The sequence below is a fragment of the Pseudidiomarina fusca genome, assembly GCF_032227045.1.
Taxonomy (GTDB): Bacteria; Pseudomonadota; Gammaproteobacteria; order Enterobacterales; family Alteromonadaceae; genus Pseudidiomarina; species Pseudidiomarina fusca.
Genome location: NZ_JANFPJ010000012.1, coordinates 57,672 through 115,342, shown reverse-complemented (window position 1 = coordinate 115,342; position 57,671 = coordinate 57,672). Strand labels below are relative to the sequence as shown.

The 57,671-nt window shown below is 50.9% G+C and carries 55 protein-coding genes, 1 other RNA gene, 1 pseudogene and 1 riboswitch (2 of these 58 cut by a window edge); of the genes and pseudogenes, 16 read left to right on the top strand and 41 right to left on the bottom strand.

Features of this window, described 5'->3' with window-relative positions; all coding sequences use genetic code 11:
* The 5 genes from aceF to ampD all read right to left on the bottom strand — a co-directional run.
* Positions 1–923, bottom strand: partial view of a dihydrolipoyllysine-residue acetyltransferase gene (aceF, locus tag NOG12_RS07750; protein ID WP_110075932.1) — the 5' portion only. Its footprint begins 835 nt before the window's first position; the window shows 923 of its 1,758 coding nt (coding positions 1–923); its start codon is at positions 921–923; its stop codon lies off the left edge, out of view.
* Between the two features lie 21 nt (positions 924–944).
* Positions 945–3,614: a pyruvate dehydrogenase (acetyl-transferring), homodimeric type gene (aceE, locus tag NOG12_RS07745; protein ID WP_313932894.1), complete on the bottom strand. Its 2,670-nt coding sequence runs from the start codon at positions 3,612–3,614 to the stop codon at positions 945–947.
* 9 nt (positions 3,615–3,623) lie between these two features.
* The gene (pdhR, locus tag NOG12_RS07740) at positions 3,624–4,379 is read right to left on the bottom strand and encodes a pyruvate dehydrogenase complex transcriptional repressor PdhR (RefSeq protein WP_110075934.1); all 756 of its coding nucleotides are present in this window, start codon (positions 4,377–4,379) and stop codon (positions 3,624–3,626) included.
* 85 nt (positions 4,380–4,464) lie between these two features.
* Entirely contained in the window at positions 4,465–5,247 is a 783-nt protein-coding gene (gene ampE / locus NOG12_RS07735) for a regulatory signaling modulator protein AmpE (protein ID WP_313932893.1), read from the bottom strand.
* Between the two features lie 74 nt (positions 5,248–5,321).
* The gene (ampD, locus tag NOG12_RS07730) at positions 5,322–5,873 is read right to left on the bottom strand and encodes a 1,6-anhydro-N-acetylmuramyl-L-alanine amidase AmpD (protein ID WP_219968244.1); all 552 of its coding nucleotides are present in this window, start codon (positions 5,871–5,873) and stop codon (positions 5,322–5,324) included.
* Between the two features lie 176 nt (positions 5,874–6,049).
* On the opposite strand from ampD, the gene nadC reads away from it, so the two are divergent.
* From nadC to zapD, 7 genes are all read left to right on the top strand, one after another.
* A complete protein-coding gene (gene nadC, locus NOG12_RS07725; protein ID WP_313932892.1) occupies positions 6,050–6,916 on the top strand; it encodes a carboxylating nicotinate-nucleotide diphosphorylase in 867 nt (288 codons plus the stop codon).
* Positions 6,917–7,003: 87 nt separating this feature from the next.
* Positions 7,004–7,115: riboswitch (cyclic di-GMP riboswitch) on the top strand.
* 192 nt (positions 7,116–7,307) lie between these two features.
* A complete protein-coding gene (locus NOG12_RS07720) occupies positions 7,308–7,808 on the top strand; it encodes a pilin (RefSeq protein ID WP_313932891.1) in 501 nt (166 codons plus the stop codon).
* A gap of 87 nt (positions 7,809–7,895) precedes the next feature.
* Complete coding sequence (gene pilB / locus NOG12_RS07715) at positions 7,896–9,593, top strand: type IV-A pilus assembly ATPase PilB (protein ID WP_153826419.1); 1,698 nt, start codon at positions 7,896–7,898, stop codon at positions 9,591–9,593.
* Between the two features lie 50 nt (positions 9,594–9,643).
* Positions 9,644–10,870, top strand: coding sequence for a type II secretion system F family protein (locus NOG12_RS07710; RefSeq protein WP_313932890.1), 1,227 nt, complete (start codon positions 9,644–9,646; stop codon positions 10,868–10,870).
* A complete protein-coding gene (locus NOG12_RS07705) occupies positions 10,871–11,755 on the top strand; it encodes a prepilin peptidase (RefSeq protein WP_313932889.1) in 885 nt (294 codons plus the stop codon).
* Positions 11,756–12,379: a dephospho-CoA kinase gene (gene coaE / locus NOG12_RS07700; RefSeq protein WP_313932888.1), complete on the top strand. Its 624-nt coding sequence runs from the start codon at positions 11,756–11,758 to the stop codon at positions 12,377–12,379.
* Positions 12,380–12,410: 31 nt separating this feature from the next.
* Entirely contained in the window at positions 12,411–13,175 is a 765-nt protein-coding gene (gene zapD / locus NOG12_RS07695) for a cell division protein ZapD (protein ID WP_162014526.1), read from the top strand.
* Between the two features lie 49 nt (positions 13,176–13,224).
* Here zapD and mutT read toward each other — a convergent pair whose 3' ends face one another.
* Genes mutT through NOG12_RS07680 form a run of 3 tightly spaced genes read right to left on the bottom strand, consistent with a single transcriptional unit; the run spans position 13,225 to position 17,274 of the window.
* A complete protein-coding gene (gene mutT, locus NOG12_RS07690) occupies positions 13,225–13,623 on the bottom strand; it encodes an 8-oxo-dGTP diphosphatase MutT (protein ID WP_313932887.1) in 399 nt (132 codons plus the stop codon).
* The gene (gene secA, locus NOG12_RS07685) at positions 13,610–16,306 is read right to left on the bottom strand and encodes a preprotein translocase subunit SecA (RefSeq protein ID WP_153826423.1); all 2,697 of its coding nucleotides are present in this window, start codon (positions 16,304–16,306) and stop codon (positions 13,610–13,612) included. Before secA ends, mutT begins: the two co-directional genes overlap by 14 nt.
* A 35-nt stretch (positions 16,307–16,341) precedes the next feature.
* On the bottom strand, positions 16,342–17,274 hold the full coding sequence (locus NOG12_RS07680) for a M23 family metallopeptidase (RefSeq protein ID WP_153826424.1): 933 nt from the start codon (positions 17,272–17,274) through the stop codon (positions 16,342–16,344).
* A 17-nt stretch (positions 17,275–17,291) separates the two neighbouring features.
* Between NOG12_RS07680 and NOG12_RS07675 the strand changes: the two genes are divergently transcribed.
* A complete protein-coding gene (locus NOG12_RS07675; protein WP_313932886.1) occupies positions 17,292–17,837 on the top strand; it encodes a DciA family protein in 546 nt (181 codons plus the stop codon).
* Between the two features lie 107 nt (positions 17,838–17,944).
* Here the strand turns inward: NOG12_RS07675 and lpxC are convergent, their stop codons facing one another.
* From lpxC to mraZ, 16 genes are all read right to left on the bottom strand, one after another.
* Positions 17,945–18,859, bottom strand: a complete 915-nt coding sequence (gene lpxC / locus NOG12_RS07670) for a UDP-3-O-acyl-N-acetylglucosamine deacetylase (RefSeq protein ID WP_313932885.1) — start codon at positions 18,857–18,859, stop codon at positions 17,945–17,947.
* Positions 18,860–18,947: 88 nt separating this feature from the next.
* Positions 18,948–20,168 carry a cell division protein FtsZ gene (gene ftsZ, locus NOG12_RS07665; RefSeq protein WP_313932884.1) on the bottom strand — a complete coding sequence of 407 codons (1,221 nt, stop codon included), beginning with the start codon at positions 20,166–20,168 and terminating at the stop codon, positions 18,948–18,950.
* 64 nt (positions 20,169–20,232) lie between these two features.
* Complete coding sequence (gene ftsA / locus NOG12_RS07660) at positions 20,233–21,465, bottom strand: cell division protein FtsA (RefSeq protein ID WP_110075949.1); 1,233 nt, start codon at positions 21,463–21,465, stop codon at positions 20,233–20,235.
* Positions 21,466–21,471: 6 nt separating this feature from the next.
* On the bottom strand, positions 21,472–22,218 hold the full coding sequence (locus tag NOG12_RS07655) for a cell division protein FtsQ/DivIB (RefSeq protein ID WP_313932883.1): 747 nt from the start codon (positions 22,216–22,218) through the stop codon (positions 21,472–21,474).
* Position 22,219: 1 nt separating this feature from the next.
* Positions 22,220–23,134, bottom strand: coding sequence for a D-alanine--D-alanine ligase (locus tag NOG12_RS07650; protein ID WP_313932882.1), 915 nt, complete (start codon positions 23,132–23,134; stop codon positions 22,220–22,222).
* A 4-nt stretch (positions 23,135–23,138) separates the two neighbouring features.
* Positions 23,139–24,647: a UDP-N-acetylmuramate--L-alanine ligase gene (gene murC, locus NOG12_RS07645; RefSeq protein ID WP_313932881.1), complete on the bottom strand. Its 1,509-nt coding sequence runs from the start codon at positions 24,645–24,647 to the stop codon at positions 23,139–23,141.
* Positions 24,644–25,753, bottom strand: a complete 1,110-nt coding sequence (gene murG / locus NOG12_RS07640; protein WP_313932880.1) for an undecaprenyldiphospho-muramoylpentapeptide beta-N-acetylglucosaminyltransferase — start codon at positions 25,751–25,753, stop codon at positions 24,644–24,646. Before murG ends, murC begins: the two co-directional genes overlap by 4 nt.
* Positions 25,750–27,012, bottom strand: a complete 1,263-nt coding sequence (gene ftsW / locus NOG12_RS07635; protein ID WP_313932879.1) for a cell division protein FtsW — start codon at positions 27,010–27,012, stop codon at positions 25,750–25,752. The genes murG and ftsW overlap by 4 nt, the downstream gene beginning before the upstream one ends.
* Positions 27,005–28,390, bottom strand: a complete 1,386-nt coding sequence (gene murD, locus NOG12_RS07630) for a UDP-N-acetylmuramoyl-L-alanine--D-glutamate ligase (protein WP_313932878.1) — start codon at positions 28,388–28,390, stop codon at positions 27,005–27,007. The genes ftsW and murD overlap by 8 nt, the downstream gene beginning before the upstream one ends.
* Positions 28,391–28,446: 56 nt before the next feature.
* The gene (mraY, locus tag NOG12_RS07625) at positions 28,447–29,529 is read right to left on the bottom strand and encodes a phospho-N-acetylmuramoyl-pentapeptide-transferase (protein WP_110075954.1); all 1,083 of its coding nucleotides are present in this window, start codon (positions 29,527–29,529) and stop codon (positions 28,447–28,449) included.
* Complete coding sequence (locus NOG12_RS07620) at positions 29,523–30,986, bottom strand: UDP-N-acetylmuramoyl-tripeptide--D-alanyl-D-alanine ligase (protein WP_313932877.1); 1,464 nt, start codon at positions 30,984–30,986, stop codon at positions 29,523–29,525. The genes mraY and NOG12_RS07620 overlap by 7 nt, the downstream gene beginning before the upstream one ends.
* Complete coding sequence (gene murE / locus NOG12_RS07615; RefSeq protein ID WP_313932876.1) at positions 30,983–32,452, bottom strand: UDP-N-acetylmuramoyl-L-alanyl-D-glutamate--2,6-diaminopimelate ligase; 1,470 nt, start codon at positions 32,450–32,452, stop codon at positions 30,983–30,985. Before murE ends, NOG12_RS07620 begins: the two co-directional genes overlap by 4 nt.
* Positions 32,452–34,221, bottom strand: a complete 1,770-nt coding sequence (locus tag NOG12_RS07610; protein WP_313932875.1) for a peptidoglycan D,D-transpeptidase FtsI family protein — start codon at positions 34,219–34,221, stop codon at positions 32,452–32,454. Before NOG12_RS07610 ends, murE begins: the two co-directional genes overlap by 1 nt.
* Positions 34,212–34,529 (bottom strand): cell division protein FtsL, encoded by a 318-nt coding sequence (gene ftsL / locus NOG12_RS07605; protein WP_110075958.1) that lies wholly within the window; start codon positions 34,527–34,529, stop codon positions 34,212–34,214. Before ftsL ends, NOG12_RS07610 begins: the two co-directional genes overlap by 10 nt.
* Positions 34,519–35,469 carry a 16S rRNA (cytosine(1402)-N(4))-methyltransferase RsmH gene (gene rsmH / locus NOG12_RS07600; protein ID WP_313932874.1) on the bottom strand — a complete coding sequence of 317 codons (951 nt, stop codon included), beginning with the start codon at positions 35,467–35,469 and terminating at the stop codon, positions 34,519–34,521. Before rsmH ends, ftsL begins: the two co-directional genes overlap by 11 nt.
* Positions 35,469–35,927 (bottom strand): division/cell wall cluster transcriptional repressor MraZ, encoded by a 459-nt coding sequence (gene mraZ, locus NOG12_RS07595; protein WP_110075960.1) that lies wholly within the window; start codon positions 35,925–35,927, stop codon positions 35,469–35,471. Before mraZ ends, rsmH begins: the two co-directional genes overlap by 1 nt.
* A 193-nt stretch (positions 35,928–36,120) precedes the next feature.
* Between mraZ and NOG12_RS13360 the strand changes: the two are divergent.
* A pseudogene (locus tag NOG12_RS13360) lies at positions 36,121–38,283 on the top strand (putative bifunctional diguanylate cyclase/phosphodiesterase); the annotation flags it as partial.
* Between the two features lie 101 nt (positions 38,284–38,384).
* Here the strand turns inward: NOG12_RS13360 and rnpB are convergent.
* Positions 38,385–38,746: RNase P RNA component class A (gene rnpB, locus NOG12_RS07585), an RNA gene on the bottom strand.
* Between the two features lie 11 nt (positions 38,747–38,757).
* Positions 38,758–39,606 (bottom strand): 16S rRNA (cytidine(1402)-2'-O)-methyltransferase, encoded by an 849-nt coding sequence (gene rsmI / locus NOG12_RS07580; protein ID WP_313932873.1) that lies wholly within the window; start codon positions 39,604–39,606, stop codon positions 38,758–38,760.
* Positions 39,607–39,723: 117 nt separating this feature from the next.
* Between rsmI and NOG12_RS07575 the strand changes: the two genes are divergently transcribed.
* From NOG12_RS07575 to dolP, 4 genes are read left to right on the top strand one after another with little or no spacing between them, the layout of a single operon-like run.
* Positions 39,724–41,613, top strand: coding sequence for a penicillin-binding protein activator (locus NOG12_RS07575; protein WP_313932872.1), 1,890 nt, complete (start codon positions 39,724–39,726; stop codon positions 41,611–41,613).
* Positions 41,614–41,639: 26 nt separating this feature from the next.
* A complete protein-coding gene (locus tag NOG12_RS07570; protein ID WP_110075964.1) occupies positions 41,640–41,990 on the top strand; it encodes a YraN family protein in 351 nt (116 codons plus the stop codon).
* 9 nt (positions 41,991–41,999) lie between these two features.
* Positions 42,000–42,581 (top strand): SIS domain-containing protein, encoded by a 582-nt coding sequence (locus NOG12_RS07565; RefSeq protein WP_228759495.1) that lies wholly within the window; start codon positions 42,000–42,002, stop codon positions 42,579–42,581.
* Positions 42,578–43,141, top strand: coding sequence for a division/outer membrane stress-associated lipid-binding lipoprotein (gene dolP / locus NOG12_RS07560; protein WP_110075965.1), 564 nt, complete (start codon positions 42,578–42,580; stop codon positions 43,139–43,141). The genes NOG12_RS07565 and dolP overlap by 4 nt, the downstream gene beginning before the upstream one ends.
* 113 nt (positions 43,142–43,254) lie before the next feature.
* Here dolP and NOG12_RS07555 read toward each other — a convergent pair whose 3' ends face one another.
* The 9 genes from NOG12_RS07555 to zapE all read right to left on the bottom strand — a co-directional run bounded on the left by NOG12_RS07555 (position 43,255) and on the right by zapE (position 50,929).
* Positions 43,255–43,752 carry a ClpXP protease specificity-enhancing factor gene (locus NOG12_RS07555; protein ID WP_153826436.1) on the bottom strand — a complete coding sequence of 166 codons (498 nt, stop codon included), beginning with the start codon at positions 43,750–43,752 and terminating at the stop codon, positions 43,255–43,257.
* 11 nt (positions 43,753–43,763) lie between these two features.
* Positions 43,764–44,393 carry a stringent starvation protein SspA gene (gene sspA / locus NOG12_RS07550; RefSeq protein WP_110075966.1) on the bottom strand — a complete coding sequence of 210 codons (630 nt, stop codon included), beginning with the start codon at positions 44,391–44,393 and terminating at the stop codon, positions 43,764–43,766.
* Positions 44,394–44,410: 17 nt separating this feature from the next.
* Positions 44,411–45,157, bottom strand: coding sequence for a cytochrome c1 (locus tag NOG12_RS07545; RefSeq protein WP_313932871.1), 747 nt, complete (start codon positions 45,155–45,157; stop codon positions 44,411–44,413).
* Complete coding sequence (locus NOG12_RS07540) at positions 45,157–46,419, bottom strand: cytochrome b (RefSeq protein ID WP_153826439.1); 1,263 nt, start codon at positions 46,417–46,419, stop codon at positions 45,157–45,159. The genes NOG12_RS07545 and NOG12_RS07540 overlap by 1 nt, the downstream gene beginning before the upstream one ends.
* Entirely contained in the window at positions 46,419–47,009 is a 591-nt protein-coding gene (petA, locus tag NOG12_RS07535) for a ubiquinol-cytochrome c reductase iron-sulfur subunit (protein ID WP_110075969.1), read from the bottom strand. Before petA ends, NOG12_RS07540 begins: the two co-directional genes overlap by 1 nt.
* A 212-nt stretch (positions 47,010–47,221) precedes the next feature.
* The gene (gene rpsI, locus NOG12_RS07530; protein WP_110075970.1) at positions 47,222–47,614 is read right to left on the bottom strand and encodes a 30S ribosomal protein S9; all 393 of its coding nucleotides are present in this window, start codon (positions 47,612–47,614) and stop codon (positions 47,222–47,224) included.
* 17 nt (positions 47,615–47,631) lie between these two features.
* A complete protein-coding gene (rplM, locus tag NOG12_RS07525) occupies positions 47,632–48,060 on the bottom strand; it encodes a 50S ribosomal protein L13 (protein WP_110075971.1) in 429 nt (142 codons plus the stop codon).
* A gap of 200 nt (positions 48,061–48,260) precedes the next feature.
* Positions 48,261–49,820 carry a Na/Pi cotransporter family protein gene (locus NOG12_RS07520; protein WP_313932870.1) on the bottom strand — a complete coding sequence of 520 codons (1,560 nt, stop codon included), beginning with the start codon at positions 49,818–49,820 and terminating at the stop codon, positions 48,261–48,263.
* A complete protein-coding gene (gene zapE / locus NOG12_RS07515; RefSeq protein ID WP_313932906.1) occupies positions 49,817–50,929 on the bottom strand; it encodes a cell division protein ZapE in 1,113 nt (370 codons plus the stop codon). Before zapE ends, NOG12_RS07520 begins: the two co-directional genes overlap by 4 nt.
* Positions 50,930–51,021: 92 nt before the next feature.
* On the opposite strand from zapE, the gene NOG12_RS07510 reads away from it, so the two are divergent.
* The 3 genes from NOG12_RS07510 (at position 51,022) to NOG12_RS07500 (ending at position 54,261) form a co-directional block, all read left to right on the top strand.
* A complete protein-coding gene (locus tag NOG12_RS07510) occupies positions 51,022–51,483 on the top strand; it encodes a Z-ring associated ZapG family protein (RefSeq protein ID WP_313932869.1) in 462 nt (153 codons plus the stop codon).
* Positions 51,484–51,723: 240 nt separating this feature from the next.
* A complete protein-coding gene (locus NOG12_RS07505; protein ID WP_153826444.1) occupies positions 51,724–53,079 on the top strand; it encodes a DegQ family serine endoprotease in 1,356 nt (451 codons plus the stop codon).
* Between the two features lie 129 nt (positions 53,080–53,208).
* A complete protein-coding gene (locus NOG12_RS07500; RefSeq protein WP_313932868.1) occupies positions 53,209–54,261 on the top strand; it encodes a trypsin-like peptidase domain-containing protein in 1,053 nt (350 codons plus the stop codon).
* A 60-nt stretch (positions 54,262–54,321) separates the two neighbouring features.
* Here NOG12_RS07500 and murA read toward each other — a convergent pair whose 3' ends face one another.
* The 6 genes in view from murA to mlaE are tightly spaced (at most 48 nt apart) and all read right to left on the bottom strand, a layout consistent with a single transcriptional unit that may run on beyond the window.
* Positions 54,322–55,578, bottom strand: a complete 1,257-nt coding sequence (gene murA / locus NOG12_RS07495) for a UDP-N-acetylglucosamine 1-carboxyvinyltransferase (protein ID WP_110075975.1) — start codon at positions 55,576–55,578, stop codon at positions 54,322–54,324.
* 12 nt (positions 55,579–55,590) lie between these two features.
* Positions 55,591–55,848, bottom strand: coding sequence for a BolA family protein (locus tag NOG12_RS07490; RefSeq protein ID WP_416380901.1), 258 nt, complete (start codon positions 55,846–55,848; stop codon positions 55,591–55,593).
* Positions 55,849–55,855: 7 nt separating this feature from the next.
* A complete protein-coding gene (locus NOG12_RS07485; RefSeq protein ID WP_313932867.1) occupies positions 55,856–56,221 on the bottom strand; it encodes an STAS domain-containing protein in 366 nt (121 codons plus the stop codon).
* 48 nt (positions 56,222–56,269) lie between these two features.
* The gene (locus tag NOG12_RS07480; protein WP_313932866.1) at positions 56,270–56,935 is read right to left on the bottom strand and encodes an MlaC/ttg2D family ABC transporter substrate-binding protein; all 666 of its coding nucleotides are present in this window, start codon (positions 56,933–56,935) and stop codon (positions 56,270–56,272) included.
* Between the two features lie 10 nt (positions 56,936–56,945).
* Entirely contained in the window at positions 56,946–57,413 is a 468-nt protein-coding gene (gene mlaD / locus NOG12_RS07475) for an outer membrane lipid asymmetry maintenance protein MlaD (RefSeq protein ID WP_110075979.1), read from the bottom strand.
* A 5-nt stretch (positions 57,414–57,418) separates the two neighbouring features.
* Positions 57,419–57,671, bottom strand: the 3' end of a protein-coding gene (gene mlaE, locus NOG12_RS07470; protein WP_110075980.1) for a lipid asymmetry maintenance ABC transporter permease subunit MlaE. Its footprint extends 524 nt past the window's final position; 253 of the gene's 777 nt are visible here — the last part of the coding sequence; its start codon lies off the right edge, out of view; it ends in the stop codon at positions 57,419–57,421.

Here is a 57,671-nt window from a genome sequence, read left to right as displayed (position 1 = left end):
ATACGACTCTTACGCCCAGAACCTTTCACTTGAGTCAGGTTCACCCCAAACTCGTGTGCTAAGCGACGCACCGCTGGTGACGCATAGGCTAGGCCTTCGGCTTTACCTTTTTTGTCTAACGGATGGTCAGGCACCGGTGGTTTACGTTCGCTAGTGCTGCTATCTGCTGCGGTTGCGGCGTCGTCTTCTGCGGCATCTGAACTCGCTACCGACGGTGCTGGCTCGGCTTGGCTAGCAGCTGGTGCCGCTGAGCTCGCGCTTGCTTCACGTATTTGCAAACGCACCACCAACGAGCCTTCTTTTACCTTGTCGCCGACTTTCACTTCCACAGATTCAACCACGCCAGCTTGTGGGCTAGGAACATCCATGGTGGCTTTGTCGGTTTCTAGGGTGATCAGACCGTCTTCTGCGGCAATTTCATCGCCAGCGCTTACCAGCACTTCAATCACGTCCACTTCACCAGATTCGCCAATATCAGGCACCATCACGTCGATGGTTTTGGTGGCACCGCTGCCTGCCTGCTGCTCTTCTGAACTGGCTTCTGAGCTGTCGTCAGAGCTGTTGTCAGTACTGTTGTCAGAGCTGTCTTTAGCGCTTGCTGCCTCTTGCTCTTCACCTTTGGCGGCGGGCTGTTCTGCATCAGCGCCAGCATCTTTGTCAGCATCAGCATCCGCGCCAGCTTCCGCTGCTGCTTCAAACATTGCCAACAAATCGCCTTCTTTGATTTTGTCGCCAACCTTCACTTTCAGTTCAGCCACAACCCCAGCAAAAGGCGCTGGAATATCCATCGACGCTTTATCGCTTTCAACTGTAATCAACGAGTCTTCAACTTCTACCTGGTCGCCTTTAGCCACCAGGATCTCGATAACTTCAACTTCATCACCGCCCACGTCTGGGGCTTTTACTTCTTTCAAGTCTGCCATAATAGCCTCCGCTCCCGTTGCTTACGCGTACAGTGGATTGATTTTGTTGGTATCGATGTTGAAGTCTTTGATGGCTTGTTCCACCACTTTCACCTCAATATCACCCGCTTTGGCTAACTCGGTTAATGCTGCCACCACAATGTACTGTGCGTTCACTTCAAAGTGACGACGCAGATTTTCACGGCTATCTGAGCGGCCGTAACCGTCTGTGCCTAACACGCGATAAGCAGTAGGAACCCACGCACGGATTTGGTCAGCATACTGCTTCATGTAATCCGTTGCGGCGATGGTCGGGCCTTTAGCATCCGCTAACACCTGAGTCACATAGGCTTGTTTGGCCTTGCCGCCCAAGTTCAGCATATTGTAACGCTCGACATCATAACCGTTGCGCGCCAGCTCGTTGAACGAGGTTGCGCTGTAGACCTTGGCATTCACCCCAAAATCAGCGGCTAAGATGCGGCCAGCCTCACGTACTTGCTGCAAGATGGTACCAGAGCCTAGTAATTGCACTTCTGCTTTAGCGCCTTTGGCTTGATGACTCTCTAGCTCGTACATCCCTTTGATAATGCCTTCTTCAACGCCTTCTGGCATTTCTGGCTGCACGTAGTTTTCGTTCATCACGGTGAGGTAATAGAACACGTTTTCTTGCTCACCGTACATGCGACGTAAACCGTCTTGAACAATCACTGCCACTTCGTAACCGAAGGTAGGATCATAAGTGACACAGTTAGGCACTGTGTTAAACAAGATATGGCTGCTGCCGTCTTGGTGTTGTAGACCTTCGCCGTTGAGGGTGGTTCGACCGGCGGTACCGCCGACTAAGAAGCCACGCGCTTGGCTGTCACCAGCGGCCCAGACCAAATCACCCACCCGTTGGAAACCGAACATCGAGTAATAGATGTAGAACGGAATCATCGGCTCGTTATTGGTTGAGTAGCTGGTTGCTGCTGCTACCCACGACGCCATCGCACCAAGCTCGTTGATGCCTTCTTGTAATACTTGGCCTTGTTTATCTTCACGATAATAAGCTACTTGGTCAGCATCTTGCGGCTCGTATTTCTGCCCTTGGCTGGAATAAATACCCACCTGACGGAACAAGCCTTCCATACCAAAAGTACGGGCTTCGTCTGGAATAATAGGTACGATCCGTTTACCAATTTTCTTGTCTTTGAGTAACGCCGTGAGAACCCGCACAAACGCCATGGTGCTTGAAATTTCACGCTCACCAGAACCTTTAGTGACCGCCTCAAAGGCCTTCAACGATGGAATTTCTAACTCAACATCGGTGTTTGGACGGCGCACTGGCATAAAGCCACCCAGTGATTCGCGACGCTCGCGCATGTACTTCATTTCTGCGCTGTCTTCTGGGAACTTGTAGAATGGAATCTCTTCAAGTTCGCTATCTTTGATTGGAATGTTGAAACGATCACGGAAGTGCTTGATCGCTTCCATGTCCATTTTCTTCACCTGGTGGGCAATGTTTTTACCTTCACCAGCAGCACCCATGCCATAACCTTTCACGGTTTTGGCTAAGATCACCTGTGGCCGACCTTTGGTGTTTACGGCCTTATGGTAGGCAGCGTAAACTTTCATCGGGTCGTGACCACCCCGGTTTAAGCGCCAGATATCTTCGTCTGTGAGGTTAGCGACCATGGCTTTGGTTTCTTCGGTTTTGCCAAAGAAGTGTTCACGCGTGTATGCGCCGCCCTTAGCTTTGTAGTTCTGGTACTCGCCATCCACGCTATCTTGCATGATTTGCGCTAATTTACCTTCGGTATCGCGATACAGCAGCGGATCCCAGTAACGACCCCAAATCACTTTAATCACTTCCCAGCCGGCGCCGCGGAAAGTACCCTCGAGTTCTTGGATGATCTTGCCGTTACCACGTACCGGACCATCTAAGCGCTGCAAGTTACAGTTCACAATAAAGGTGAGGTTGTCTAAGCCTTCACGAGTAGCTAGGCCAATGGCACCCAAGCTTTCTGGTTCATCCACCTCGCCATCACCTAAGAAGCAGTACACGCGCTGGTTTGAGCAGTCTTTAATGCCACGGTCCGTGAGGTATTTTAGGTAACGTGCTTGGTAAATCGCCTGCATCGGGCCTAAGCCCATGGACACCGTAGGGAACTGCCAAAAATCAGGCATTAAGTTCGGGTGTGGGTAAGACGGGATACCCTTGCCATCTACTTCTTGACGGAAGTTATTCAGTTGCTCTTCGCTGATGCGGCCTTCTAAAAAGGCACGGGCATAAATCCCTGGCGAGGCGTGACCTTGAATATACAAATAGTCGCCACCGTCTTGATCCGTCGGTGCTTTGAAGAAGTGGTTAAAGCCCACATCGTACAACATGGCTGATGAGGCGAAACTTGAAATGTGACCACCTAGTTCCAGCTCTTTTTTCGAGCCACGCAGAACCATAGCTAAGGCGTTCCAACGAATCGCCGCACGAATACGATGCTCAATGGTGCGGTCGCCAGGCATGGTCGGCTCTTGGCTAGCCGGAATCGTATTCAAGTATGCAGTGGTGGCATTGAATGGCAAATAGGCACCGCTGCGACGTGCCTTTTCAATCAATGACTCCAATAAAAAGTGACCGCGCTCAGCGCCGTCTTGCTCTAACACGACCTCAAGAGCGTCTAGCCACTCTCTGGTTTCTTGCGGGTCGATGTCATCTTTCAAATGGTCAGTCATACTTTATCCTTACCCTTGCTGAGTTCGGCGTAGCGACCGTTGAATGCGTGATTGTTCACGATTCGAGGTAAGCAACGCATGTTCAATATAGGCCAACAACTGATGGCAATGTTCACGTGCCTGTTCTGGTTCGCCAGCTACAATAGCAGCAACAATGTGCTGCCGATGTTCATGTAATTGCTGAACCACACCCGGTTTGTGGGCGAGGTCTTGCAAGTTTTGTAAAATATTTCGCTGCAACAATGGCTGCATACTGCGTACTAGGTGCAATAAAATCACATTGTGCGATGCTTCAGCGATTCTGAAGTTAAATTCACCTAATGCTTGCGCCTGAGTCGCCAACTGCATGCCCGGCTCGCGCTGCAAATTCGCAAACGCCACCTGGATAGCTTCTAAATCCGCTGGGGTACCGCGCATAGCTGCATAGTACGAGCAAATTCCTTCAAGCGCATGACGGAACTCAAGTAAATCAAATTGTGATTCTGGATGCTTGGTGAGTAGATCAAGTAAGGGTTCGGCCACGCGTTGTTGCATGTTATCGCACACATAGGTGCCACCGCCTTGACGGCGCTCAATTAAGCCGCGCGCCTCTAGCTTTTGGATGGCCTCGCGTAGACTTGGCCGCGATACCGAAAACTTGGCCGCCAAATCACGTTCCGATGGCAGCCGCGCACCAGCTTCTAGCGTGCCATCGACGATCATGGCTTCAATTCTTTCCATGATCACATCTGACAGTTTGGTTTGTTGTATGCGCTGAAACGCCATAATTCATTCCCGCAATATTGCCAGTGGTATTACCAATAGACCAATATTGTAAGCCTTCGGCTGACAAAAGCCAAATAGAAAAAGCTTACAGCCAGCCGGCAATCGTCAATAGTGCTATCAATACTATGTACAACAAGAAGTTACGCTTAACTAGCGCGACAGTGGTCTGAGCAGTTAACTGCTCTGCTGCTTCTGCTATTTTGGTTAAGGCAATGAAGTTATTCTGCGGCTTATTGCCGATGGCGCTTAACCAAACCGCCGCGGCTTGGCGGAAATTACCCACCAGCAGCATGCCTAACCCCATCGCTCGCGTTGGCAACCAGTCCATAATTTGCTGCAACGTCTGCCAACCCTCGCTGCGCTCATGCCGCATGTCGCGCAAGGTCGCGTAGAGCAAGGCTCCCATCACCCCAAACAGGACAAAATACAGCATCACCGCAAAATAATGGCGAAGATGAATCCACAATAGTAAATGCTCAACGGGCGCGGCTTGTTGACGCCCACTGGCCTGGCGTAAACGCCGCAACTGGTAAGCCTGCTCGGCTGCATCCTCTTCCTCTTGAGCGATAACATAAGCTTTATAGGCGGCTCGCGCTTGCGGCGCTTGAATCGCCACTAATAGGCCTAAGCTGCTGATTAAAAAACTAAGCAAAAGGCTATTAAAAATGGCCAGCAAAAATCCCACCAACAGCGCTGGAATTAACGCCCACAACACCTGCCCTAAATTATTTTGGCGCCATTGCTGCAACTGGGTATTGTTGAGTTGCGCATGTTGCCAGCGCAGCACCAACCGCCGCCAATGTAGATTGCGGGTCACCTCAAGGGTGCGTTCTAAACTATAGGCTAACAAAATGGCCAGTAACGACATGGGGTTCCTTTTAACCTCTCACCTGTTTGTTGCAATAAACTGTTGCGGTTAACTGTAACAGTGAAGCATACCTGTTAGCGCACTAAGTGTTGGTCTAACAACTGCCGAAAATAAGCCCAATCAAACGCCGGCCCCGGATCGGTTTTACGCACCGGAGCAATATGCTGATGCCCAACAATGCGTTGTGCTGTTAACGCTGGGTAATACTGCACTAATTGCGCGGCAACCTCGGCCAACACCTGATATTGTTGTTCAGTGTAGGGGGTGTGGTCGGTTCCCTCAAGTTCAATACCAATACTAAAATCATTGCAGCGCTTACGCCCGCAGTAGTGTGAACGCCCAGCATGCCATGCACGGCGGTGAAAAGGAACGTATTGGAGTAACTCGCCATCGCGCCGAATCAAGCAATGAGCCGATACTCTTAACCCTGCCAATGGGGCAAAGTCGGCATGTGCCTGGGGATTAAGCTTACCCATGAATAGGTCATCAATGAACGGACCACCAAATTGCCCAGCCGGTAAACTGATACCATGCACCACCAACAAGCTGATATCCGTGGCATCCGGGCGTTCATCAGCATGCGGCGAGTGGCGCTGCTTGCTGTGCGCCAGCCAACCCTCTGTCATCATCAACAAAATTCCTGCGTTCGCTAATTAGGTTGCTCAAAGTATAATAGCCGCATTAATTAAGCAAAAGCTTCTAGCTAATCCGATATCTGCCTTGTTAGAACCTGGCCGCAGTCCTACAATAGGCGCACTTGATTGATCAACCTATATCGCCACACGGAACAGAGAGATACCCAATGGATACACGAGTTGACCCGCAGTTACTGGCTAACGACCGTGCCGACATGGTGCAACGCGCCTTACATGAAGATTTAAACGGCCTTGATGCCAATTTAGACATCACCGCCCAACTTATTCCAGCTAGCGAAAGTGCGCGCGCTACCCTGATCACTCGCGAGCCAGCGGTGATTTGTGGCGTGGCCTGGGTTAACGAGGTGTTTGCTCAGTTAGGCGGACAAGTGACTATCCAATGGCACGTGCGCGATGGTGACCAGGTTGCCGCTGATACCCTGCTGTGCGAATTAACTGGCCCAGCCCAAGTGATCCTTACCGGCGAACGTACCGCACTGAATTTCTTGCAAACCCTCTCGGGCGTTGCCACCACCACCGCCGCTTACGTGCGTTATTTAGCTGGCAGTAACACCAAATTATTGGATACTCGGAAAACCATTCCGGGCCTCAGAACAGCGCTAAAATATGCCGTGGTTTGTGGCGGCGGTCATAATCACCGCGTAGGCCTCTACGATGCCTACTTGATTAAAGAGAACCACATCATGGCCTGCGGCGGCATCGAACAAGCCATCACCACAGCACGCCAGCTCAACCCGGGTAAACCTGTGGAGGTGGAAGTTGAAAACCTTGAGGAGTACCAAGCAGCGCTCCACGCCGGTGCCGATATCATCATGTTAGATAACTTTTCAATACAAGATATCAACACCGCAGTCAGTCAACGATCAGGGGCAACGCAACTTGAAGTATCGGGCAATATTACCGCCGAACGTCTTACCGAACTTGCAAGTACCGGAGTTGATTTCATTTCTTCTGGCGCTTTAACAAAACATATACAAGCCATCGATCTTTCGATGAGATTTCAACGCTTTTAGCTATTGACGAAATTCATTGATCTGCTATGTTTGAAAAGCAATGCGCAATCATGAAGTGGTCTAGTGCCACTTTATGAGAGCCAGGCAAGCTTTAAAAGGCAAAACCATTGCAAGGTGGTGACGCAAAACCTCCGGTCCTTTTTAAACTATACTCGTGGGTAGCAAACCACTAGATAGTAGGGATAGCGGGGCTGCAAGCTAGGGTCTGGTGAATAAAGTGGCAGTTCGATGCACTCAAGCCGATGCCAGTTAACCACGGTCTTTCGGCTAATGCAGATAGCTTTGTTGTGGTCCGCAAGGATCACTTGATGTGCTACTGTGCTATCGAGTGCCACCTGACTACAACAATAATTACATTCTAATAAGTACAGAAAACTTTCGGGAGATTTTCATGAAAGCGCAATTACAACGTGGTTTTACATTAATCGAATTGATGATCGTAGTAGCGATTATCGGTATTTTGGCTGCCGTTGCTATTCCTATGTATAGCGACTACACGCAGCGGGCTGAAGCTAGCACAGGTATCGCTGCACTGGCATCTTACAAAACTGCAGTAGCTATGTGTCACCAGCGTGCTGGTACTTTGGCTGGCTGTGATGATGGAACCAATGCGATTCCAGCTGGTTTTGCTGATACCGCTGGCAATGAGGGCGATACTGTTAATGGACTTGCATCGGTAGACGTTGACGAAGGAGTCATTTTAGCAACCTTAACCGCTATGTCTGACGCCGCAACTCCAGCTATGATTATTGTCGAACTAAAGCCTACAACCTCGACGAATAACAGTAATTTAAATTGGACTATCGCTTGTAGCGATTTTAATACTGATGGTTCATCGCGGGTTGATGGTTGTACCGCGCCGTACACAGCGCCTGCGCCAGGTGGTAACTAAAACCTAGCTAAAAAGTTGTGACAGCCTGCGGTGTAGGTGCCGCAGGCTGATTCTTGAAGTTCAATTTCCGCTCCGTTAGGAAGACTCATGCTGCACCACTCCTTAGCGGCTCTGTTGCTGCGTGACAAGCTGATACCAGAAGATAAGCTAACGCGTTGCAGTGAGTATGCGTGGGAGAACAAGCTGTCGTTTACGGCGTGCTTGATGGAGCAGAAACTCCTGTCTGCAAGTGCACTGGCCAATTTTTGCTATCTAGAAAGCAATGCTCCGTGGCTAGACCTTGATGCCTTTGATCCTGACTTTATTCCCCAGAAATTTATCAATGAACGTTTGATTCGCAAAAACCATGCGGTGCCTTTGTATCAGCGTGGCAATGTGCTCTATATCGCCGTGTCGGACCCTACTCGAATTGAGACGCTAGATGAGTTTCAGTTTCGTACGCGGTTGCAAACTGAGGCGGTGTTGGTTGAGGAGAACAAGCTCCAGCGGTTAATTGATAAGTTGCTTGAGAACGAGCATTCGGCCTTAGGCGTCACCGAGCAAGATGAGCAAGAGCTGCGCGATATTGATGCCGCTGATGAGCGCCAAGATGATTCGGGGGCGGTCTCTGCTGATGTCAAAAACGATGCTCCGATTGTCATCTACATCAATAAGATGTTGCTGGATGCGATTAAGCGCGGTGCCTCGGATTTGCACTTTGAGCCTTATGAAACTGAGTATCGGGTGCGCTTTCGAATCGATGGCGTGCTGCATGAAATTGCGCGGCCCCCAGTGGCTTTAGCAGGCCGTATCGCGGCACGCTTAAAAGTCATGGCCCAGCTCAATATCGCTGAGCGGCGCTTGCCCCAAGATGGTCGGATTAAGCTGCGCTTATCTAAACATAAGTCCATTGATTTTCGGGTAAGTAGCTTGCCTACCCTGTATGGCGAAAAAATTGTACTGCGGATACTTGATGCCGCCGCCGCCATGATTGGGATTGAATCGCTGGGCTACGAACCAGACCAAAAAGCTTTGTACGAAGAAGCACTCAGTAAGCCACAAGGGATGATTTTGGTAACCGGCCCCACCGGCTCAGGTAAAACCGTAAGTTTGTACACCGGCTTAAATATTCTCAATACGCCCGAACGCAATATTTCTACCGCCGAAGACCCCGTCGAAATCAACTTAAACGGTATTAATCAGGTTCATATTAACGCCAAAGCGGGCTTAAACTTTGCCGATGCGTTGCGTTCCTTCTTACGCCAAGACCCGGACGTGGTGATGGTGGGGGAGATTCGTGACTTAGAAACCGCGGAGATTGCGATTAAGGCGGCACAAACCGGGCACTTAGTTTTGTCCACGTTGCACACCAACTCGGCGGCAGAAACCCTGACCCGTTTGATGAACATGGGCGTGCCCTCTTACAACATTGCCGGCTCGGTCACCCTGATTATTGCGCAGCGGCTAGCACGACGCCTGTGTAACTCCTGCAAAGCGGAAGAGCACTTACCCCAAGATGAATTATTACGACAGGGCTTTAAAGCTGAGCAATTAGCTGATTTGACCATCTATAAAGCCGTAGGCTGCGAGCATTGCACTGGCGGCTACAAGGGCCGGACCGGGGTCTATGAAGTGATGCCCATCACTCCAGCTATTCAAGATTTGATTATGGAAGGCGGTTCGTCTTTAGATATCGCCAAAGCCGCTCGTGATGATGGCATTCATTCGCTGCGTGAGTCGGGCTTACTCAAAGTCGCCAAAGGCATTATTAGTTTGGCCGAAGCAAATCGCGTCACTAACTTCTAGGCGCTGGCGTCGGCAGCACCATACTAACGTTAACAGCAAAAGGTACGGGGATGGCAAGCACAACAAAAGCCATGAAAGATATCACCGAGTTTGAATGGACCGGGATTAACCGTCGCGGCAAGCGCATTAAAGGCGTGATGCGTGCTGATAATGACCGTATGGTGCGAGCTAACTTACGTAGCCAAGGGGTTACCCCCAGAACCATCAAGAAAAAGCGTAAGCCGCTATTTGGCGGTAAAAACATTACCGGTGCCGATGTGGCGATTTTTACTCGGCAAATCGCAACCATGTTAGGCGCCCAAGTTCCCCTGTTGCAATCTTTAGAGATGGTGGCAAAAGGCTCCGAGAACCCCAAAATTCGTGAGTTGATGCAAGATCTCGCCAACCAAACCGCGGCAGGGGCACCGTTTGCGAGTTCGCTGCGCCAGCATCCACGGGTGTTTGATGATCTTTATTGTGATCAGGTTGAATCAGGTGAGCAGTCAGGTAACCTCGAGAATATTTTTGACCGCATCGCAACTTACCGCGAAAAATCCGAAGCACTGAAGGCTAAAATCAAGAAAGCCTTGGTGTATCCCGCCTCGGTGATTGTGGTGGCGTTGGTCGTTACCGTGATCTTGCTGGTTTATGTGGTGCCACAGTTTGAAGCCGTATTTAAAGACTTTGGGGCAGAGCTGCCCGCCATGACCCAGTTTGTGGTCACTTTAAGCGAAATTGTACAAGCCTATTTTTTATATGTTGCAGCCGCGATTTTTGTCGGTGCTTGGCTGTTTAAGCGCGCCTACAATAAGAGTTTGGCGCTACGCGACCGAGTGGATTTGCTGTCACTCAAAATCCCCGTCATCAAAGACATTCTAAATAAAGCTGCGGTGGCTCGATTTGCTCAAACTCTGTCGACCACCTTTGCCGCTGGGGTGCCTTTGATTAGCGCTCTAGAGTCCGCTGCAGGGGCATCGGGTAACGCGCTCTACCGCGATGCTATTTTGCGGATCCGCGATGAGGTGACCTCAGGCATGCAGATGAACACGGCCATGCAAGCTCAAGATGTGTTTCCTACGTTAGCGGTACAAATGGTGTTTATCGGCGAAGAAGCGGGTAAGTTAGACGATATGTTAAGCAAAGTTGCCTCAATTTATGAGCGCGAAGTCGACGACCTGGTAGATAATCTTACGGCCTTATTAGAGCCGATGATCATGGTGGTTATTGGTGGTTTGGTGGGTGGCTTGATTGTGGCCATGTATCTGCCGATCTTTAGTTTAGGTAAGGTGGTTGGATAAATGGCGGAGTTTCCTGAAGAGTCAGTCTGGTTAACCCTCACAGCCCTGGTGTTTGGTTTAGTGATTGGTAGTTTTTTGAATGTGGTGATTGGCCGCTTTCCACTGATGCTGCAACGCCAATGGCGACAAGAATGCGCAGCCTTGCAGGCTAGCTCAGCGGAGGCTGCTGCCACGCCAACCAAAGCCGAGCCTTTCAACCTCGCCTACCCGCCCTCACGCTGCCCTAAATGCAATCACAAGATAGCTTGGTATGACAATATTCCGGTGGTCAGTTGGTTGTTGCTGAAAGCCAAGTGCCGCAAGTGCCGTACCGGCATTTCTGCTCGCTACCCGCTAATCGAATTACTAACCGGCGTGGTGTTTGCTCTGTTGGCTTGGTACGGCGGTATCACAATTCCTAGCTTGGTCTACATGGGGTTAGCCTGTTTGCTGATTTGCATGTTCTTTATTGATGCGGACGAAATGATTCTGCCCGATCAAATGACCTACCTGATGCTGTGGAGCGGCCTGTTATTCACTTTGTACCATGGCCATATTCCGCTAGCAGATGCCGTGATAGGTGCTGCCGCGGGTTATTTAAGCCTGTGGAGTGTGTATTGGGCGTTTAAGTTGCTAACCGGTAAGGAAGGTATGGGCTATGGTGATTTCAAGCTCCTGGCGGCGTTTGGCGCCTGGGCTGGCTATCAAATGTTGCCGGTGATTGTTATCGCCGCTGCTGCCAGCGGTGCCGTGCTTGGCATCATCTATCAGCAAATCAATAAGCAGCGCCAAGGCCAACCGATTCCGTTCGGGCCCTTTCTCATTTGTGGTGGCGTGATTGCGATGCTTTGGGGTGAACAAATCCTGCATGGCTATTGGCAATGGTTAATGGGCGGGAGTTATTAGATGTTAGTGGTAGGAGTAACCGGCGGTATTGGCAGCGGTAAAACCACGGTGACCGATCTGTTTGCCGCACAGGGTATTGAGATTGTGGATGCTGATGTGATTGCCCGTAGTATCTTTGATTCAACCTCAGCAACGGGGCAACAGGCGCTCGCCGCAGTTGCCGCAAAGTTTGGCCCGCAAGCGCTATTGGCTGACGGTGAACTAGACCGAGCCTGGTTGCGGCAGCACATTTTTACCCACCCAGAGGCCAAGCAGTGGCTGAATGAACTGACCCATCCACTGATTCGGCAACAGATCCTTGAGCAATTAACACAGGCCACGTCACCCTACGTGATGCTGTCAGCACCCCTGTTGGTCGAAAATCGCTTAACCCAATTATGTGATCGGGTGCTGGTTGTGGATGTTGATGAGCATCATCAGCGCCAACGCACCTTAACTCGTGACCAAGTAGATGTTAGCCAAGTGGACGCCATCATGGCCGCGCAGGCCAGCCGTACGGAACGACTCGCAGCCGCCGATAACGTAATTGATAACAATGGTGAACCGGCCGCTTTAACCAAACAAGTAGAGCGCTTACATGAGCTTTACCTGCGCTTAGCACTTGCTGAGGCAGACAACAATTGAAACTTACTCATAAGCCGCTATGATAGAAGCCATGCATAATAACGATAACCAGCCCATGATCGCTTATGAATACCCGTTACTAGAGCGGGTGAGAACTTATTTGCGCCTTGAACATATCTTGGCCGCATTACAACCACACACACCAGTAACGCAACAGAACTACACCCGTTACTTCAGTGCGCTGTTCGCTATTTTGGATATTTGCGAGCGCAGCGATGTGCGCACCGATGTGCAAAAGGATTTAGATAAACGCCGCGCCCAATTACAGGTCTGGTCGCAGCATCCCGAAGTGAATCATGACCAATTGCAGCAAACCATGCAGCGCGTGCATGGTGCTTTAAGTGCGATTCAGCCACTCAACCGGGTCGGCAGTGCGCTTAAACAAGACCGCTTGTTAAGTGTTATCCGCCAGCGCTTTGCGATGCCAGGTGGCACCTGTAACTTTGATGTGCCACAACTGCACTACTGGCTGCATTTACCCCAAGCCACCCGCGATCAAGATACTGCTGCGTGGTGGGCTGAGTTAGAAGTGTTAATGCGCGGTTTGGCGCTAGAGCTAGAACTGTTGCGCGGGCAAGCGCGGTTTAATACGGTGGTGGCCAGTAATGGGCTCCTGCAAGAGAGCACCGAACCCTTGAGCTTACTACGCATCAAAGTTGCCCCTGAGGTAGCCGCCTATCCGGTCATTTCTGGCCATAAACAGCGGTTTAGTATCAGGTTTATGCGCTATGAGCCGGTTAATGGCAGAGCCTCGGTCGACCATGATGTGGCCTTTGATTTGGCCTTGTGCCCTTAAGTTCTCGCTTAAGTGCCTGCATGAAAGCCGGCCGTGCTGATCGGCGAGCTTAGCGCCGTTGCAAGACCTCAATAATCGGCTGATTGGCCGGCGGAAACGGATAAGCATCCAATTCGTAGACCGGCACCCAGCGCCATTGCTGCCCTTCTTGCTGGCTTACCGAACCACTAAATGCAGTCACCATCCACACATCCAGTAGTACTTGCTTGTCACTGTAATCGTGGGTGATCACCGTTAGTGGACAGGCTTGCTGCACGGTTAGATTACACTCTTCTTGCAACTCACGACAAAGCGCCTCATAGACGCTCTCGTTAGCCTCTACCTTGCCTCCAGGAAACTCCCATTTACCGCCTTGATGTAAATGTGGGTGGCGACAGCTGATAAAGATATGGCCGTTGTCATCTTCAATAACGCCAACGGCCACATGAACGCGATTAGAGCTTGCCATGGCACTGTTTAAACTTCTTACCAGAGCCACATGGGCACGGATCGTTACGACCAACCGGAGCTGGGCCGGCTGGTGCGCTAGGCTGGTCGGCGCCACTGGTACTGGCACTTTCGTGTTGATACTCTTGGCGCTGAGCGGCTGCTGCGGCAGCACGTTTCGCCTCTACCGCCTCGACGTCTTCTTCGGCACGTACCCGTACTTTGCTCAAAATGGTAATCACTTCAAGCTTTAACGATTCCAGCATGTCTGAGAACAACTCAAAGGCTTCGCGTTTGTATTCTTGCTTCGGATTCTTCTGCGCATAACTGCGCAAATGAATGCCTTGGCGCAAATGGTCCATCGAGGCCAAGTGTTCTTTCCAATGGGTATCTAGGCTCTGCAGCATGATGGTTTTTTCAAACTGGCGCAGTACTTCAGGGCCAACCATCTGCTCTTTTTGCTCATACGCTTGCTCGAGTTCCGTTAGGATGCGCTCGCGCAGCTTCTCTTCGTGTAAACGCTCATCTTCGTCTAACCACTGCTGAATTGGCAACGGTAGGGCGAAATCTGCACGTAAACGTTCTTCTAAACCGGCAATATCCCACATTTCATGCAGTGACTGCGGTGCAATATATTCACTGATAACGCTGTCCATCACATCGGCACGAATCACTTTTATGGTGTCAGAAATATCACCTTCATCAAGTAGTTCGTTGCGCTGCTCGTACACCACTTTACGTTGGTCGTTGGCTACATCATCGTACTCTAATAGCTGTTTACGCATATCAAAGTTACGGCCTTCCACTTTACGTTGTGCGTTTTCAATGGCTCGGCTAACCCACGGATGCTCTATGGCTTCTCCGCGTTTCATGCCCAAACGCTTCATCATGCCAGCCATACGGTCTGAGGCAAAAATCCGCATCAAGCTATCTTCTAGCGACAAATAGAAGCGCGATGAACCAGCATCACCTTGACGCCCTGCACGACCACGCAGCTGGTTATCGATACGGCGAGATTCATGACGCTCGGTACCAATAATATGCAAACCACCGGCGGCTAACACGGCATCGTGGCGTTGCTGCCAAGCCGCTTTCACTTGCTCGATTTGCTCTGGGGTTGGCTCTTTCAAGGCTTCAATTTCAGCTTGTAAATTACCACCTAATACGATGTCGGTACCACGCCCAGCCATGTTGGTAGCTATGGTGACTGCACCTGGTAAACCGGCTTGGGCTACGATATCAGCCTCACGTTCGTGGAATTTGGCGTTCAGCACGTTGTGTGGGATTTTCTTTTTCTTCAGTAGCCGTGATAGTAGTTCGGAAGTTTCAATCGAAATAGTACCCACCAGCACAGGACGCTGGGCTTTGCGGCACTCTTCAATGTCGTTCACAATAGCTTCGTATTTTTCTTCAGCGGTAATAAAAATCAAGTCTGGACGATCGTCACGAACCATCGGCCGGTTGGTTGGGATCACTACAGTTTCTAGGCCATAGATACTTTGAAACTCAAAGGCTTCGGTATCGGCGGTACCTGTCATACCCGCTAACTTGTTGTAGAGACGGAAGTAGTTCTGGAAGGTGATCGAGGCCAAGGTTTGGTTCTCGTTCTGAATACGCACCCCTTCTTTCGCTTCAATTGCTTGGTGTAAGCCTTCAGACCAGCGCCGGCCTTCCATCGTACGACCGGTATGCTCATCAACAATCACGATTTGGTCGTCTTTGACGATGTAATCGACATCTTTTTGGAACAAGTGATTGGCGCGCAATGCGGCGTTCACGTGATGGAGCAAGGTGATATTGGCAGCGTTGTAGAGCGAGTCGTCCTCAGCCAGCATGCCGCGTTCTTTCAAGATCTGCTCAACGTGTTCTTGGCCATGTTCAGTTAAGTGCAACTGCTTAGATTTTTCATCGATGGTGAAATCGCCTTCACCACGCTCTTCTTCGGTATCTTCTTTCTCTTGACGTACCAACATAGGTACCAGCTCGTTCATGCGCGTGTACATGTCTGAACTGTCTTCAGCGGCACCCGAGATGATCAATGGGGTACGGGCTTCATCGATCAAAATCGAGTCAACTTCGTCGACGATGGCGTAGTTGAGCTCGCGTTGTACGCGGTCTTCTGGACGAAACGCCATGTTGTCACGCAGGTAATCAAAGCCAAACTCGTTGTTGGTACCGTAGGTGATGTCAGCGGCGTAAGCGAGGCGCTTGTCGTGCTGCTGCATACCGGGGATGTTAAAGGCTACCGTCATGCCCAAAAATTCAAACAGCGGGCGGTTGGTTTCCGCATCACGACGAGCCAAGTAATCGTTGACCGTAACTATGTGAACACCTTTACCTGCCAAGGCATTCAAGTAAGCGGATAAAGTCGCCGTTAAGGTTTTACCTTCACCGGTACGCATTTCTGCAATACGGTTGTTGTTTAAGATCATGCCGCCTATTAGCTGCACATCAAAGTGGCGCATCTTAAACACTCGCTTGGATGCTTCGCGGACGGTAGCAAAAGCTTCCACGAGCAAATTATCCAGCGTTTCGCCAGCAGCAATGCGTTGTTTGAATTCAGCCGTTTTTTGTTTGAGTTCTTCATCGCTGAGGGCTTCGAATTCTGGCTCTATGGCGTTAATTTTTTGAACGTTCTTTTGTAAACCTTTCAGAATACGATCGTTGCGGCTACCAAAAACCTTACGGAATAAACTACCTAACATGAGAATGCGTGTTCCTGTGGTGAAAACCGCTGGGCCTATTCGGCCGAGCGGTATACGTATTTATAGGGGTCGATTTGCTTATTATTGCGCAGCACTTCGTAATGAACATGGGGCCCCGTAGAGCGCCCGGTGCTGCCAATTAAGGCTATGCGCTGGCCGCGGGTGACCACGTCACCTTCTTTAACCAGCAATTCTTTACTGTGGCCGTAACGCGTTTTGAGGCCACCCCCATGATCAATTTCAATTAACTTACCATAGCCAGAGCGGTCCCCGGCCCAGGTTACTACCCCGGCACCGGTGGCAAAAACGCCTGCGCCTTCTTCTAAACTGGCGAAGTCGAGGCCTTTATGCATGGCTGGATTACCGTTAAAAGGATCTTTACGAACCCCGTACTGCGACGAGAGCCAGCCTTTCTCGATAGGGCGCCCAGCAATGTAGCTCTCTGCTGAGATATGGTGACTCATCATCACAGACTCAAGTAGTGCCAATTGTTTTTGTTTGTTGGAAAGCTCACCCATCATGGCTTCGATGCGTTCAATCACATCGCGCGCGTCTACGGCTGGTGCTTCGGTAATAGCTACTTCAGGGCCACCCATAATCAACTGGGGCGGCTCATTAAAGTCAAATTCGCCATTATCCAATTCGGCAACCGATGCTAACCGCTGGCCTAAAGCGTCAAGCCGACGCAGCTGCGATTGCATCTCACCCAAATAGATGGTCATGGCTGTTAATTTTTTCTCGGTATCAGCTTTTAGCGCTTGCACAGCTTGCTCTTGCGCAGCTAAAGCCAATTGCTCTTTGCTGATATTCTGCCGTGCTTGATCGAGATCGAGACTTCCTGCTTGCCACGGCTTAGTTACCGCCAGCACGCCTAATGCGGCCAACCCAGCTAACGACAGCATGCGCCGCCGACTAAGTTTGATACCGAATTTAACTTTGGAGCCTCGATAGAAGACTGTTAAACTCATGCAATCTCTCGTTGCTAATGAATGATTTTATGGCCCGTACCCGCCCACGCAATTTACAACAGCTTATAGATGGTAAGCAGCTACGGCGTTTTACTGACTTTACCGAGCAATACCAACTCTGGCAACAGCTTTTAAACGATTGTTTGATATCGTTACAGCTGGCGCCTCTTAGTGCTTATTGTAAGGTGCTATCAGTGCGAGCCAACACCTTGGTTATTGAAGCTGCCTCAGGCACTATTGCCAGCCGGCTAAAACTTCAACAAGGGCGCATTATAACGCATTTTGCCGCTAATTCTACGACTGCAATCAACCAGCTAGAAGTGCAGGTGCGTCCCGTGAGCCAACCCCCGGCGATGAGACAGGCTGATAACCACAACCCAACGCCTAACGCGCCGGTGCCACTGCAACCGACAACAGCACCCGCTGGCAGCGGCTCTGCCCCCAGCAAAAGCTCGGCAGCCAGCCAATTACGCCAACAAGCACAGCTTTGTCCAGAGCCCCTGCGTTCGCAGTTATTGGCCTTAGCCGATAAGTACGAGGCTGACGCGGCCAACGAGAGTTAGCTGGCTTGAATTGGCTAATCTGAGTTACCCAACAAAAAAGGCTCTGCAGTGATACTGTCAGAGCCTTTCGTTATTAATTGCGCTTACTGCTCGTGCTGATTGCTTGCTTAGGCCAAAATCGGATTGGCAAACGCAATAGGTGCTTCAGCAACGTCATCGTCGAAGGTGACAAATTCCCACGCTTCTTGATTCTGCAGCACCGCCCGTAACAGCTGATTATTGAGCGCATGGCCCGATTTGAACGCACGCAAGTTGCCCAAAATGGCATACCCGCCCATGTATAAATCGCCCACGGCATCAAGCACCTTGTGCTTCACGAACTCGTCGTCATAACGCAAGCCATCGCTGTTTAAAATACGGAACTCATCTAACACCACGGCGTTATCAAAGCTGCCGCCGAGGGCTAAGTTATTAGCACGCAAAAACTCAATATCTTTCATAAAGCCGAAGGTGCGAGCTCGGCTAATTTCTTTGATGAAATTGTTGCTATTGAAGTCAATGCTCACCATTTGCTTGGTGTCAGCAATAGCCGGATGGTCAAAGTCGATGGCAAAATCAATGCGGAAGCCATCATGGGGTAGTAGTTCCGCCCACTTGTCATCTTCTTCAACCCGAACCGGCTGCTTGATCTTGATAAACTTTTTGGCTGCGCCCTGCTCTTCAATTCCTGCGCTCTGTAGCAGGTAAATAAATGGGTGTGAGCTACCATCCATGATCGGAATTTCATGGCTATCGACTTCGATGATCAAGTTATCGATGCCCATCGCAGCGATCGCAGCTAGCAAATGCTCGACCGTTGATACGCGCACGTTGTCATCATTGATTAAACAGGTACACATACGCGTATCCCGCACTAACTCAGCGTTAGCAGGAATATCAACAGCTGGGTTCAAATCTACCCGCCGAAACACCAAGCCAGTATTAACTGGCGCTGGACGCAGCGATAAATGAACCTTGTTACCCTTATGCAAACCCACACCTGTGGTTGCAATAGGTTGCTTTATGGTACGTTGTTTAATCATCTATTCTCTCTTCTCATCTAGTCATTGGACCAGCAAAAGGCGCAATAGTTTATCAAAACACCGCTAACATCACAATATTGTGTGATTATTAGTCGACCTGACGACGTAAAAACGCTGGAATATCTAAATAATCCATATCGTTACGTTGTGAGCCTTGTGGCTTAGCTGCAGGCTTAGTTGCTTGCGGCTCTACCAGCTCTTGCTCTTCTTCGTCGAGTTCTTGGTCAAACTTAGGTGCTGTGGCACCGCCATAACCGGCAGTGCGGTTAGGCGTAGTACGTGAACCGTAAGTAGGACGCTCTTCAGTTTTCGGCTTAGTTACAATCGAGATATCTGGCTTACGCTCACCGCCAATCCCCGTTGCAACTACAGTCACCCGCAACTCATCAGACATATCCATGTCGATTACAGTTCCGACAATCACTGTGGCGTTTTCAGAGACAAAGCCCTTCACGATGTTGCCCACAGTTTCAAACTCTTCCATGCTCAGATCCATGCCGGCGGTGATGTTCAACAACACGCCACGTGCACCTGATAGGTCGATGTCTTCCAATAACGGACTGTTAATGGCCATTTCTGCGGCTTCAGACGCACGGTCTTCACCACTTGCGATACCGGTACCCATCATAGCGGTACCCATTTCGCGCATCACTGTACGTACGTCAGCAAAGTCGACATTGATCAAACCGTCGCGGGTAATCAAATCAGAGATGCCTTGTACCGCACCTAACAAGACGTTGTTAGCTTCGGCAAAAGCGGCCAGCAACGACGTTGATTTACCTAATACTTTCAACAGCTTTTCGTTAGGAATGGTGATTAGCGAGTCAACATGACGGGCTAATTGTGCAATCCCTTCGTTCGCTGCAGCCATCCGTCGATTACCCTCAAACGGAAACGGCTTGGTCACCACGGCAACGGTCAAAATGCCCAGCTCTTTCGCAACTTCTGCGACTACTGGCGCTGCACCCGTACCGGTACCACCGCCCATACCTGCGGCAATAAATACCATGTCGGCGCCTTCAAGCTTAGCGCGAATTTCTTCACGCGCTTCTTCGGCTGCCTGACGGCCAATTTCTGGGTTGGCCCCGGCACCTAGACCTTTGGTAATTTCAGCACCTAACTGAATGGTACCGTAGGTATTATTATTGCGTAATGCTTGCGCATCTGTATTGGCAATTAAAAATTCAACACCCTCAATCGAGTTTTGAATCATGTGTTTAACGGCGTTACCACCGCCACCACCAACGCCAATGACTTTAATCACTGCGTCAGTATCAAAGTTGTCGACTACTTCGAATACGTCTGGCATGTTAGTTCTCCTGTTACCTGCTTATTGTACTACCCCATAAACTTCATTGAAAACATTGTTTTGATTAAAACTCGCCTTTTAACCAACTTACTAGGCGCTTACCAATGCCAATGACATTGGTGCTACTCTTTTCTTGTTGTTGACGCTGCATATCGGCAGCACCATAGCGCAATAATCCTACGGCTGTTGCATAGGTAGGATCTTGCACGTAATCACTTAATCCTTGCATCCCTAACGGCTCGCCTAAGCGTACCGGCATTTGGAAGATTTCTTCGGCAAATTCGATGGCGCCTTCCATGCGGCCGCAGCCTCCAGTTAAGACAATGCCAGCGGCAATCTGTTCATCTAGCCCGCTTTTGGTGATTTCGTCGCGAATCAACTCAAACAGTTCTTGATAGCGCGGCTCCACCACCTCAGCCAAGATATGCCGCTCCATGCTACGCGCTGGGCGCCCACCCACTGACGGTACTTCAATGTGCTCGTCTTTGTTCACCATCTGGCGCAGCGCACACGCGTATTTGGTTTTGATTTCTTCGGCGTGATTCAGCGGGGTGCGAAAAATCTTGGCAATATCGCTGGTCACTTGATTACCCGCCGCAGGGATAACCGCTGTGTGACGCAAGACGCCACCGGTATAGATACAGATATCTATGGTGCCCGCGCCCATATCCACTAGCGCAACGCCTAGATCTTTTTCGTCTTCGGTAAGCACCGAAGTACTTGATGCCAATGCTGAAAACACCAAGCAATCGACGCTTAAACTGCAGCGTTCAACTGCCTTCACAATGTTCTTGGCCATGTCGTTGGCACAGGTAATGATATGCACCCGTGCCTCCATGCGTACCCCAGACATGCCAATAGGGCTTTTGATGCTCTCTTGGGAATCGATGATAAATTCTTGCGGTAACACGTGCAGAATGCGGCGCTCTTGCGCTATAGGCACAGATTTAGCCGCATGAATCACCGCATCGACGTCGTCTTGGGTTACTTCGGCTTCGTTAATCGGCACCATACCCGATTCATTCTGACAGGCGATATGGCGCCCCGAAATATTCAGATATACCGAGGCCACGCGACAGTCCGCCATCAACTCAGCTTCTTCGATGGCTCGCTGCACCGACTGCACCACCAGATTAAGGTCGTTCACGCCCCCTTTATCCATGCCTCGGGCAGCGGCTGCACCAACGCCAATCACACTGATTTCGCCGTCTGGCATCACTTCGCCAATCAGCGTCACCACTTTGCTGGTGCCGATATCTAACCCTACAACCATGTTCCGCTCTGCTGCTTTCGACATGTTATGTCACTCTCTTTCTTGTTTCTCTGTTGGTTGTTTCCAGCCTACGGCCACACCTGTGTCGTAGCGCAAATCTACATATGCTATTGGGGTTGCCCGTTGGCGCACAATCTGCGGAAATAAATCAATAAACCGCTGCACTCGTTCAACGATGGCTTCACGCCCCAGCCGGAGGGTAATACCCGCCAGCAAATCTACTTCTACCGAAAACCTTTCACTGAGCCGTAAGGCTGTTACTTGGTGACCATTAATCTTCAATAATTCATGCACTTGCTGATAATATTCAAGGGTCTCTAACACAGCTTTCTCGGGCCCTTCAAAGTAAGGCAACAGCACTTCAATGCGGCTTACATCAGCCTCAAATACCCTGCCTTTGGTGCTCACTAAGGCGTTCGGCCGCTGCTTTGCATTCCAATACCCCAAGGGTTGCCGCTCTACAATAAACACTTGCAACACATCCGGCCATTCTTTGCGCACCGACGCCTGTTCTACCCACGGCATCTGCTCTAAGCGCTGCCGAATCTCGTTCACATCGGCGGAGAAAAAACTCCCCAGCGGTTCGCCCGTTAAGAGGGCGCGCACATCGCTACGCTCCAAATACACCAACTCACCCTGCACCACCAGCTTGTTAATAGGTACTTGGTTGGCATCCATGGCCAGATAGTACAACCAAATGGCGCCAGCTAGGGTGGCCATGACTACGCTGGTAAAAAAGCTCAAGCCTAGCCAAAACTGCCAGCGGATTGCCGCCACCTTACACCTCGCTGTGTTGCAAAATGCTCAATACCAGTTGCTCAAAACTCAGGCCCGTTGCTTTCGCTGCCATCGGCACCAAACTCTTGGTGGTCATACCGGGCACCATGTTAGCCTCGAGTAGCTTGTAGTTACCTTGTGCGTCGCACATCACATCAATACGGCCCCAACCGCGCCCGCCAACGGCCTGAAACGCACTGTAAGCCAATTGGCCGAGAGCACGCTCTTCTAATTCGCATAACCCCGCGGGACAATGGTACTGGGTATCCGTAGCTTGGTACTTAGCCGCATAATCATAAAATTCGTGGGTGGTCTGGAGCCGAATCGCCGGCAACGCCGTATCACCCAAAATAGCTACGGTGTACTCTGGCCCAGCCAACCAAGCTTCTACCAAGGCTTCATCATCGTACTGATGAGCTTGGACTAAGGCGTTCGTGAGTTCTGCCACTGAACTAGCAGAACCCATGCCAATGCTTGACCCTTCTTGGGCTGGTTTCACCATCACTTTGCCGCCCAACTCTTGCAATAACCCGGCGACGTCGACAGCCTGCTCACGACGCACCACTGCGCTTGCCGCTACTGGTAGTCCAGCCCCTTGCCAGACCCGCTTGGTGCGTACTTTATCCATGGCTAGGGCGCAGCCCAACACCCCACTGCCAGTGTAGGGGATATTTAGATACTGCAGTGCCCCTTGCACCGCACCATCTTCACCGCCACGCCCATGCAGCGCGATAAAAGCGCGCTGAAAGCCGTGGCTGACCAGTTCGGTGAGCGGCTGCTCAGCCGGATCGAAACCGTGCGCATCCACTCCTTGACTCTGCAACGCGGCTAACACGGCGGCTCCAGAACGCAACGACACCTCGCGCTCGGCTGAATGTCCACCCATCAATACCGCAACTTTACCAAACTGTTTCACCGTTTTAGGCTCCTTTATCCTGTGACTGTTGCTGTTCAGTAGCGGCTAGCCGGCGTAATGCGGCCGGCTGTAATTGCGTCGCGGCCAAATCACGAGCGATGGCACCGATATTACCGGCACCTTGAGCTAGCATTAAATCGCCCGGCTGCAAAATATCGGCCAACACTTGATAGAGTTGAGTTCGATCGCCAACATAAATAGGTTCCATCTGCCCACGCGTCCGTAAGGCTCGTGCTAAGGCTTTGCTATCGGCGCCGTTGATGGCGGCCTCGCCAGCGCTATAAACGTCCAGTAATAGCAACACATCCACTTGCCCTAACACCTGCACAAAATCATCAAGCAAATCCCGGGTACGAGAATAGCGATGGGGCTGAAACGCCATCACAATGCGCCGCTCAGGCCAACCGGCGCGGGCCGCCGCAATGGTGACCGCAACTTCAGATGGGTGGTGGCCGTAGTCATCCACCAGCAACACATCGCCTGCGCTTTCTGCCAACTCGAACTGGCCCAAATGCTGGAAGCGTCGGCCAATGCCGCCAAACTTGTTTAACGCGCTCACAATCGCACTGTCGGCAACCCCTTCATCAGTGGCCACGGCAATGGCTGCCAACGCATTCAAGGCGTTGTGCTGGCCTGGTAGATTCAGCCGAATCTGCAACGGCTGGCGGCCGGCACGATGCACGGTAAATTCGGTTTGCCCGCCCTGCTGGCGATAATCGCTACCGCGCACATCAGCATCCTGGCTAAAGCCATAGGTAATCATATGGCGGCCTATTCTTGGCAGTAATTCACGTACCACAGGGTCGTCCACGCACATCACCGCGAGACCATAGAACGGCAGGTTGTGCAAAAATTCCACATAGGTATCCAACAGCTTATTAAAGTCACCACCATAGGTATCCATGTGGTCGGCTTCGATGTTGGTTACGACCGAGACCATCGGCTGTAAATGCAAGAACGAGGCATCAGATTCGTCAGCTTCTGCAATTAAGTATTTACTGGTGCCCAGTCGGGCATTGGTGCCAGCGCTGTTAAGCAAACCGCCAATAACAAAGGTTGGATCTAGCTCGGCCTCGGCAAATATACTGGCAATTAAGCTGGTTGTGGTGGTTTTACCGTGGGTGCCAGCAATCGCGACTCCATGGCGAAACCGCATCAGCTCGGCGAGCATCTCGGCCCGTCGTACCTGTGGAATAAACTGCTGTTGCGCTGCCACTAACTCGGGGTTGCTCGCTGCTATGGCAGATGACACCACAATCACATCAGCGCCTTGCACATGCTCGGCGGCATGCCCCAGAAATACTTGCGCACCAAAGTGACGCAAGCGCTGGGTTACCGCATTTTCTGCTAAATCTGAGCCGGTGATTTGATAACCTTGGTGTAATAACACTTCGGCAATACCGCCCATACCCGCGCCACCGATACCAACAAAGTGGATGCGTTTGACCCGCCGCATGGCCGGCACCTTCACCTGTGCGGAAGGAATGCTGTTAGCAGTTACTTGCTCTGTCATAACCTATTGCCTGCTGTTAATTGTTCTGGATTGGCCCAGCGTTCACACTGATTCACAACCGCTTCGGTTGCATCTACGCGGGCTAAGCTAGCTGCCTGTTGGCGCATCTGCTGACGCACCTCCGGTTGGCTAAGCAACTCTTCTAACAGAGCCACTAGCGGACTAACTTGCTGTAATTGGGGTTGCGGTAGCAACCTTGCTGCGCCGATGCTCACCAACTCTTTGGCGTTCGCCGTTTGATGATCATCAACGGCATGGGGCAAGGGCACAAAAATCGCCGGTGTTGCTAGTACCGCCAGTTCAGCCACGGTCAAAGCGCCAGCACGACAAATCACCACCGTCGCCTGTTGGTAGGCGCTGTGCATATCTTCAATGAATTCTTGTACTTGAACTTCGGCTAACGGCAACGCCTGATAGGCCTGCTGCACCGCCGCCGTTTGCTGCGCGCCGCACTGATGCTGTACCTGCAGTTGCTGCAATAGCGCTACTGGTAACTGCGCTAGCGCTGCTGGCACACACTGGTTCAGCGCTTGTGCGCCTAGACTGCCGCCCACGATCAGTAATCGCAACGGTTGTTCGGTTGGGTTGGCACTTGCGTGGGGCTGTGCCCACTGGGCCCGCAATGGGTTGCCAGTAACCTCGGCCCCCGGAAGTTGCTGTTTCGCAGCAGCAAAGCCCACCATCACATGTTGTGCCATCCGCGCCAGTAATTTGTTGGTGAGTCCGGCCACGGCATTCTGTTCATGCACCAGTAAAGGAATACCCAAACTGCGTGCAGCCACACCGGCTGGCCCACACACGTACCCACCAAAGGTAAGTAACAACTGGCTTTGATGCTTGCGCAACAGTTTGCGACTTTGCCGTACCGCTTTAAACAAGCGCCATGGCGTCATCAGTTTGCGTAGCAAGCCATGCCCGCGCATGCCTTGCATATCAATTTGCTCTAGGGTGAACCCAGCCGCAGGAACAACTTTGGCCTCAAGCCGCTGTTCCGTGGTGCCCAACCACACCACTTGCCAGCCGTAACTACGCAGCTTTTCTGCAACAGCGAGGGCCGGAAACACGTGACCACCGGTACCGGCAGCAGCAATCATCACTTTGTTCATGCTTGGCCTCCTAGTTTAGTGTTAACTCGCCGTGGTGCCACTTTGATTTGGCTGACCCGATATTCGTAATCAATTCGCATCAACAAGCCCAGCGCTACGCAGCTGATCAATAGACTGGTACCACCGTAACTGACCAAAGGTAAGGTTAAGCCCTTGGTGGGCAACAGACCGGCCGCCGCACCAATGTTAACCATCGCCTGAAAGGCAAACCAGATACCGATGCCGTAAGCGACAAAACCGCCAAACTGCTGATTCACTTGTAATGCGGCGCGACCTAGCTGCAACGCGCGTAACACCAGCGCAAAGGCCAACACCAAAATCACCAGAATACCGATAAAGCCAAGCTCTTCGCCGACCACGGCCATAATAAAATCGGTATGGGCCTCGGGCAGGTATTGTAACTTTTGAATGCTATTGCCCAAGCCTTGGCCAAACCAGTCACCACGGCCAAAGGCCATCAGGGATTGAGTTAACTGATAGCCGCTACCAAAGGGGTCCTGCCACGGATCTAAAAAGCTCACGATGCGCCGCATTCGATACGGCGTTTGAATGATCAGCAAGGTGATCACCACGGCAAAGGTGATCAAGATGGCGAAGAACTGCCACAACCTAGCGCCAGCTAAAAATAGCATGCCCACCACAATCGCAGTCATCACTACCAAGGAACCAAAGTCTGGCTGCATCAGCAACAAGCCTGCAAACAACGCCAGCACGATCAATGGCTTAATAAAACCACGTAAGTTTTCTTGCACCTGGTCCACACGTCGGGTCAGGTAACTTGCGATATAGAGCACAAAAAATAGCTTGGCGATTTCAGCTACCTGCAGGGTTAGCGGACCGATTTTAATCCAGCGTTTGGCGCCATTTACTTCGTGCCCAATTACGCTAACCAACACCAGCAGGGCCATGGCCAACAACAACAGTAAGCCACTGCCGTTATACCACCAGCGCACCGGCACTTGCACACAGATCACCAATAAGGCCAAGCCTAACAGCACGTAAATGGCGTGGCGCGTAACAAAATGAAACGGATTACCAGTAAGCCGTTCGCCAACCGGAAACGACGCTGAGCTCACCATCACTAAGCCGATGGCGATGAGGCAGAACGCCAGCCATAACAGCACTCGGTCGTACAATACCGTCGGCTGTGGCAACCACCATTGCCAGGCTCGTTGCGCCCATTGCCGCCATACCGCTTCAGCGCGGTCGGGCATGGGTAGCTCGAGTTGTTGTTCAGTGCGTGCTGGAGTGTCAGCCATAATAGGCCTCCACGGCGGCACGGAACATATCACCGCGTTGCTGATAATTGTTGAACATATCTAAACTGGCACACGCAGGCGATAACAGCACCATGCTGCCAGGCGTTGCCAAAGAGGCAGCCACGGCCACCGCTTGGGTTAAATCTTTGACCCGCTCCGCATGGTCTACTTGTTGCGCGATGCGCTCGGCATCTTTGCCTAGCACGATTAGGTGATCTACTTGCGCTAAAGCAGGTTTAAAGGCACTAAAATCGGCGCCTTTACCATCGCCGCCAGCAATCAAAATCAACTTGCCACTAACGCTAGCGCGCAGGCCCTGAATAGCCGCCTCGGCAGCCCCAATGTTAGTGGCTTTAGAATCATTCACCCAGCGCACACCCTGCTGGTCAGCTACCAGTTCACAGCGATGGGCGAGGCCACGGAACTGCTTCACCGTCGCTAACGCTGCCGTTGGTTTTACCCCAACCAGCTCGGCCAAGGCCAAAGCCGCTTGCACATTCAGCAAATTATGAATGCCGCTTAAGGCCAATTCATGGGCTGCCACTAACGGTTTGCCTTGATACGCCAGCCACAAGCCATCCGCTTGGCGCAGCAAACCAAACTGCGCATGGGTTAGATCGCCAATGCCATCGGCTAAGCCCGTATCGGCCCCAAAAGTACGCTGACGACTAGGCGGGATATACACGGGCGCCGTGAGTTCTTGCTCACGATTCCATACCGCTACGTCTGCATTTAAGTAGATGCGTTGTTTAGCATGGGAGTAGTCGTGTAGGCTGTGGTACCTATCCATATGGTCATCGCTGACATTGAGGATGGTAGCGCCGCGTAACGGCAACTTTTGCATTAACTCTAACTGAAAGCTGGACAGCTCTAGCACATAAATGTTGGCTGGTTGTGCCAGCAAATCCAATACCGGAATACCAATATTACCGCCCATGGCGACGGCCATGCCTTGCTCCGCCAAAATATCATGCAGCAACTGGGTAACGGTCGATTTTCCATTAGAGCCAGTAATGCCTAACATTACCGGGGCAGCGTCTGGTGCGGCAGCCCAATGCAGCGCCAACAAATCCATGTCACCGATGATTGGAATGGCTGCATCTGCGGCTAATTGCAGTACCGGCGTACGCAAATCAATACCGGGGCTGACAATCAGTAAATCCATGCCCAAGATATGTTCCACCTGCAGCGGCCCAGTATGTAATTCTAAAGGAGCTGGCGTGGGTGGTAACTGGGCCACGCCGGGTGGTTGTTCGCGAGTATCGAACAGCACCGGTTGAACGCCCTGACTTAGCAAGTAACGCACCACCGACAGCCCGGTTTGGCCGAGGCCAACCACTGCGATGTTTTGATACTTATCTAAACTTGCTAAGTGCATGAATATTTCCTAAGTTGTGCGTAATAACTGCTGCTGGCTAGTGACTCTAAGCCCCATTAACGGAGCTTTAAGGTCGCCAAGCCAATCAACACAAAAACCAACGATAAAATCCAAAAACGAACAATCACCCGCGGCTCTGGCCAACCTTTGAGCTCATAGTGATGATGAATAGGTGCCATCCGGAATACCCGCTTACCGCGCAACTTGTAGCTACCTACCTGCAACATCACAGAGACGGTTTCCATCACAAACACCCCACCCATGATAAGCAGCACTAACTCTTGGCGTACTAACACGGCAATAACGCCCAAGGCAGCACCTAACGCCAGCGAACCCACGTCACCCATAAACACCATGGCGGGATAAGTGTTAAACCATAAGAAGCCAAGCCCGGCACCAAAAATGGCGGTACAAACAATCAGTAACTCGCCCGACAGTGGCAAGAAAGGAATATTCAAATAAGCTGCAAAGTTGGCGTTACCTGAGGCGTAAGCGAAAATCCCCAGTGCCCCAGCCACCATGATGGTAGGCACAATAGCAAGACCATCAAGACCATCGGTAAGGTTAACCGCATTGCTCGTACCGACTATCACAAAGTACGCCAACAACACGTACAGCAACCCTAATTGCGGCATGACATCTTTAAAGAAAGGCACCAACAGTTGGGTTTCAGCACCCAATGTAGCATGGGCATAAAGCACCACAGCCGCGACTGTAGCGATGAGCGATTGCCAAAAATACTTCCATTTAGCCGGCAGCCCACGTGAGTTTTTCTGCACCACTTTGCGGTAGTCATCAACAAAGCCAACCAAGCCAAAGCCTAGCACCACACCCAACACCACTTGCACGTAGCGATTACTGAGGTCTGCCCACAATAACGTTGAAACCACAATAGAGGCGATAATCAGCACCCCGCCCATGGTTGGGGTACCGGTTTTACTCAAATGTGATTGCGGACCATCATCACGTACCGCTTGCCCTACTTGCAGCCGCTGCAACGCGCGAATCAGCGCCGGCCCCATCCACAACGAGATCAGTAACGCGGTAAGCACGCTCAAAATGGCGCGCATGGTTAAATACGAGAACACGTTAAAGAAGGTCGCGTATTGGGTTAGGTATTCAGCAAGCCACACTAGCATGCAGATGATTCCTCTTGATTATCGCTTGAGCTCGGCGCCAGCTGAGTTTGTAGCGCTTGGATAACTTTCTCCATGCGCGCACTGCGCGAGCCTTTAACTAAAATGGTTAGGGGCTGAGTCTGCTCTGCCGCAATCACCTCAAGTAAGGCGTTAATAACCTCGTTATGAGTGGAAAAATGACGACCACCACGGCCATTGAACAGGCTACTGGCACTTTGACTAAGCACGCCCACAGTGAACAATTTGTCGATTCCTGCCGTAATTGCGTAGGCCCCAATTTCTTCATGGTACTGGCGTGCTTGTTGACCAAGCTCACCCATATCGCCTAACACCATCACCCGTTGGCCCGGGTACACAGCGAGCATATCTAACGCAGCTTTGACTGAGCCCACATTGGCGTTGTAACTGTCATCAATCAGTTGCAACTGTGGGTTCACCGGGATGACTTGCAGGCGCCCGGCAACCGCTTGCTGTTGCCCTAAGGCGGCTTGCACATCAGCCAGCGCACAACCTACCTCAAGCGCGGCCCGGATGGCTACCAGTGCATTGTCAACGTTATGTAAACCTGGCAAGTTCAGCTGAATACGAGCACTCGCTTGGCCTAACTGGCGACAAGTCAGGGTAAAAGCAGCACAACCACGGCTATCTAACTCGATGTCCGTAGCTACCACATCGGGGCCCTGTTGGGCAGTGGCGTGCTCCGCACGGCCAAAGGTTTCGTGCCGACGGTCGGCCAATTGTTGCGCCCAGCCCTCGGCAAATTCAGAATGATACGGCGTAAGCGCTAAGCCATCTGCAGCTAAACCGCGAAAGATCTCAGATTTAGCCACGTAGACACCATGAATACCGCCAAAACCTTCCACATGGGCCGGTGCTACGTTATTGATGATGGCTACATCAGGTTGGGTTAAGCCAACGGTGTAGGCAATTTCGCCCTGATGATTCGCACCTAGTTCGATCACCGCAAATTGGTGCTCTGGTTCTAATCGCAACAGCGTTAGTGGCGCCCCGATGTCGTTGTTGAAATTGCCCGCGGTAGCTAGCACTTTGCCACGTTGTGCCAAGATCGCTGCTAGCATCTCTTTGACGGTGGTTTTGCCACTGCTGCCGGTAATAGCGATGGTTTTGGGTGCGCCTGCGGCTTTGACCGCGGCCCCCAATTGGCCGAGCGCATAGCGTGTATCGCTGACGACAATTTGCGGCACCGGCAAGGGTTGGCCATCAGAGCTTTGCAACGGATGGTCTACCAGCACGGCTACTGCGCCAGCGGCAATGGCTTGCTCCACCAGTTGGTGGGCATCAAAATTGGGGCCCTTCAAGGCAATAAATAAGCTCCCCGGCGCTAAGGTACGGGTGTCTGTACTTACTTGGTCTAGTTCTAAGTGGCCGTTGCTGGTATCGCCTACCAGCTCGCCCGCTACCGCAGCCTTGAGCCAAGCTAGATTCACTCGAATCATGCCAACACCTCCGCCACCCAAGCGCGTTCGTTGTATGGCAAATACTCACGGCCAATGATTTGATAATCCTCATGACCTTTACCAGCCACCAGAATCACGTCATCGGCACCGGCTTGGGCAATGGTTGTTGCCACCGCTTCAGCTCGGCCCATCAATACCTGCACCCGCTGTTGGCGCGGCATGCCAGCTAAAATATCTTGTACAATTTGGGCGGGGTCTTCGGTGCGTGGATTATCATCGGTCACCACCACGCGGTCGGCAAGTTCAGCAGCAACGGCACCCATTTGTGGGCGCTTACCGCGGTCGCGATCACCACCACAGCCAAACACACACCACAGCTGTCCCCGACAGTGACGGCGCAAGGCTGTCAGCACTTGCTGTAACGCATCTGGAGTATGAGCGTAATCGACAATCACCAAGGGCTTACCTTGGCTACCACCAAAGACTTCCATCCGGCCCGGCACCGCGTGTAAGCCAGCACATGCCTTAGCGATGGCGCTGAGGTCATGGCCGAGGCTAGCCACCGCGGCCATGGCTGCTAGTAGGTTGTAAACATTAAAATGGCCTAGTAACGGGGATTGCACCGGTAGACTGACGACCTCGGTCGTGCCAGGTAACCGTGCTTGTACAGTAAAATCGGTGCCAGCCTGAGCATAACCAATCTGGGTTGCCCATAGACTGCGTTCAGCGCTTTGAGGATTTAAACTGAAGCGCCAGCTATCTTGGCGATCAGGCAACCATGCCGCCACCGCGGCATCATCAGCATTTAATACCGCATGGCGGGTATCTAGTTCGGTAAATAAGCGCCGCTTAGCTCCAGCGTAATTGCTCATGGTGCCATGATAATCAAGATGATCGCGACTGATATTGGTGGCTACGCCTACCGCAAACTGAATCGCCTCAACGCGACATTGCACCAAAGCATGAGAGGATACTTCCATCGCCACCGCTTGCGCACCTTCAGCTTGCAACACCCGCAACCGTTGCTGTACCGCAATCGCATCGGGGGTGGTGTGCGTTTCTGGCAACAGTTTGCCACTAAAGCCACTGCCGGTGGTACCAATCACCCCACAGCGTACACCCAGCGCATCTAGCAGTTGCGCCACTAAGTAGGTGACCGAGGTTTTACCATTGGTTCCGGTCACCCCGACCACTTGCAGGTGCTGAGCAGGCTCGCCAAAAAAGCGCGCTGCGATAAAAGAGAGTTGATTCTTTAGACCGGGCACTTCAATCACCCAGGCGCGCCCACGCGGTTGCATCCCTACCGACTCAGACTCGGTAAGCACGACCACGGCGCCGGCCTCAATAGCAGCATCGATATAATCACGCCCATCAACTTGATAACCCGGCACCGCAACAAAGGCATCGCCACTGGCTACTTGTCGCGAGTCTAGCTTTAACCCACCAATCTGCAAGGCTGGCAAGGGCAATGGATAATTTGGCAATAAGCTGACTAACTCAATCATTAGTTACTCCTTGCTCGCAAGAATTCAGGCACGTCCACCCACCCAGCGGCCTTTAATTGGGTATCTTGTAAATGATCTGGGGTGATGTTCAGCATCCGTAACGCATCGCCAACAATCTCCGCAAACACGGGGGCAGATACTTGGCTACCGTAATACTCATCTCCACTAGGTTCGTTAATAGTCACGACGACGGCTAAGCGTGGATTGCTGACCGGCGCGACCCCAGCAAACAGCGTCACGTATTCATCGCCATAACCGCCCGCCACGGCTTTCCGAGTAGTCCCGGTTTTACCGGCCACGCGATAGCCTCTCACCCGAGCACGTTCACCAGAACCGTTGGCTACCACACTTTCAAGCATGGCTAACACCGTATCAGCGGTTTCTTTACTGATCACTTGTTCGCCTACGGGCGTACCTTCGCGTCGCTGAATGGTGAGCGGATAGCGCACGCCGCCATTACCGATAATGGCGTACATTTGTGCCAGCTGTAGGGTGGTCACGGTCAAGCCATAGCCGTAGGACAAGGTTGCCACTTCAAAATCCGACCAACGCTGGCGGCCTTGCAATACCCCAAAGCTCTCACCCAACATGGCGACCCCAGTATCGTTACCAAACCCAACCGCGGCGTACGTATCAAGCATGTTGTCGATACCTGTTTGCAGAGCAATTTTGGCGGTACCTACGTTGCTTGAGGTTTCTAAAATTTCAGTAATGGTTAACGGCCCACGATTTTTCGGGTCGCTTACGCGGCGGCCACCAATGCGCAACCAGCCGGGGCTGGTGTCAATCACTTGATTAGGTTTAATCACCCCATGTTCGAGTGCCGCAATCACTGCTAAGGGCTTCACCGTTGAGCCTGGTTCGTAGGCATCGGTGATAGCACGGTTACGCAACCTATGTGGTTGCGCATCGGCACGGTTATTCGGGTTGTAGGACGGGCTGTTGACCATAGCGAGAACTTCGCCGGTTGTTATATCCAGAATCACCGCAGATCCCGAAGTGGCTTGGTGATAGCGCACGGCCTTTTTAACTTCGGCGTAAGCCAATGCTTGTAAGCGTTGGTCAATACTTAGGGTGAGTTGCTGGGGTTGTTGCGCAGCGGTAACGCTAATTTCTTCAACAACCCGTCCTGCTGCATCCTTGCGATACAAACGTTCACCAGGCACGCCGGTAAGCACCTGATTGTAAATAGCCTCTAAACCTTCAATGCCCAGCCCATCGATGTCCGTAAAGCCAACCACATGGGCGGCAATTTCGCCAGCGGGATAAAAGCGCCGTGATTCAGTTTTAAGATAAACTCCGGGGATGCCTAACTGTCTGACAAACTCAGCTACGCCGGGCGTAACTTTGCGCTCTAAGTAGACAAAACGGCGGTTCGGATCAGCGACCTTAGCCATCAAACTATCAGCATCGGTACGAAAAACTTCGGCTAACGCTAACCAACGCTCGCGGTTATCTAGGCCATGCCCCTCGTGCACGCGTTGGGGGTCTGCCCACACGGTTTGCACCGGCACGCTCACGGCTAGTTCGCGGCCATTGCGATCCATGATTGAACCCCGTTGCACCGTGGTGGTATCAGCCCGCAATGAGCGCCGATCGCCTTCAAAAATTAACCGTTCAGGTTCTACCACCTGAATGTAAGCGGCGCGCGCCACCAAACTGCCAAACACCAGTACCACAATCAATAAGGCAAAGTAAAAGCGCCCCGTGCTTAAATGGGGTTGCGCTTTTTTCAGCACACGCCGATTGCCTTTCGAGGTTAATGCCATGGTACTAGCACCTCCTCATCTGCTTGTGGACGCACCATTTCTAGCTGTTGCACGGCAATTCGCTCCACCCGACTGTGCTCAGTTAGGGTGTTTTGTTCAATCTGTAAATGGCGCCATTCAATATCTATTTGATCACGCTCAGAGAGCAGTTGGTCGCGCTCGGTAACCAGTAAACGATGGCCGTGGGCGACATAAATTACTGCTAATGCGCTAGCTACAAGCGCTAAAAACAGCAACACCAGCAACAAGTGCTGGCGCAAATCATCCACAATAACCATCGATAAAGCTGGTACCCGGCTAGCTTTCATAATCTAACCTCGCGGCAATACGAAGCACTGAACTCCGTGCTCTGGGGTTGGCTTTGATTTCTGCGGCCGAAGGCTTGATGGCTTTACCTACCAAGCGTAAGGTTTGGCCGCGATCAAAATCGGCATCCCGAATAGGTAGGTTGGCAGGAATCGCTTTGCCTTGAGCTTGGGCCCGCATAAACCGCTTCACCAACCGGTCTTCTAAACTATGAAAACTGATCACAGCCAAGCGACCATCAACTTTTAAGCCACCTACAGCCGCAGTAAGCGCTTGCTCAATTTCGTCGAGTTCGCCGTTAATATGAATTCGTATGCCCTGGAAACTGCGTGTTGCCGGGTGCTTATGTTTGTCTTTAAAAGGAACCGCGGCGGCGATCAGTTCTGCTAGTTCGCGCGTGGTGGTTAAGGGCTGCTGCTCGCGTTGTTTCACGATCGCTTGGGCAATGCGCCAGGCAAATCGTTCTTCGCCATATTCGCGCAGCACAAAAGCGATCTCATCGGCACTAGCCGCTGCCAAAAATTCAGCTGCGGTGATGCCTTGGGTGGTATCCATGCGCATATCTAATGGCCCTTCGCGCATAAAGCTAAAGCCACGTTCAGCGTCATCTAGTTGTGGGGAAGACACGCCTAAATCGAATAAAATACCGTCGAGCTGCCCACGCAATTGCTGCGCATCTAGCACCTCGCTAAGCTGTGAGAATGGGGTGTGGATAATGGTAAAGCGCGGATCTTGTTGTAACGCAGCCGCAGCGGCAATCGCAGTGGGGTCGCGATCGAGGGCGAAGAGCCGGCCGTTACTGTTTAATTGAGCCAGAATTGCACGCGAATGCCCGCCTCGCCCGAAGGTGGCATCTAAATAGGTTCCGTCTGGTTTGATGGCAAGAGCATCGAGAGACTCTTGTAACAACACCGAGACGTGTTGTGCAGCTTCTGTTGTCATTATAATGAGAAGTCTTGTAGTCGATCGTTCAGAATGATGTCGTCTTGTTGCTCGGCTTGCATATCTGCCGCTATTTGCTCTTGCCACGCAGCCTCAGACCAAAGTTCAAACTTATTGAGCTGACCAATAATCATGATCTTTTTACTCAGATCCGCATGTTGACGCAGGGTTGGTGCAATCAAAATACGGCCGTTTTTATCCATTTGGCAATCTTCGGCATGGCCCAGCAATAGCCGCTGGAGACGACGCTCGGCGGGGTTCATGTTAGATAGAGTCGTAAGCTTCTGTTCAATCAACTGCCACTGTGGCAACGGATACAACAACAAACAGGGTTGCTTTATATCGATGGTGCAAACCATTTGCCCGTCGCAATCCAACAGCAGGCTCTTGCGATACTTTGCTGGTATCGCCAGTCGGCCTTTGTCATCTAGACTGAGTGCTGCTGCGCCACGAAACATGATAAATGATCCACTTTTTCCCACAAATCCCCACAATGTGACAGTCTAGGTGCCGATCTTTCTACCTGTCAAGGGAAATTACAGAGATTTAACCCCTGCGCCAGGGGTTGACGCTTGGCAGTTTGCATAGCATCATGCAAAAACCCTATATAGTTCAGCGCATAACAATTATAATATGCTGGCTTAAACCCTTATGAAGCAGATAGACCTTGTGAATTACCCAGATCGGCTCAGTGTGCAGTCTGAGCGTTGGCGATTATTGCGGTATTTGGTAGTGGTGCTCTTTATTGCATCCGCTCTGCTTTATGCTGTCTATTTGGTGGTTGATAGCGAGCGCCAGCAACAACTTGAAGTAGAAAAGCGCCGCGCCGCTGAACATTTAAGTAGTATGCGCGGGCAAATCGAACAACGCCTACAAGCCAATATCCTCGCACTACGCGCCTTACGTCCTGAAATCCTCTGGCAAGACACGCCAGACCGGGTGCGAGTACAGCGCATCATGGATGAGTTTTTAGGATCTGACCTAGATATCATGCATCTCGCCTTGGCGCCGGACTTAACCGTACGCTTTATTTATCCGGTTGAAGGTAACCAAAGTCTGCTCGGTTTTAATTATCGCCTCGCCACCGAGCAATACAGCGGTATTTTGCGCGCTATCGCAGCTAAAGATATGGTGGTATCAGGGCCGTTACAGCTGGTGCAAGGACAATCGGCGCTGCTGGCACGTATGCCTATTTTTCATGACGACCGCCGCTTATGGGGCGTGGCTACGTTAGCTATTGATCACAATCACCTGCTTGAACAAGTGGCATTCTATCGGCATCCTAACTACGAATTTGCCCTGCGCCATTTCAATCTGGCTAGCTTAGACCAAGATGTCGCGCAAGAACCGGCGTTTGCCGGCAATAACGATGTCTTTACCAACGATCCTATTCTTACTGAAGTACAGTTTCCGCACGGGCGCTGGCAGTTAGCGGCGTTTCCGCGCGATGGCAGCTGGGTTGCTACCAATGTAGATTTTTGGCTGCACTGGGCGATTGGGATTAGCTTAACCGCCGTGATTTTGATGGCCTTTTTAATGTTGGTGTTCACCCAGCATCGATTACGCGGCGCCATTACTACCATTGCCTATCAAGCCAGGTACGATGGCTTAACCGATTTACCAAATCGTAATTTCTTTCAAGAACAGCTAGGCGCAGCAGTTCGCTCAGCACTGCGCCATGAACAGAAATTTGCGCTATTGGTGCTAGATTTAGACCATCTGCGTGAAATCAATGACGTGCTCGGGCATGAAGTAGGTAACGCCCTACTACAACGAGTGGCAGAGCGGATTCGTACTAGTATTCGTGAAGATGATTTATTGGCGCGTATTGGTGGCGATGAATTTGCGATTGTACTGCGAGATTTAAACGACCCCAGCGAAGCTGAAATTCGTGCCACAGCTATCATGAATGATTTGCTGCACACCTTGGATATTGAGCATAACCACATCAATATGACCACCAGCACCGGTATCGCTATGTTCCCGCACGATGGCCAAGAAGTGCAGCAGCTGATTAAACATGCTGAACTCGCCATGTATGCGGCCAAGCAAGCGGGCGCCATGAGTGTGCACTTTTTTGATGAACAACTACGGCAAAGTACCGAACGCGATATTAATCTGCATCACCAAATCATCAAGGGCATCGAAGCGGAACAGTTTGAGGTGCATTATCAGCCCGTGATTGAAACCGAAACCGGCTTGTTAACCCGCTGTGAAGCTTTGATTCGTTGGACTCACCCTGAACGCGGCGCTATTTCACCGGCTGAGTTTATTCCAATTGCCGAAAAGACCGGTGCCATCATTGGTCTTGGTGCGTTTGTGCTGAGCCAAGTACTCCGCGACTGGAAGAAAATGCATGCCGCCGGTTTAGATTTGTCTATTGCACTGAACCGCTCGCCGCGTGAATTTAACGACCGCCAAGCGGCTAGCCATTGGCTCAACATGATTGCCGCAGCGGATGTGCCTACCAACCGGCTGATGTTTGAGATCACTGAATCTATGTTGATGCGCAACAAAGAGCGACAGTTTGCCAACTTGCGGAAGTTACGTGATGCCGGCGTAAGCTTGGCCATCGACGACTTCGGCACCGGTTATTCCAGCTTAAACTATTTGCGTTCGTACCCAATTGATGTGATTAAAATCGACCGTAGTTTCTTGCATAGCGTGCCCGAACAAAGCCAACAGACGGCCTTAGTAGAGGTGTTGATAAGAATTGCGCACACTTTGAATATGAAGGTGGTTGCTGAAGGGGTTGAAACGGCTGAGCAAGTGGGCTTTTTACAACGCCAGCGCTGCCATTTACAGCAAGGCTTTTTCTATGGTCGCGCGATGCCGCTCAACCAGTTCATTACCTTTACCCAGAATTTTAACCGCGACGTGCTTAACCGCAATGCTGAAACCAGCGCGGAGAATGAGGTGGGAGCCAGCCGATAAGCCGGGTTCTGTCGAGGACAATCATTCGTCTAGCCACTGAGTCACCTCAGCGTTCAAGCAGTCTACCCGGGTTCAACGCGGGCCGCGCCAATGAACCCCTATTTGACCTTGCTCCGGGTGGAGTTTACCGTGCCACGAACTGTTACCAGCCGCGCGGTGCGCTCTTACCGCACCCTTTCACCCTTACCTGATCCTGCCTTAGCAGGCCATCGGCGGTTTGCTCTCTGTTGCACTAGTCGTCGGCTTGCGCCGCCCAGGCGTTACCTGGCACCCTGCCCTATGGAGCCCGGACTTTCCTCCCCCTGTATGTAAACACACAGGCAGCGATTGTCTGGCTGACTCCCGGCGGGCATTCTACTGGTTATCTTGCTCGAGCGCCAGCTGATACAAATTGTTTTTGCGCGCGCCATGAATTTCTGCTGCTAAGGCGGCGGCTTTCTTCAGCGGTAGGTGCTCTCGCAACAGGGTTAACGTACGCAGCGCCTGCGGCGTAACATCCTCCTCGGCTACGGCGGCTGCACCAGCCAAGACCAACACCATCTCACCGCGCTGTTGGTTACTATCAGCCAGTACTTGCGCCTGCACCTCTGCAATACTGCCGTGCAAGTAGGTCTCGAAGGTTTTGGTGAGCTCGCGGCCCAACACCAACTGACGTTCACTGCCAAATTCGCTGATAAAATCCGCCAAACAATCGACAATTCGGTGCGGTGACTCGTAGAACACCAAGGTGCGAGTGTCGCTTAGGAGCCCTTGCAAACGCTTTCGGCGTTGCTGTGGCTTGGCTGGTAAAAAACCTTCAAACGCAAATCGGTCTGTGGGCAGTCCCGCCGCTGACAGGGCAGTCACAAAAGCACAGGCACCGGGTAGCGCCACTACCTTGATACCGGCAGCGCGACATTGTTGCACTAGGACATAGCCAGGATCACTAATTAACGGGGTTCCGGCATCGCTGATCAAGGCAATCGACTGGCCTTGTAATAGCCGTTCTACCACCTGTTCCGCTCGTTGGCGTTCGTTATGCTCATGCAAGGCAAACAACTCATTGCGAATCCCTAAGTGCTGCAATAATTGCCCACTATGACGGGTATCTTCGGCGGCAATGGCGTCTACTGCACGCAAGGTTTGCACACTGCGCTCGGTGATATCGGCTAAATTACCAATAGGTGTTGGTACTATGTATAAACAGCCGTTACTGTCACTCATGTAAACCCCTTGTAAATTACTCTTAGCGTAGGCGAAGGATGGATGTTGTAAGTTGTACCAGCAAGCCCCTCGGTTTATAGTAGAGGCCATTTAAGATATCAGCTAAAGGACGCTATTGTGCCAAAGAAGTTACTCCTGTGCATGGTTATTATTGGCTTAACTGCCTGTGCCAGTGGTCCATCACCTAGCACCAGCGATAGCACTGTGCCTATCTCATCGACTCCTGTGCTGCAGGATATTCCGTCGGCAGCCAATCGCAGCGCAGCAGAGTGGTTAGAGCGCGCTGCTGCCAGTAGCGGTAGCGAGCGCTCCGAGGCCCTGTTACAGGCGGCGTTGCAATTGCAAAAAGACGATGCTTGGCAAGCTAGTGCCGCAGTTATTGCTCAGCTACAACGGTATCAGTCAGAGTTATCCCTTAGCGCGCCACAACAACGCTTCCTAACCTTGTTAGAAGCTCGTTTTGCTGCCCATCAACAACGCTGGCCTTACGTTGATGCCTTGCTGAAGCCCCTATTACAGCCACGGCAAACAACCGACTATAGGATGCAAACCTTAGAGCTGGCATTAACGAGCGCCATTGCCCAGCGCCGCTGGGTGATTGCCGCCAAGTTACAATTACAATTATTAGAGCAGCCGCAATACCAAGCCAGTGCCGGACAGATCTGGGCAGTGCTGCAACATTTACCTGAACCCGCCGCGATTCAGCCACCAGCTGGTGGTTTTCGTAATAAAGTCACGGCCGGTTGGTTACGCTTAGTGCAGCATATTCACGCCAGTGCCATCGATGTCAATGACACTAGCGATGAGACCGGTAGCCAAGTCTCTTTGTTGACCCATTTACAGCAATGGCAAGCAGAGTTTGCTGATCACCCAGCTACGGCGGTTGCGAACGAATTAATGAGCGATTATCAGGCGGGTCTGCAACGGGCGAACTTGGGCCAGCAACAAGCTATAGTGCTGTTGCCGTTAAGCGGGCAATATCGTAGCCAAGGGCAAGCGGTACGCGATGGGATCGTGAAAGCCTTAGCCGCGCAGCCGCAGCTGTCGGCGCGCTTTATTGACAGCAATGGTTTTGATTTTGCGACTTTACCGGGGCTGTTAGAAACCAGCCAAACCGACCTCATTATTGGGCCCCTGTTAAAAGACAAGGTGGCGGAAATGAGTAAGCTAGAGCTGCCTAAACAGCTACGCTGGCTTACCCTGAACGAACTTGAACAAGGCCTGGATAACCGTTTGCCAGGACAAAGCTTTTTTGCCTTAGATACAGAAACAGAAGTGCGCCAAGCAGCCGCACATATTGCCGCCCAAGGCTTTAAGCAGCCGTTGGTGTTGGCGCCGGCCACAAATCGCGGCGAGCAACTGGCGAATGAATTCGCTCAAGCTTGGCTGGAGGCTCAGCCTGACCAAGTAGAGGCCGGCCAAGGTCGCTACACCAACACGGAAGAAATGAAAACAGCGGTACAAGACCAATTAGGCGTCACCACCAGTGAAGCGCGCATTTGGCAAGTGAAAATTGCCGCAGGTAAAATCATCGTCGATAGCCAATACCGCAGCCGCGCCGATATTGATGCCATCTACTTGGTGGGCGGGATTGAACAAACGCGCCTATTAAAACCCTTTATTGATGTGAATATTTCGCCCTTTATGCAGGCGATTCCTGTGTATGCTAACTCTTCTAGCCACACCTTAAATAACGATTTGAGTGAAAACGACCTCAACGGCGTGCATTTTACCGACGCAGAATGGTTGATTCCTGGGCATGCCCAGCAACAACAGCTACAGCAGCTGCTCAGCCAACGTTCTGATTGGGGCTATAGTCACGCTCGTCTTGCGGCGTTTGGCCACGATGCGGTGCTATTGGCGCAGCAATTAAGCCTATTACAACGAGTACCTGGACTATCTCTTACTGGTTTAACCGGACGCTTGCATATCGACCAAGGTCGCGTACAACGCGATTTGGCTTGGGCCAGCTACCAAGGCCATGAGGTGATTGCCGATAACGACTAACAGCGCTTTGGCGCTAAGGACAAGGAATGTCAAAACAAGAAGATGGCGGTTTAGGGGAGGCTCTGGCGCTTGAATATTTGGAAGGTCAAGGCTTACACTTGGTCACCAAGAATTTTCGTTGTGAGATGGGCGAAATTGACCTCATTTTAAAAGAGGGCAAGACTTTTGTGTTCGTAGAAGTTAAAGTTCGCGCAGACGAAACTTTTGCTTCTGTATTGGAACAAATAAAGCCCCAGCAATGTCAACGAATACGACGCTGCGCGCAGTTTTTTTTAATCACCGAAGGGTTAAACGAACATTATACGTCGATGCGTTTTGATGTGGTTGCACTAGTAAGCGATTACAACTCAATGCAATGGCTACCCGATGCTTTTTAAGAGGCTTACATGGATCCCATGCAAGAGCAGATAAAAACCTTATTTACCGAAGGTATTCAGACCCAAATAGCGGCCGCGGATCAGTTGCAAGAGCCGTTGCAGCGCGCTGCTGAATTGCTGGTGGCCACCTTGCTTAGCGGCCAGAAAATCTATTGCTGCGGTGAGGGCATGGCCCATGCCACCTCACGGCATTTTGCCCACATTATGCTCACCGGCTTGAGTTTTGAGCGGCCGCCGTTTCCTGTTACCAGCCTGCATGCGGATTTTGGTGCCAATGATCATCAAGCGGTATTTGCGCAGCAATTACAAGCTGTCGGCCAAGCCAATGATGTGGTGCTGGTGCTTAGTGCGGGCGCACGCGCACCGCGCACCGCTCGAGCGCTAGAAGCAGCCCTCGGACGTAACATGCTGATTGTAGCTATTACGCAAGAGGGCGATCATGACATTGCTGGGTTATTAGGCCCCGACGACGTGGAAATCAGAATACCCACGACGAATATCGCTCGGGCGAGTGAACACCTATTACAAACCGTAAATATGCTTTGCAGTTTAGTTGAACATCAAATTTTTCCACAGGAGATGGATGAATGAAGCGCTATCAAGCACTCTTAGCAGCTGCCACCTGCAGCATCATGTTGAGCGGTTGTGCCGCAGCCTTAGTTGGCGCCACCGCGGTAGGTATTTCAGCCGCTACGGATAGTCGTAGCTTAGGTACGCAGTTGGACGATCAAACCATCGAACTGCGAGTGATTCGTAAGCTCAAAGGTGATAGCCGTTTGGATGACACGCGCATTCAGGTAGTGGCGTTTAATCGTTCGGTGCTGTTGTTAGGCCAAGTCAGCGATAGCTCTTTGTATGATTTAGTCAATCATTTAGTGCGCAACACCGAGGGTGTTAGCAAGGTCCATAATGAATTACGTATTGCGCCTGTTATCGATGTGGCACAAATCAGTAAAGACACTTGGATCACCAGTAAAATTAAGGCCCAGTTAGTTGCTGATGAGAACGTGAAAGCAGTGCACATTAAAGTAATCACAGAGAACAATGAAGTGGCGTTGATGGGTTTAGTTAGCCCAGAACAAGCTCGCCAAGCCATTGATATTGCCCGCAACGTTAGCGGAGTGACGCAGGTCATTGACGCTTTTCAATAAGCGGTTAACGGCGTTATGGCGTTCGGAAAAAGAAAAAGGCGACACCAAGGTCGCCTTTTTTGTCTTTGTCTGATGGGCTAGTTAACGCCGCTTACTTGCCGCTTACTTGCCGCTTATTTAATTACGCGAAGATGAGAACGTTTGGCCGCCTTATTTTTCGCGTTAGCATCGGCGTTAGAGTCAGCCTTACCACTACTAGCAGAATCTTCACTAGAAGCTAGGCTAATGGCGTCACCCTCAACATCATCATCCCCAGCTTGCTCTTCTGCTGCGAGTTCTGCAGCAATCCAAGCCTCGTAGGCAGGCTCTGCTTCAAACATGGTACCGGCACCATTCTCGCGGGCGTATAAGGCCACTACGGCGGCCATGGGCACCACTACATGATGAGGTTTACCAGAGAAGCGCGCATGAAAGCTAATTTGCTCATTCGAGATAGCAAACTGGCCAACAGCAGTAGGCGTGATGTTCAGAATGATCTGGCCATCTTCAACAAACTCCCACGGTAATTGGCAATGGGGCACAGTTGCCGCGACCACCAAGTGGGGGGTGAGCTGATTATCCAACAGCCAATCGTAAATCGCCCGTACTAGGTACGGGCGACGAGGGGTCATAACCGGCTCACTCACCGGCCTAACTCACGTTCACTGTCAGTCAGTGATTCTTGGAAAGAGTCGCGCTCAAAAACCCGTACCATATAGGCTTTTACCGCTTTCGCACCGGTACCTTCAAGTTCGATGCCATAGCTAGGCAAACGCCATAACAGCGGAGCTAGGTAGCAATCAACTAAGCTGAATTCTTCGCTCATAAAGAACGGCGTATCAGCAAAGATAGGGGCTAACGCTAAAATACCTTCACGCAATTCTTGGCGCGCCGCGTCCGCATTCTTGCCACCAGCAAGAATGGCATCAGCGAGCGCATACCAATCACGATCAATACGGTACATCATCAAGCGGCTGGTACCACGGGCTACCGGGTACACTGGCATCAATGGCGGATGCGGGAAACGCTCATCTAGATACTCCATGATGATGTGGGCGTTATACAACACCAACTCACGGTCTAGTAAAGTCGGTAACGCATCAGCGTATGGGTTTAGCTGAATTAAGTCTTCCGGACGATTGTCTGGATCGACATAAATTATCTCTACGCCCACTCCTTTTTCCGCTAATACGATTCGGGCTTGATGACTACGTAAGTCATTTTGGCCCGAGAATAAGGTCATTACCGACCGTTTGTTTGCCGCAACCGACATATTACTCTCCATCAAACTTACTTCACGTCTCTGAAGAATTCGCGCTTAAGTAGCACTGCGAATACTAAGAAGACCAATAAGAAACCGAAGACATACCAACCGATTTTGCGTTGTTGCAACATCATCGGCTCGCCGGTGTAGACCAAGAAATTAGTCAGGTCTAGCATGGCTTGGTCGTACTCAGCTTCTGTTAGCATGCCGCTGCCATCAGTTTTGATGCCAACGTACACATCTTTCATTTCACCGTCGATAAGCTTTGCTTCGGTAGTTTTGCGTGGCACACCTTGCAACTCTTGCAACACGTGCGGCATACCTACGTTAGGGAAGACGGTATTGTTAACGCCAAACGGACGGGTCTCATCTACGTAGAACGAGCGTAGATAGGTATAAATCCAATCAGCGCCACGTACCCGTGCAACCAAAGTTAAATCAGGTGCTGCAGTACCAAACCAGTTACCAGCATCTTCAGTGGCCATCGCGTTGGTGATTAAATCACCTACTTTCTCGCCAGTGAATTGCAAGTTCTCAACACCCAAGTCTTCAGGGATCTCAAGATCTTTGAAGGTACGGTTGTAACGCTGGTATTGCATTGAGTGACAACCCAAGCAGTAGTTCATGAACAACTGTGCGCCGCGTTGCATGGACGCTTTATCATGCATGTCTACTTCTGCTTTATCGAGGGGTACTGTCGGGCCAGCCGCTAACGTTGCGACCGACCACAGTGATGCTGCTACCAGCAGAGTATTTTTAAGAAACTGTTTCATCACTTAGTAATCCTCTCTGGAACTGGTTTTGTGTTTTCGTTTTTGCTGTAGAAGAACAGCAGTACGAAGAACGCAAAATACAAGAAAGTGAACACTCGAGCAAAGAAGGTATAAACCTCAGTTGCCGGCTTCAAGCCTAAGTAACCCAGTGCAATAAAGCTGATTGCAAATACCGTTAGGTTAAATTTGTGGAAGCCACTACGGTAGCGCACTGAACGCACTTTACCGCGGTCTAACCATGGCAATACAAACAAGGCTACGATTGCACCGAACATCAAGATAACACCTAATAACTTATCTGGTACCGCACGCAAAATCGCATAGAACGGCGTGAAATACCAAACGGGTGCAATGTGCGCTGGTGTTTTCAGTGGGTTCGCAGCTTCAAAGTTAGGTGGCTCTAGGAATAGGCCGCCCATGGCTGGAGCAAAGAAAATCACGTAGCAGAAGAAGAACAAGAAGATAGCTACACCTACCAAATCTTTCACGATGTAATACGGGAAGAATGGGAAAGCATCAACAATGTCGTACTTCTTGGTGAAGCGCTCATGGAACTGGAACTTCGGCTTTTCAGACTCAGGTACAGAACCTTTTGGCTTCTTAATCGAAATACCCTCTGGGTTGTTCGAGCCAACTTCGTGTAAGGCGATAATGTGTAAGAACACCAAAATCACTAACACTAATGGCAGCGCGATCACATGTAAGGCAAAGAAGCGGTTTAGAGTGGCACCGGAGATAACGTAGTCACCTCGAATCCATAGGGTTAAATCATCGCCAACAAACGGAATAGCACCGAACAGCGAGATAATAACCTGAGCACCCCAGTATGACATTTGCCCCCATGGTAACAGGTAGCCCATAAAGGCTTCTGCCATTAACACCAAGAAGATCAGCATACCGAACACCCATAGTAATTCACGAGGTTTCTGGTAAGAGCCGTACATCATGCCGCGGAACATGTGCAAATACACCACCACGAAGAAGGCGGAAGCACCCGTTGAGTGCATGTAACGTAGCAACCAACCGTATTCAATGTCACGCATGATGAATTCAACAGAAGCAAACGCGCCTTCTGCAGAAGGAACATAGTTCATGGTTAACCATACCCCGGTAAGGATTTGGTTAACTAACACCAACGTTGCTAGCACCCCGAAGATGTACCAGAAGTTGAAGTTTTTCGGAGCTGGATATTGCGCTAAGTGGATATTCCACGTTTTGGTCATCGGAATGCGTTCGTCAAACCAGGCGATGAGTTTGTTCATTAGGCTTGCTCCCCGTCTTCACCCACCAAGATGGTTGTGTCATTGATGTAGTAATGAGGTGGAACCACTAGGTTGTATGGTGCCGGAACACCTTGGAATACGCGGCCAGCAATATCAAAGGTTGAACCGTGACATGGGCAGAAGAAACCTGATTTAGCTTCTTCAATGTAGTCACTAAAGCCAACATCTAAGAATTGCGGTGAGCAACCTAAGTGGGTACAAATACCAACGGCCACAAAGAATTCTTCTTTGCGTGAGCGATGCAAGTTCTTGGCATACTCGGGCTGTTGTGGTTCATCAGAATTTGGGTCACGTAAACGGTCGTTAACCGCTTCTAACGATGCCAACATTTCAGGGGTACGACGTACCACCCAAACTGGCTGGCCTCGCCATTCAACACGAATCAATTGACCCGGCTCGGCTTTTCCAATGTTCACTTCCACTGGGGCACCCGCGTTTTTGGCTTTCTCACTTGGGTTCCATGATGCAATGAAAGGAACGGCAACGCCAACCGCACCAGCAGCCCCGACAACAGATGTCGCGACAGTTAGGAAACGACGGCGGCCTTTATCTACAGGCGCATTGCTCATCCACTTACTCTCCGTTTGGACGCTTCACGAAACTTAGCCGTGAAGTCAGTAATTAGCTACTGCGTAGGTTCCCATTAAGACGAATGATGCTCGTTTTAAGGGAATCGGCAAAAAATGCCTTCAGATGATAAAGAAATACCCTGATTTTTACAAGGACAAAGACAAAAAACCCGGCACAAAGGCCGGGTTTTTGACGTACTCGAGATTTCGAATTAACGCTTCGAGAACTGAGGACGTTTACGTGCTTTGTGCAAGCCGACTTTCTTACGTTCAACTTGACGTGCGTCACGAGTAACGTAACCTGCACGACGTAAGTCACCACGTAGGGTTTCGTCGTATTGCATAAGTGCGCGAGTGATACCGTGACGCACTGCGCCAGCTTGACCACTTGAACCACCACCTTTAACAGTGATGTATAAGTCGAATTTCTCAACCATGTCTACTAACTCAAGCGGTTGACGAACAACCATACGAGCAGTTTCACGACCAAAGTATTCTTCTAAAGTGCGGTTGTTGATGCTGATGTTGCCGCTGCCTGGACGCAAGAAAACACGTGCAGTAGAGCTTTTGCGACGACCAGTACCGTAGTATTGATTCTGTGCCATGTTGTTAATGCTCCGTCTTAAATTTCAAGTTGTTTAGGCTGCTGAGCAATATGGTTATGCTCTGCACCTGCGTATACTTTCAGTTTACGGAACATGGCACGACCCAATGGACCACGAGGTAACATACCTTTCACCGCTTTCTGAATTACCATTTCTGGCTTCTTAGCAATCAACTTCTCGAAATTGATTTCTTTGATACCACCTGGGTAACCCGTGTGTGAATAATACATTTTGTTCTGTGCCTTACGGCCAGTAACAGCCACTTTCTCAGCGTTTACGATGATGATGTAATCACCAGTGTCTACGTGAGGAGTGTATTCAGGCTTGTGCTTACCACGTAAGCGACGAGCTACTTCAGTAGCCAAACGACCTAAGGTTTTACCTTCGGCGTCAATAACATACCAGTCACGTTGTACAGTTTCTGGTTTTGCAACAAATGTACTCATTGGAAACTTACTCTTTTTTTAAGGTTCACGACAGTAGTTCCGGGCTTCCCCGCGAACCACAACAACCGTTGTGGTTAATTGCCACATAGCGGTTAGTTGTACCTGTAACGTGGGCTGCGCGGATTATAGGGAAAAGGGGTTAAAAGATCAACAACCCAGTGTAGATGTTTTTTACCTTACCTAGCTCGGGCCAAGTTAAGCTAGCTACCCACCTGCAACGCCTTTACTAATTCAGCACTACGCTCCCATTTGCTCGCCAACTGCACCAACTGGGCGCCGCGCGTGGGAGCTAATTGATCCGCAGCAATTTGCTGTAACCACTGTTGCCGTTGCTGTTGCCGACTCTGTTGGATCTGTTGCACACCTTGTTGCCATTCAGCTTCACTGCGAGTGGCCATATCTGCACCATTCAAAAAGGCCAACAGCTGTGCTCGCCACTGGTGGTTCAAGCTGGCATCCAGTAGCTCTGGTGATGCGGCCTTAAACGCCTCAACCAACTGTCGTAAATCCACTAAACGCCCATGGTTACTATGCAACTGGGCTAACGCCAAGGCTTCTGCCCCAGTAAGGTTTTGTTCACCAAGTTTACTGATGTAGCGGTATATGTGTTCCAGTAACTCACCGGTTGCAATATCTTCGGCATGACTGACATCGTCTGAGCTATCGCGTAAAAACGTGCGCAGACGCATGATGTATTGGCGCAACACCCGCTGCTGCTCTTGTTGCGCGGCAGCAATCCCCATAGCCGGAACCTGTAGCACCGTTTTATCCAAAAAGCGCGGCTGACCCGAACGTATCGGTGGTAATTTGTACCAGCTCTCTACCCGGCTAAACAGACGATTATCGATTAACCGCATCAAGCCTAAGCCAAGCAGGTTAAATAAAGTATGAAAAACGGCTAGGCCCGCACTGATGTTGGCGACGTCGTTGCCGCCAGATAGCCAAGCTGACACCCACCACAGTGGTACTAGCAGCAACAATGCCACAGCACCAGTGAGGGCATTCATCACCACGTGCACAGCCGCTAAACGTTTGGCGTGGGCCGTAGCGCCAATAGCCGCCAACAGCGCTGTTACCGTGGTGCCAATATTCGCCCCAATCACCACTGCGGCACCAGCTAACGGACTGAAAACACCGGTAGCAGAGGCGGTAAGTACGATGGCTAAAGCCGCTGACGAGGATTGCACTAAAGCGGTCAAAATAACCCCTGCAAGCACGGCTAATAGCACGCCACCGACACCGCTAACCTCAAGTTGCGCAACGGGCAACAAAGGTACTAATTGGGTGAAAGCTTCGCGTAAGGTATCGAGGCCCACAAACAATACCCCAAACCCTGCTACCGCTGTCCCTATGTGGGCGGCAATGGAGTTTTGTTTGACTAAGCGGGTTAACATCCCTAAGCCGATCAAAGGCCAAGCAATCACTGCAATATTCAGCTTCAAGCCAATCAAGGCCACAATCCATGCGGTCATGGTGGTGCCGACGTTACTACCAAACACCACCCAAGCAGCCTGCCGTAATTTCAACATGCCCGCGTTAGTAAAACCTAACAACGCCACCACTACCGCACTGGACGACTGCACAATAGCGGTCACGGTGAAGCCAGAAATAGCTGCCCGTAAGCGGGTTTGGGTGGTGCGCTCTAAAAAGCTCTGGAGGTGGCTACCAGCGGCGGCTCGCAAGCCGTCGGTCAGCATTTGCATGCCCAACAGCAAGAGCCCTAAGCCACCCAAGGCAATGGCGAGGTCGGCAAAACTCATGGTTTGTGCGCCATCGCTAAATATTCATGGCTTTGCATTTCTTGTAAGCGGCTAACACAGCGGCGGTACTCAAACGTTAATTTGCCTTCGCTATAGAGTTGCTCCAACGGCACCGCCGCCGAGATGATAAGCTTGACGCGGCGTTCGTAAAATTCATCGACCAAAGCCAAGAAGCGGCGGGCGGCATCATCGTTATGGCCTCCTAGTTGGGGCACATCACTGATCAGCACCGCATGATAAAGCTGAGCAATTTCAATGTAATCATTTTGCGAACGCGGGCCGCCACAAATGGCATTAAAATCAAACAGCACCACATCGTCACATTCCATCCGTACCACGATGTCGCGTTGATTAATGGCAATCGCATGCAAATTTTGTTCGGCCCGATTACAGTGGTCCGGCGCTAGTTCGGTAAAGTACTGCTGGAGTTTCGCATCAGCGCTGGAGTCTGCTGGGGTTAAGTAGATTTCCGCGCGGGTTAAGGTGCGCAAGCGGTAGTCGATACCGCTATCCACATTGATGACCTCGCAGTGCTCTTTGATTAAAGCTATTGCGGGTAGAAAACGCTGTCGCTGTAAACCATTACGATAAAGTTCATCGGGCACTATGTTAGAGGTTGCCACCAGCACTACGTCGCGCTTGAAGAGCTCTTGCATGAGTGTTCCCAAAATCATGGCATCGGTGATGTCTTGCACAAAGAACTCATCAAAACACAGCACTCGTGCCTCTGCGGCCAGCTTGTCGGCAATAATTGGTAACGGATCGCTGCGGCCTTTGAGTTGCTTTAATTCATCATGCACGCGATGCATAAAACGATGAAAGTGCACCCGCATTTTTTGCTCAAACGGCAAGGTATCAAAGAAGGTATCCATCAAGTAGGTTTTACCACGACCCACGCCGCCCCAGAAATAGATGCCTTGCGGGGCCGCTTGAGTGCCACCAAGCAGGCCTTTAAGGCGCCCAAGTATACCCTTGGATTGCTGCTGTTGATGAACTACGACCAGTTGTTCATACAACCGCTGCAATGCTTCTACAGCCTTGCGCTGCGCCGCATCTGGGGTGAAATTACCGGAAGCCAAATCAGCCTCATATTTACTCATTGGGGTGATGTTTTGCGTTGTCACTACCACTTTGACCCTGATCTAGATTATGCTATGGGTTATCAGTTTATCACGTGATACGTGTTTTATAAGGAGTTTTTATGAGCTGGATTATTGGCATTTTGTTAGTCGCAGTAGGTGCCATCATTGGCTTTTTTGTGGCGCGTTATTGGCTGAGCAATCATTCTGACGAGGCCGAACTCACTGAGCAAGTGACCCAGACCAAACAGCAACTAGCTGATTATCGTCAAGAAGTTGCCGATCACCTTGCCACTGCTCAAGCTTTGGTTGGGCAACTCGAAGAAACCCAAGCCAAACTAAAAAGCTATTTGCATCACAGTGCTGACTTGCTTCAGCGCGAACAATTGCAGCCCAGTTTGCCATTTTTTGCAGAAGATACCGTGCGTCAGTTACGCATGGCCAACCAGAATAAGCAGGAAAAGCGCCGCAGTGATGACCGACCAGCGGCAGACATGCCGCGTGATTACAGCGATTCTCATTCAGGTTTATTTTCTGGTAAAGCTGCTACGAGCAAGTCTACGGCCAAAGAGAGCACCGACTAATTCTAGGCACCGTCATTCCTCTCCCAAAGTAGCCGGCAAATTTGTTGCCGGTTACATCTTGAAACACCTGCCAGCTGAACTTATTTCTGTTTAGCGAGTCATTATCTTCGTTATCAGTAGCTATTTTGCTACAACTTTACCATTTGTTGTTATGTGGAAATCACAACCGACACAACGTAATCGCTGACGCGCTCGCTCTAGGTTAGTCATTATGTTTGGGTCAACATAGGAGTACAGTGAATGAAGACAAAATTTTTGGCGGTAGTGGCGTCCGTAGCGCTAGCAAGCTCAGTTGCTATAGCTCCAGCTACAGCCAGCATCCCATTTTTTGGCAAAAGTGATGAAACCCCTACCCTAGCGCCGATGCTGGAAGAAGTCACCCCAGCGGTGGTGAATATCTCAGTAAAAGGTAAACGTGAAGTGCGGCAACGGGTGCCTGACATGTTTCGGTTCTTCTTTGGCCCCAATGGCCCACGTGAACAAGTTCAAGAACGGCCATTTCAAGGCTTAGGTTCGGGCGTGATTATTGATGCCGAAGCCGGTTACGTCGTCACCAATAATCACGTGATTGACGGTGCCAGCGAAATTTTAGTCACCCTTAAAGACGGGCGGCAATTTGATGCAAAAGTGATTGGCACTGATGATCGTTCAGACATTGCCCTGCTAAAAATTGAAGATGGCGAAGACCTGACGGATATAGAAATTGGTACCTCATCTGATTTGCGTGTAGGTGACTTTGTAGTGGCTATCGGTAACCCCTTCGGGCTTGGCCAAACGGTAACCTCAGGCATTGTTAGCGCATTAGACCGTAGCGGCTTAGGCATTGAAGAAGTAGAAAACTTCATTCAAACCGATGCAGCTATTAACAGCGGTAACTCAGGTGGTGCCTTGGTGACGCTAAAAGGCGAGTTGATTGGCATCAACACCGCAATTCTAGGCCCTAACGGCGGTAATATCGGCATAGGTTTTGCGATTCCGTCAGATATGATGAAGAACCTGGTGGCACAGTTGATTGAATTTGGTGAGGTGCGCCGTGGTGTGCTGGGTGTGCGTGGCAACGACTTAACTCATGACATCGCCAAAGCATTGAAATTAGATGCCAACCAAGGTGCCTTTATTGGTGAAGTCATTGCCGACAGCGCTGCCGCCAAAGCTGGCTTAAAATCTGGTGACGTGATTATCGCCGTGAATGGCGATACCATTCGCACCTTTGCTGATTTAATTGCTCGCGTGGGTACCATCGGTGCTGGCAAGGAAATGAAGATTACGGTATTGCGCGATGGCAAAAAACGTGACTTTAAAGTGACCTTAGTGGCTGATGATACTGCGGTCGTCGCAGCCACCTTGCACCCGGCCCTGGCTGGTGTCGAGCTGGCAGCAAACGATAATGGTGGGGTGGTAATCACCAGCATTGAGGAAGGTTCTGTGGCGGCTCGCTATGGCTTGCGCAAAGATGACGTGATCATGGCCGTCAACCGCACCCCGGTAAGCTCAATCAGTGAGTTACGCCAAGCCTTTAATGACGCTGGGCCAGTGGTTGCCTTGAACTTACGACGCGGTAATACCGAGCTCTATTTGGTGTTGCGCGGCGGCTAAGTCGCTTAATTAACTGCACCAAGCAAGTGCAAAAGAAGGCAGCCAGTGCTGCCTTCTTTGCTAATAGGTGTTATTCTTTTAGCTCGCTTAACAATAATAACTAGACTTATAGAAAGGCAAACTTCAATCATGACGCTTCGTACAGGGCTCTTCTTTATTGCTCGTTCGGTTATTCTCGGACTTATTGTCGCTGCCCTAGTGATTGTAGCGCTGCCACTACTGCAAAATCCTGCCACCACGCCTTTACAACTGGATAATTCACCGGCTAGCTATGCGACAGCCGTGCGCCGAGCCGCACCTGCTGTGGTGAATATTTACAGCGTGGGTGAAGTGCAGGGTTCGTTTTATTCACGCCGGCCGAGCACGGTCTTTAGATTAGGGTCTGGCGTGATTATGGATGACCAAGGTCATATTCTTACTGCCGCTCACGTGGTGGCTAATGTCAGTGAAATTGATGTCGCCCTACAGGATGGTCGCCAATACAGTGGCCAGGTAATTGGCCTGGATAAAATCAGTGATTTGGCGGTGATTCAGATCCAAGCCGATAACTTACCTGTGATTCCGCAAAATAATCAGTTGCGCACACAAGTGGGCGATGTGGTGTTGGCTATCGGTAACCCTCTTAATCTCGGGCAGACCATCACGCAGGGGATTGTCAGTGCGAGTGGCGGTCGAATGGGAGTGATTCATAGCCATGCGGATCTCATTCAAATGGATGCAGTGATCAACGAAGGTGCTTCTGGGGGCGCTTTGGTGAATAGCCAAGGCTACTTAGTGGGCATCAATAATGCCCGTTTTAGTGATGCTCGCGGCCAAGGCATTGATGGTATTTATTTTGCTATCCCCTACCCACTTGCCAAAGACATCATGGATACCTTGATTCTTGAAGGTGAAGTGGTACGCGGTTATTTCGGCGTGCAGGTGGGCGGTAACGCCCATTCAGATCCATACAAACAATCGGGTATTTATGTCACCGGGGTGGACCCTAACAGTCCTGCGGATCAAGCCGGTTTGCAAGTTGACGATTTTATTATTGAGATTGATGGCAAGCCCATGTCATCGGCTGCGGAAGGCCTGGCATTAGTTGCCAAGACCCGCCCGGGTACTGTGGTTGAGGTTCGTTATTTACGAGCCAATCAAGAATTTACCACACAGGTGACTATCACCCGCTTAGCGGATTAAGCCGTATAAAAAAGCCACAGCTGTTGCTGTGGCTTCTTTGTTGCAATCTTGACTTTGGCATTAAGCAATCCGCTGAATATTAGCGCCTAACCCCTGCAATTTCTTTTCAATGGCTTCATAACCGCGATCAATGTGATAAATACGCTCCACCACCGTCTCACCTTTGGCTACTAAGCCCGCAATCACCAACGAGGCTGAGGCGCGTAAATCCGTACACATCACCTGCGCACCAGTCAGCTCTGCAACCCCTTTAGAAATCGCAGTGTTACCTTCCAGCTCAATATTGGCGCCCATGCGACGTAGTTCGGGCACGTGCATAAAGCGGTTTTCAAAAATAGTCTCGCGCACCCAACCGGTGCCATCCGCGATGGCATTCAAGGCACAAAACTGCGCCTGCATGTCGGTTGGGAAAGCTGGATGTGGTGCCGTCACAATAGTCACTGGCTGCGGCCGCGTTGGCGCTTGCAAACGAATCCAATCAGCGCCTTTGGTGATAGTCGCACCCGCTTCGGTTAGCTTTTTCAACACTGCATCCAGCATGGTTGGGTCGGTGTTCCGGCAGGTAACATCGCCACCCGTAGCTAACGCAGCTACCAAAAAGGTCCCTGTTTCAATCCGGTCTGGCTGAATGCTATAGCTGCCACCATGTAACCGCTCTACCCCATGTATGGTAATGGTATCCGTACCAGCGCCACGAATATCAGCGCCCATAGCATTTAAAAAGCGGGCGAGATCAACCACTTCGGGCTCGCGCGCCGCATTTTCAATCACAGTCACGCCGTCAGCTAAGGTCGCCGCTGCCATCAAGTTTTCAGTACCAGTCACACTCACCATATCCATCAATAAGGTCGCACCGCGTAACCGACCATCGACCTTGGCATGGATGTAACCGTTTTCCACGGTAATGGTGGCGCCCATCTGGCGTAGCCCTTCAATGTGCAAGTTAACCGGGCGAGCACCTATCGCACAGCCTCCTGGCAACGACACTTGGGCTTCGCCAAACTTACTGAGCAGCGGCCCCAAAACCAAAATAGAAGCACGCATGGTTTTCACCAAGTCGTAACTAGCTACATGATGATGCAGACCTTGTGGCTGAATTTCGTAGCTGTTAGGCCCCAATGCAGTGTTGGTAACGCCCAGTTCAGCTAATAATTTCAAGCTCGTGCGGACATCCTGTAAGGCTGGCACATTAGTTAAGGTAACGGGCTCTGACGGTAAGATAGCCGCCATTAAGATGGGGAGCGCCGCATTTTTGGCGCCCGAGATGACCACCTCACCCTGCAGCGAGGTGCCGCCTTGAATCACTAGTTTTTGCATTGCTGAGTCCTATTAGCTCAGCATCGCGAGTTTCTTCTCACGCTGCCATTCAGTTGGGGTATAAGTTTTGATAGAGACCGCGTGTAACTCACCGCTAGCGATAATCGCTTTTAATGGCGCATAAACCACTTGCTGTTTTTTCACCCGTGATAGCTCAGCAAATAGCTCACCAACCACGGTAATGTTGGCATGGCCGCCGTCTAATTTAACCAACACTTCGTCTACAGATAGGGCATCGGTGATCAAGGTTTGAATCGATTCAGTTGTAATCATAGTCTCAACGTTTTTTGGCAATAGATGAATGGCTTACTTTCACTTTGGTTGGGGTTGTCGTTGGCCCGGCAAAGGGCACATCTAGCACTTCAGCAACACCACTAACACTAATAATAGCGCGTAGCTGGGGGCTGGCTCCAACAATACTGAGCTCGCGCTGTTGTAAGCCAACCTGCTTTTTGGCATTCACCAGCATCGCAACCCCAGCGGTATCTACCTTAGTTACCTCGGTTACATTCAACACCACATGGTCACGCGCATTCAGCCATTGTTGGCGTTCTTGCCACACCGGCGGTACCGTGTCGCGGGTTAACTCGCCGCTAAATTGCACTGCGTTGTGTGCATCAATGGTCCACTGACAGTTACTCATGAGGGTGCTCCTTCGGTACTTACTCACGGCCTTGGCCATGCCTACTGGTTATTCGGCATTCTCTTGGTCGTTAGCGGTAATCGGCTGCTGCGCTTTGTCGCGCAATAAACTAATGGTTCCGTCAATGCCGCGGCTACGAATCACACCAGCAATTTCAGTTTGCTTACTATTTAACAAGCTCACGCCTTCTACTACGAGGTCAAAGGCTTGCCAGATATCTTGGTTGTTATCAAAGCGCATTTTAAAATCCATGCGCACTGGTGGACGGCCTTGCTCAATCAAGCGAGTATTCACCACAACCATGCGGCTATCCGCATCAAAGCGACCCGCATCACCAAACTGAATGGTATGCTTGGTTTCGTCATATTGAGTAAAGGCACGCGCATAAGTGGCAATCAAATACTCACGAAACACGCTATAAAACTCTTGCCGTTGCTCTTCAGTGGTTTCGGTTAGGTTACGGCCTAGCACCCGCTTCGCAGCATAAACATAATCTACGTACGGCATCAGTTCTTCACGGATAACCACGCGAACATAGTCAATATCTGCATCAATTTTGCTGCGATCTTGCTCAATACGCTCTAGCGTTTTGTTGGCTACTTTCTCTAATAACACATAAGGGTTATCTTCGCGGATCAGCTCATCGGCTGCCGCCGGAGCGATAGCAACAGCTGCCATCAAAGAAAACCAAATACTTGCGATTAATTGCTTCATGCTTTACTCCTTAATCATTACCCTGACTAAACAGGAACTGCCCGATCAAGTCTTCCAATACCAAGGCCGACTTAGTGTCGTAAATGCGATCACCGTCTTCTAACATTTGTACGGTGTCATCGATAAAGCCTGGATTAAGACCAATATACTGCTCGCCTAATAATCCAGAAGTTAAGATTGAGACCGATGTGGTGTCAGAAAATTCATTGTATTGTTTGCTAATCACCATTTCGACCAGAGGCTCGTAGTAATCACCATCAAGGGTGATCTTGCTCACTCGGCCTACAACCACACCACCTACTTTAACTGGCGAGCGCTCTTTTAAACCGCCGATATTATCAAACTTGGCATACAAGCGATAAGTTTCACCCGCAGTGGCAACATTGGTATTAGCTGCCTGTAAGCCTAGAAACAACAACGCCAACACACCGATAATGACAAACAAACCAACTGCTAACTGAGTATTTCTCGATTCCATAGTGATCATCCAAACATCAAAGCGGTTAAAACAAAATCTAGCCCAAGTACGGCTAACGAGGCAGTGACCACAGTCGAAGTGGTGGCCTTACTAATACCTACCGAGGTGGGCGTGCAGTTAAAGCCTTTGTGCAGCGCTATCCAAGTAACTACAAAAGCAAACACCACGCTTTTGATGATGCCATTCATAATATCATGGCCCCATTCAACGTTAGCTTGCATCACCGACCAAAAAGCGCCGTCGTCGACGCCTAACCAG

Coding starts and splice junctions, on each gene's coding strand:
- ftsA (WP_110075949.1), bottom strand. CDS start 21,465: ATGTCGAAAGCAGCAGAGCGGAACATGGTTGTAGGGTTAGATATCGGC.
- mlaD (WP_110075979.1), bottom strand. CDS start 57,413: ATGGAATCGAGAAATACTCAGTTAGCAGTTGGTTTGTTTGTCATTATC.
- NOG12_RS07510 (WP_313932869.1), top strand. CDS start 51,022: ATGAGCTGGATTATTGGCATTTTGTTAGTCGCAGTAGGTGCCATCATT.
- NOG12_RS07705 (WP_313932889.1), top strand. CDS start 10,871: ATGGCGGAGTTTCCTGAAGAGTCAGTCTGGTTAACCCTCACAGCCCTG.
- NOG12_RS07505 (WP_153826444.1), top strand. CDS start 51,724: ATGAAGACAAAATTTTTGGCGGTAGTGGCGTCCGTAGCGCTAGCAAGC.
- NOG12_RS07540 (WP_153826439.1), bottom strand. CDS start 46,419: ATGAACAAACTCATCGCCTGGTTTGACGAACGCATTCCGATGACCAAA.
- NOG12_RS07555 (WP_153826436.1), bottom strand. CDS start 43,752: ATGACCCCTCGTCGCCCGTACCTAGTACGGGCGATTTACGATTGGCTG.
- NOG12_RS07565 (WP_228759495.1), top strand. CDS start 42,000: ATGGATCCCATGCAAGAGCAGATAAAAACCTTATTTACCGAAGGTATT.
- rpsI (WP_110075970.1), bottom strand. CDS start 47,614: ATGGCACAGAATCAATACTACGGTACTGGTCGTCGCAAAAGCTCTACT.
- murA (WP_110075975.1), bottom strand. CDS start 55,578: ATGCAAAAACTAGTGATTCAAGGCGGCACCTCGCTGCAGGGTGAGGTG.
- mutT (WP_313932887.1), bottom strand. CDS start 13,623: ATGGCAAGCTCTAATCGCGTTCATGTGGCCGTTGGCGTTATTGAAGAT.
- ampD (WP_219968244.1), bottom strand. CDS start 5,873: ATGACAGAGGGTTGGCTGGCGCACAGCAAGCAGCGCCACTCGCCGCAT.
- NOG12_RS07500 (WP_313932868.1), top strand. CDS start 53,209: ATGACGCTTCGTACAGGGCTCTTCTTTATTGCTCGTTCGGTTATTCTC.
- pdhR (WP_110075934.1), bottom strand. CDS start 4,379: ATGGCGTTTCAGCGCATACAACAAACCAAACTGTCAGATGTGATCATG.
- pilB (WP_153826419.1), top strand. CDS start 7,896: ATGCTGCACCACTCCTTAGCGGCTCTGTTGCTGCGTGACAAGCTGATA.
- mraY (WP_110075954.1), bottom strand. CDS start 29,529: ATGCTAGTGTGGCTTGCTGAATACCTAACCCAATACGCGACCTTCTTT.
- NOG12_RS07570 (WP_110075964.1), top strand. CDS start 41,640: ATGTCAAAACAAGAAGATGGCGGTTTAGGGGAGGCTCTGGCGCTTGAA.
- ftsW (WP_313932879.1), bottom strand. CDS start 27,012: ATGGCTGACACTCCAGCACGCACTGAACAACAACTCGAGCTACCCATG.
- zapD (WP_162014526.1), top strand. CDS start 12,411: ATGCATAATAACGATAACCAGCCCATGATCGCTTATGAATACCCGTTA.
- lpxC (WP_313932885.1), bottom strand. CDS start 18,859: ATGATTAAACAACGTACCATAAAGCAACCTATTGCAACCACAGGTGTG.
- NOG12_RS07520 (WP_313932870.1), bottom strand. CDS start 49,820: ATGAGTTTTGCCGACCTCGCCATTGCCTTGGGTGGCTTAGGGCTCTTG.
- murD (WP_313932878.1), bottom strand. CDS start 28,390: ATGCACTTAGCAAGTTTAGATAAGTATCAAAACATCGCAGTGGTTGGC.
- coaE (WP_313932888.1), top strand. CDS start 11,756: ATGTTAGTGGTAGGAGTAACCGGCGGTATTGGCAGCGGTAAAACCACG.
- rsmH (WP_313932874.1), bottom strand. CDS start 35,469: ATGACAACAGAAGCTGCACAACACGTCTCGGTGTTGTTACAAGAGTCT.
- NOG12_RS07485 (WP_313932867.1), bottom strand. CDS start 56,221: ATGAGTAACTGTCAGTGGACCATTGATGCACACAACGCAGTGCAATTT.
- NOG12_RS07480 (WP_313932866.1), bottom strand. CDS start 56,935: ATGAAGCAATTAATCGCAAGTATTTGGTTTTCTTTGATGGCAGCTGTT.
- NOG12_RS07680 (WP_153826424.1), bottom strand. CDS start 17,274: ATGAGTTTAACAGTCTTCTATCGAGGCTCCAAAGTTAAATTCGGTATC.
- rsmI (WP_313932873.1), bottom strand. CDS start 39,606: ATGAGTGACAGTAACGGCTGTTTATACATAGTACCAACACCTATTGGT.
- ftsZ (WP_313932884.1), bottom strand. CDS start 20,168: ATGCCAGACGTATTCGAAGTAGTCGACAACTTTGATACTGACGCAGTG.
- murE (WP_313932876.1), bottom strand. CDS start 32,452: ATGATTGAGTTAGTCAGCTTATTGCCAAATTATCCATTGCCCTTGCCA.
- murC (WP_313932881.1), bottom strand. CDS start 24,647: ATGACAGAGCAAGTAACTGCTAACAGCATTCCTTCCGCACAGGTGAAG.
- NOG12_RS07610 (WP_313932875.1), bottom strand. CDS start 34,221: ATGGCATTAACCTCGAAAGGCAATCGGCGTGTGCTGAAAAAAGCGCAA.
- NOG12_RS07710 (WP_313932890.1), top strand. CDS start 9,644: ATGGCAAGCACAACAAAAGCCATGAAAGATATCACCGAGTTTGAATGG.
- dolP (WP_110075965.1), top strand. CDS start 42,578: ATGAAGCGCTATCAAGCACTCTTAGCAGCTGCCACCTGCAGCATCATG.
- secA (WP_153826423.1), bottom strand. CDS start 16,306: ATGTTAGGTAGTTTATTCCGTAAGGTTTTTGGTAGCCGCAACGATCGT.
- ampE (WP_313932893.1), bottom strand. CDS start 5,247: ATGTCGTTACTGGCCATTTTGTTAGCCTATAGTTTAGAACGCACCCTT.
- nadC (WP_313932892.1), top strand. CDS start 6,050: ATGGATACACGAGTTGACCCGCAGTTACTGGCTAACGACCGTGCCGAC.
- mraZ (WP_110075960.1), bottom strand. CDS start 35,927: ATGTTTCGTGGCGCAGCAGCACTCAGTCTAGATGACAAAGGCCGACTG.
- NOG12_RS07545 (WP_313932871.1), bottom strand. CDS start 45,157: ATGAAACAGTTTCTTAAAAATACTCTGCTGGTAGCAGCATCACTGTGG.
- sspA (WP_110075966.1), bottom strand. CDS start 44,393: ATGTCGGTTGCGGCAAACAAACGGTCGGTAATGACCTTATTCTCGGGC.
- aceE (WP_313932894.1), bottom strand. CDS start 3,614: ATGACTGACCATTTGAAAGATGACATCGACCCGCAAGAAACCAGAGAG.
- rplM (WP_110075971.1), bottom strand. CDS start 48,060: ATGAGTACATTTGTTGCAAAACCAGAAACTGTACAACGTGACTGGTAT.
- murG (WP_313932880.1), bottom strand. CDS start 25,753: ATGAACAAAGTGATGATTGCTGCTGCCGGTACCGGTGGTCACGTGTTT.
- NOG12_RS07620 (WP_313932877.1), bottom strand. CDS start 30,986: ATGATTCGAGTGAATCTAGCTTGGCTCAAGGCTGCGGTAGCGGGCGAG.
- NOG12_RS07720 (WP_313932891.1), top strand. CDS start 7,308: ATGAAAGCGCAATTACAACGTGGTTTTACATTAATCGAATTGATGATC.
- NOG12_RS07675 (WP_313932886.1), top strand. CDS start 17,292: ATGAATGATTTTATGGCCCGTACCCGCCCACGCAATTTACAACAGCTT.
- ftsL (WP_110075958.1), bottom strand. CDS start 34,529: ATGAAAGCTAGCCGGGTACCAGCTTTATCGATGGTTATTGTGGATGAT.
- petA (WP_110075969.1), bottom strand. CDS start 47,009: ATGAGCAATGCGCCTGTAGATAAAGGCCGCCGTCGTTTCCTAACTGTC.